We start from the raw sequence: 57,671 nt of genomic DNA, 5'->3' as shown, positions 1-57,671 counted from the left end.
ATGAAAACCGCGCTGAATGAAGAGAAAAAGCAACAGAAAGTCGCAGAAAAAATGGCGGCAAAGCAACAAAAAATAGAAGCAAAAGGAGGAGTGTCACGCTCTTCACTCTGGCACAACCCGATGGCAACAAGGACAGCTCCAAAAACGGCTCCAAAACAACCTTCTGACACAGCCAAAAAAGAGGAAGAAAAGGTAACTACATCAGGCTATCGCCGAGGAAGCGGGGGGGGATTCAACTCATAGATTCGCTGACCAGGTAAGCTATGCTGTTTTTCCAGGCGCTGATGTCGAGACCATGGATTTTTCTGCATCCCGCTCGCACTATTCACTTAATCGGCTATAATAGATCCTGACTAACAGGGAGGTGTCAGTATGTTGATACGTTTTATCGCCATCTTATTTGGTATCGGATTTATCTTCGCCGGCGTGGCCGGATTCATGCCCGCTTTTACCACTAACGGGGCTTTGCTGGGAATTTTCGAAGTCGACACCATGCATAATATTGTGCATATTGTGAGCGGTGTCATCGCCATCATGGCTGCGACCAGTTTACGGTTTGCGCGGCTTTATTTTCTTGTGTTTGGCGCCATTTATACCATAGTCGCGATCGTGGGCTTTGCGCGCAATGGCGATCTCTTTATGATGCACGTCAATATGGCGGATAATTTTTTACATCTGGCTATTGGTGTGCTTTCCCTCTTTTTGGGGTATTATGCCAGCAAAAAACAAGCTGAAGCCTGAAGCAGTCAGGCACAGGGCCGCCTTGCCGCGGCCCTGGGATCTGTATCCCTTGTTTTGTGTGCCTGGATAGTGTAGTTATTCCTATCCGAATAACCGTGTGAACTTAACCCTGCAGTGATGTCTTGCCGCCTTTCTGGACGGCACGGTGAAATATTTCGTCAGCATCACTCGCATTCATCATGAATTAATGGAGAGCAGCGCTTGTGGGCGTGTCACTTTGGGAAAAATGTCTGAATTCTCTGGAGAGCGAGTTTCCATCCCAGCAATTCAATACCTGGATACGGCCGTTACAGGCGGAGCACGCTGACGGCAGATTGGTGCTGCTCGCGCCAAACCGCTTTGTACTGGACTGGATTGTAGAGCGCTTTTTGACCCGTATTAATGAACTGGTGGCCCAGTTCAGCGAGGATTCCCCGCCTTCCGTGTCACTTGAGATTGGCAGCAAGCGCAATGAATTGCAAAAGCGCGCGGAGGCCCAGGCACCCGCTCCCGCCGCGCCCATCAATGCCAAAACAGCTTTTGCTTATACGGACACCAGGACTTACCAAAGCAATCTGAACCCTAATTTCACTTTTGACAATTTTGTCGAGGGTAAGTCCAACCAGCTGGCCAAGGCAGCGTCCCTGCAGGTGGCCGGCAACCCTGCGGTGGCTTACAATCCCTTGTTTCTCTATGGCGGTGTGGGCCTGGGCAAGACGCATTTAATGCACGCGATAGGCAACCAGATCATACGCGACAACCCCAAGGCCAGGGTCTTGTACCTGCATTCCGAACGTTTCGTGGCGGACATGGTCAAAGCCTTGCAAACCAACGCCATGAATGAATTCAAGCGCTATTACCGCAATGTGGATGCGCTGCTGATTGACGATATACAGTTTTTTGCCGGCAAAGATCGAACCCAGGAAGAGTTTTTCCATACTTTCAATGCCTTGCTGGAAAGCCAACAACAAGTTATCCTGACTTGCGACCGTTATCCCAAGGAAATCAATGGCGTGGAAGAACGCCTGAAGTCACGGTTTGGCTGGGGACTGACCGTCGCTGTTGAGCCGCCCGAACTGGAAACCCGTGTTGCGATTCTCATGAGCAAGGCGGAACAGACAAACATCAATCTGCCTTATGAAGTGGCTTTTTTTGTTGCCAAACGGATACGATCCAATGTGCGCGAACTGGAAGGCGCGCTGAAACGCATCATTGCAAATGCCCATTTCACTGGCAAGGCAATCACGCTAGAATTTGTCAAGGAAGCATTGCGCGACTTGCTCGCGCTGCAGGACAAGCTGGTGACGATTGAAAACATCCAGCGTACAGTGGCAGAGTATTACAAGATCAAGGTGGCTGACGTTTTATCCAAGCGGCGCAACCGTTCGGTGGCAAGGCCGCGTCAGATCGCCATGGCTCTGGCCAAGGAATTGACCAATCACAGTCTGCCGGAAATCGGCGATGCGTTTGGAGGCAGAGATCATACAACGGTATTGCATGCCTGCCGCATGATCACGGAATTGAGGCAGTCAGACGCGGATATCGAAGAAGACTACACCAACTTGCTGAGAATTTTAACCACCTAAGCTAAGAGAGTAACGCCATGGATATCGTTGTTCAACGTGAAGCACTGTTAAAACCACTGCAGGCGGTCAGCGGGGTTGTGGAAAGAAAACAGACCCTTCCCATTTTGTCCAATGTCTTGTTGACTATCAGAGACGGCCGTTTGTTGTTGACGGGAACAGACTTGGAAATTGAACTGGTCGGCTTTGTGCGCATAGAAAACCAGTCTGCTGACGGTGTCGCGACGGTTTCGGCGCGCAAGTTATTTGATATTTGCCGTACCCTGCCTGAAGGCAGCGCCTTGCGTCTGTCACTGGAGAAGAATTATCTGGTGGTGCGCGCCGGGGAAAGCTGTTTCATGTTGAATACACTGCCAGCGCAGGATTTTCCCAGTCTGGAAGACAGCCAGTACGCATCGGAATTTACCATCAGGCAAAACAGTCTCAAGAACCTGCTGACCAAAACGTATTTTGCCATGGGCCAGCAGGATGTACGCCATTATCTGAATGGCGCGTTTCTCGATATTGGCCAGCAATCCATCAAGTGTGTGGCGGCCGATGGTCACCGCCTTGCCCTCTCTTCTCTTCATGATGAAGCCATAGGCAATGTCGAGGCGCGCATCATCCTGCCGCGTAAAAGCGTGCTGGAATTGATACGCTTGCTGGGCGGCGATATGGATAGCGATATCACGCTGCATATAGGGGAAAACCGGGCCCGGTTCGTCACGCCAGACTTTATATTCACCACAAAACTAATTAATGCGCAATATCCAGACTATAACAGGCTTATCCCTAAAGGTACCACGACTGCACTGGGTGATCGCGAATCCATTAAGCAGGCCTTGACCCGTGCTTCCATTCTTTCCAATGAAAAATTCCGTGGCGTCAGGTTCCAACTCGAGCCCAGCAAGCTGCGTATCACGGCCAATAATTCTGATCAGGAGCACGCTGAGGAAGCCGTGACACTGGAATACGCCGGTAATAACATGGAAATCGGCTTTAACGTGGCTTATTTACTGGATGTTGTGTCTGCGATCACCACCAAGGCCATACGATGTGTTTTTACCAGCCCGAATGACGGCGTACTCATAGAGCCTGCGGAAGGCGATCACAGCCTATATGTCGTCATGCCCATGCGCTTATAAGCTCTTGCTGCTGCTTTTGCTGCCGGGTCACCGTTACCAGGAGATACCGGCATGACTATCGCGTTGTTACGCATCACTAATTTCCGTAACCTGGAAGCGGTTGATTTGGTGCCTTGTCATGCAGGTCTGAATGTCATTTGCGGTAATAACGGCAGCGGCAAGACCAGCCTGCTAGAGGCCATTTACTGCTTAGGTTTGGGACGTTCCTTTCGCACCTCAACCGGCGCACGGCTGATACGCCAGGAGGCTGATAAATTTTCTATTTTTTCTCATATAGTTAGCGAAATGCAGCGGCAAGTGCCCGTGGGGATAGAGCGGGATATTCACGGAACGACCCGGTTGCGGGTGGCAGAAAGAGATGCATCTGGCATTATGGAGCTGGCTGCATATTTGCCAATCCGGCTTATTAATTCCCAATCCCACAATTTATTCGAATCCGGCCCGGCTTTTCGACGGAAATTTCTGGATTGGGGTTTGTTTTATCAATCAGATAGCTTTATTACCTGTTGGCGTCAATTTGAACGCGTTATCAAGCAGAGAAATGTTCTTTTGCGAGACAGACGCCCCCGTAGCGAGCTGGATGCCTGGTCGGATGAGTTGGCCCGGCACGCCATGGTACTTGACGAGCTACGGCGGAGATATGTGAATCATCTTATGCCCCTGGTTTCCGAGTTGGCGCAGGAATTGCTGGCTATGTCTACATTGGCATTTGCGTATCAACCCGGCTGGCGCGAAGACAGAGATTATCTTGAGATTTTGAAAGAGGGATATCTGGAGGAAATTCGCGCAGGCCATACCTTGCATGGGCCGCACCGGGCTGATTTGGATATCACCATTGATGGGATCCCAGTGAAGCATTTTTTATCCAGAGGACAGCAAAAATTACTGATTTGTGCTATGATAATTGCCCAGGGTAAGTTGTTAGCGGAGCAGGCAAATAAGAGCATTATTTACCTGGTAGATGACCTGCCTGCCGAGCTGGATTTACCAAGCAGGCAGAAGCTGATTACGCTGCTCTCCAGACAGCATACACAGATTTTTGTCACAGCAATAGAAAGAGAGACCATTGAAACCATAATGGGCGACAGATTAGCGGTGCCTATAAAAGTGTTCCACGTGAAACATGGTAGTGTCACTGACTTGACAATGAGCCAGTCCTGATTGGGTAACAAAAGGCGCTGTGCTGAAGGTGCTGCGTTAAAATATGACTTAGGAGTACACAGTGAGTATGAATACAGCCGAAAGCTATGATTCATCTAAAATCAAAGTTCTCAAAGGCCTGGATGCGGTACGCAAGCGTCCTGGTATGTATATTGGGGATACAGAAGATGGGACTGGTTTGCATCATATGGTGTTTGAACTTGTCGATAATTCAATTGATGAAGCATTGGCGGGGCATTGCGACACGATTTGGGTCACTATTCATGCTGATGAGTCTGTGTCTGTTAAAGATAACGGGCGCGGTATTCCGGTAGATATTCATCCTGAAGAAGGACGTTCCGCTGCGGAAGTCATTATGACTGTCCTGCATTCGGGCGGTAAGTTTGATAATGATTCTTATAAGATTTCTGGTGGTTTACATGGTGTGGGTGTTTCTGTCGTTAATGCGCTTTCAGAAGAATTACATTTGGTTATTCGTATTAATGGCAAAGTACATGAACAATATTACCATATGGGTGAACCGGCAGCGCCTCTGGCTGAAATTGGTGATACAAATGAACGCGGAACGGAAGTCAGGTTTAAACCCAGCGCTGAAATATTCAAAAATATCCAATTTAATTACGATGTGCTCGCTAAAAGATTGCGTGAATTAGCATTTCTGAATACATCTATTCGTATTTTTCTTACAGACGAGCGCACCAATAAAACCGATGCGTTTGAATATCACGGTGGATTAAAGGGTTTTGTAGAAGATTTAAACCGGAATAAAACGCCCATTCATCAGAGGATTTTTTATTTCCTGGCTGAAAAAGACAAAGTAATGGTAGAAGTAGCTGTGCAATGGAACGATACGTATCAGGAAAAACTGTTTTGCTATACCAATAACATTCCTCAGCGTGACGGCGGCACACATGTGGCGGGATTTCGCAGTGCGTTAACCAGAGTGTTGAATACTTATATAGAAAAAGAAGGTTTTGCTAAAAAAGAAAAAGTGGCCACTTCCGGAGAGGATTTGCGTGAAGGTTTAACCGCTGTTTTATCAGTTAAAATGCCAAATCCCAAATTTTCTTCACAGACTAAAGATAAATTGGTCTCTTCTGAAATTAAATCCATCGTTGAATCTTTGATGAATGAGAAATTTCAGGAATATCTGATGGAAAATCCGCAAGACGCAAAAAATATTGTTTCAAAAGTAATAGAAGCAGCGCGTGCGCGGGAAGCGGCGCGCAAGGCACGAGAACTCACCAGGCGTAAAAGTGCACTGGATGTAGCTGGATTGCCCGGTAAGCTTGCTGACTGTCAGGAAGAAGATCCTGGCAAGTCGGAATTATTTATTGTTGAGGGAGATTCGGCCGGCGGCTCAGCCAAACAGGCTAGAGACCGAAAGTCGCAAGCTGTGCTGCCATTGAAAGGTAAAATTCTTAATGTGGAGAAAGCACGCTTCGATAAAATGCTGTCTTCGGCTGAAGTCGCGACATTGATTACCGCCCTGGGTTGTGGAATCGGACCTGAAGAATATTCGCCTGATAAAACCCGGTACCACAGTATTATTATCATGACTGACGCTGATGTTGACGGATCCCATATCCGAACCCTTTTGCTGACTTTTTTTTATCGACAAATGCCGGAATTGATCGAAAGAGGGTATATTTATATTGCGCAGCCGCCTTTATTCAAAGTTAAAAAGAACAAACAGGAGCGGTATGTCAAAGATGAAAAGGCGCTGGATGACATGCTTTTCCAATCCGCCCTGGATGGAGCTTCATTATATCCTGGCGATGGTTCCAGCCTGACGGGCGAACCGCTCGCGCAGCTAGTGAATGAATATCATGCCATGATGAATCTGATAAACCGGATTTCCAAACGCTATCCCAGAGAGCTTTTGGAAGCATTAATGTATGCACCCATGCTAAATGAAAGCGTATTGGCGAATCGTGATGAAATGCAGACCATAGTTAAAGGGATTCAAACCAAATTAAATGCCGAGACCCTGGTTTCTGCTTATTATGAAATTGAGTTGACAGAAGACAAGGAACGGCACTGGTGGTTGCCAAGCTTAACCATAACCAGCCATGGAGTATCAAATAAGTTATTGATAAATAAGGATTTATTGCTTTCGCTGGATTATCGTAAACTCACGGATTTCGGCGCGCGCGCGAACCAGCTCTTAAAATCCGGTGCATATATTCAGAGGGATGAGAAAAAACAGGTTATCCATACTTTTGCGCAAGCCATGAGCTGGCTGGTCGCGGAAGCCAAAAAAGGACAAACAATACAGCGTTACAAAGGGTTGGGAGAAATGAATCCCGATCAGCTATGGGAAACAACCATGGATCCTGAGAAACGCATATTATTGCAGGTGAAAGTGGAAGATGCCGTGGCCGCAGATCAGATTTTCACCACATTAATGGGGGATGAGGTCGAACCCCGGCGCCAGTTTATTGAATCGAATGCACTGGATGTAACCAATCTGGACGTTTAAAATCAGCCCTTTTCATTGTAACCCTATAGCTTCTTTTTACAGGCAGGCCCGCATGCCTGTAAAAAGAAGCCTTCCGAAAGCTTTAAATAAATGCTCGCAGACACAGCTTATTGATAACATTCAATAAATATCCAATTATTGCGTAATAGACCATTGCTTACCCATATATTATCCATTCCCCAGCGAGGATACGTAAAAGCATCTATAATGAAAATAGGCTTTTTTGATATGCTCAAATTTTAAGTAATGATTTATCCAAGCGAGGTCAGTATGGCAGAAGTTTCTTCCCCACCAAGAGATGAGCAGCAGATTCAGAGTGCATTACAGGGTTTGCGTGAACAATATGCTGCTGCGACGAAAACAAAAATTATCACCAGTCCCGCTGATATTGACGCCAAGGACAAGATCATGGATGAAATGTTCGCCTGGTGTAAAGAACAGGCGAATATTGTTGTTCTCAAGAGCGCGACCATTTTATCTGCCGATCCTACTTCCCGGACCGTGCAAAATTGTAAATCACTGCTGCTTAGCAAGGGTATCCATCCCGGGCAGGTTTATGCCGCCAATGAGTCCTTGCTCAGTCTGTTATTGGCAAGCGGCGAAGAAGAAGAAGATTTAAAGAAACACAAAGGGGAAACCACTGTTTCTTTCAGTGACCAGCAACGCCATTTGCGTGAACTGGTGTTCGAAGCAGTCAGACAAAATGTCAGTGATATCCATATTCAGGTACGGCAGACATATACCAAAATCCGCATGCGCCAACACGGTGAGTTAAGAGTGTATGCGGAATGGTCTGAAAAACTCGGGCGTGAAATCGCCTCGGTTGCTTTTAACAAGGAAACAGACCATGCCACTTCACATTTCAACCCCCTGATTCCGCAGGACGCATCCATGCCTTTGAAGATGCAGGGCAAGGATATCCGTCTTCGTCTCGCGAGCGTGCCGGCACACGGCGGTTTCGACATGGTCATGCGTATTCTTGCGACAGGCGAAGAACGCACCAAACAGTTGGATCAGCTGGGATATACGCAAAAGCAGATTGATATCATCAAAATGGCGATGAAACTTCCGTTTGGCGCGATTATTGTCGCGGGGCCCACGGGGTCTGGTAAAACGACAACACTGGCCAGCTGTATGGAAATGGTGGAAAGCACACAGAAGTTATACTCCATTGAAGACCCGGTTGAAAAAGTCGTTGAAGAAGCGACGCAAGTCCCTGTGAACACGGAAAAGGAAGACCGCAGTTTCGCGAGCATGGGCCGCGCCGCCTTGCGTATGGACCCGGACGTCATCATCCTCGGGGAAATGCGCGATGAGGATACGGCTCACGTGATGGTGCGGGCGTCTATCACCGGTCACTTGGTGTTGACCACGTTACACACGAACCGTGCGACGGCAATCGTCACCCGTCTGGTTGATATGGGTGTTTCCCCTGTCCTTTTGAGCGACAGCAGTGTGTTACGTTGTCTGATGTGCCAACGTCTGATTGCAAAAGTGTGTGATGGCTGCGCCATCCCGCTTAGAACTTCTGAGCGTCACCAGCCTTATATGGCTGACTGGGAAGCGGTGCTGGGGAAGGATATTCTGGATCGCGCCAAGGCGCGCGGCAATGGATGTCCCAAATGCAACCGTTCTGGTGTGGGCGGACGTATTGTGGTTGCAGAAGTGATTTGGGTAGATGAAGATGGTAGGCAATTCATTCAAAAATGCGATACTCTAAACTGGGAGAAATATTTAAAGGAAAATGGCTGGATGGATTTTCGCGACAGGGCTATCGATTTGATTCAGGCCGGAGTGTGTGATCCATTCGATGCGGAAAAAGTGGTGGGGCCCATTAACCCGGCTACTCAATCAAGGACGTTTAAGTACTCATAGAGAGCACTGTTATGGAATTTACATTAAATTCATTGAATGAACAGATAGCGAAAGTAACTTTAGCATTTAAGCACTGGCAATTCGGCAACAAGCAGCAGCTTGCTTTTCTGGAAGACTTGTATCTCCTGATCAATGATGGTATTCCCGCGAACCGCGCGGTGGATATGATGAGCCAGGTGACAAAAGGGTTAACACGCGAAGTCGCGCTTTCTCTCTCGCAAAAAATCGGCGAAGGCCAGCCGCTGGCTGAAGGTATGCGGGAGTGGTTTTCCATGAATGTGGTTGAAATTATCCGCGTCGGTGAATCGGGCGGCGCACTTGCCCAGACCATCAAATCAGCCATCAATATGCTGTCGCAGCAAGGCGTGGCCATAGGCGCGTTCGTAGGCGCTGTTTCTTATCCCTTGCTGGTTATCGTGATCGCCTGCGTTGTGATCCTTTATCTGAAAAGATCGGTGTTTACGCAGTTTGAAATGATCAAGCCCATAGCGCAATGGCCGGACGCGGGTCAAAGGCTGGTGCATATCGCGGGCATCATTCAGTCGTACTGGTGGGTATCAATAGTGGTGGTGGTGGCCGTCATGGTCATTTTCAAACGTCTGATGTCTAACTATACGGGCGAGTTGCGGTCTTCTCTTGACAAGATTCCTCCATTTTCATTTTACCGACGGCTTGCGTCCGCGCGGCTTCTGGAAACGCTGGGTCTTCTGGTAGCGAACGGCGTTGTCTTCAAGTCAGCTATCAAGGTGATGCAGTATCAGGCCAACCCCTATATGCTCACTCATCTTTCGAAAATGGAACATTTGCTCAGCATGGGTAAAACCAATATCGCGGATGTGCTTGCAACGGGACTGGTGGATGAAAATGATCTCATGCGCTTGCGCGTCATGGCGGAAGTAAAAGGTTTTGAGCATGGTCTGATCCGCATGGGCATACGCGGAACCGAACAGGCCACGCAAACACTAAAATTCATCGCCCGTATTGTCGGTGGTATTTTCCTGGCTGTAGGCGGTATTTTGATTATTGTGATCATTCAGGGTATATATTTGACAGGTATGTCACTGGCAGCGTAATTAGCAGAGGTCTGGTTGTGAGGTCGATGAAAAAGTTTCAATCGGGTGCCACGCTTCTGGAAGTCATGCTGGTCATTGTGATCGGTGCGGCGATTCTTTACATGAGTATCCAGCAATACCTTACTTACCGCCGTGATGCCGATGCGCTGCAAGTACAAGCCAACGTCGATACCATCTTTCAGGCCATGTCATCGTATTACAGGATGAATTGTTATGGAACGACGGACGGGAGTTATCAAATGGTCGCAGGCACATTGAATCAAGCTATATCACCGCCCAATCCCTTACCCATTTCCATCTCGACGGATCTGATCGATAATGGATTTCTGACCACGCCCATGCCGAGAAATCCGATAGTCAAACCTACTGGCGCCGGTACCAATGGGTATGTGGCGCAATTCAACCGGTTTGATCCGCCGCAGGACAGGCAGACTTGCATGGCCGGTACCAATGCGACAACCCCTCTTCCCCCTAATTGCACGGATCCGCGCGGCGTCGGCAAAATCATCACCTGGAAAGCACAGGTTGCCGTGCAGCTGAATAATCCTACCCCTACAGAAGCCAAGCTGTATTTGAATCTGTTGGCTGGAGACTGTCTCTCGACCATGTCGGGCAGTACGGTTGTGCCCTGCAGTACCAGTGGTAATACAGGCACATTTGTTGTCTGGGAAAAACTTCCTTCCAGCGGAAACGCCAAATTTGTGTCTGATTACTGGGTAACCATGCCTACAGTGAGTCAGTTTACCCAGATGTATACAACCGCTCCCATTTTGAATTTGACGGATGGCAGCTCATTACCCTATCAATATTACTTATGCGGTAATTAAAAGGTGATAAACATGAAGGCGCGAAAAAATGTAACCGGTTTTACCCTGATAGAAATTCTGCTGGTGCTGGTTATTATCAGCATTATCATTTTCGCGAGTGTAGGCTACGTGCAGCAGCGCGCTCTGCAATTGCGCATGGACAGGACCACCACGCAGATGCAGCAAATCCTGAATGCAGGCTTGTCTTATTATGTTCAGGAAGGACACTGGCCCACGGCGTTAAGTGATTTACAAGGCACTTATCTTCCGCCAGTGTCAGTGACACTGAAAAATCCCTGGGGAAATGATTACGCGATAGACAGTGCGAGCAATCCCAAGCTTTTTTATGTTTATACCCGTGTTAATACGGTCAGCGCAAAAGGCGCATTCGCCGCCGCGTCGGTGATTGCCGGTACCCTGCCCTTTGCCTATACCTCTAATGACGGCAGCGGCGCGCCGCCCTCGGCGGCCTCACCTTGTACGAGTGCGGATACGTCGTGTTATATCGTGGCTGCCGTGAATATACCTGGTTATAATCTGAATAATGCCTCGGCGGTGAATTTTGGCGGGTTGTATCACCACGGCGCCTGTGTGCCCGTGCCGGAATGCACAGTGGACAAGACAGGCACGACCATGGTGCCGCAAATATTAGTGGCGCCGGTGCAAATCAGCGGCACAGACGAATCGTCCGATCTTAACCAGGTCTTTCCCATATCGAGTTTTACTGCTTATGCCATTGGCCCAAGCGCCACGCCTGGAGAATGCGCAAGCGGAGGCGGCGGTCCTCCTCATACTTGTTCCGGCGGTATTTCCGGCGGTACCTACTGGCGTGTCTGTCTGCAGGTTGTCACTGAAAAAGGCCAAATTGACAACACAATCAGCGGCTGGGGAGAAAAACAGACTATCATGGCCTTGACCCGCTGCTCGAGTTCAAATGAACCCGCTGGGTCTGGATTTACAATTTATAGTAATTAATGAAAGGTGAAAAAAACCCTTACACATTTTTTTTTATATCTCTTATACTTGATAACTAAAATTTTTCAAGATATCTTGGGCATAGGGAACATGGAGATAAAGGATGAAATGCCGGATCATGAAGATACACGTGTTATTAGCAAGTTTGTTCCTATGTGTTATTCCGCTGCATGCCACAGCAGGCTGGGAAGTTTCAAAGCCTGAATCAGCGATTCCCCGAGAACCATTTTTTCAAGCCGGTAATCAGCAAAATACCGCATTCCTGCCATCTGCCTATAGCAGCTCTGCATTTCCAAACCAATATGCGGATCTGGGGCAACCTGCGGCAATATACGCAGTCAGCATCAGTGGCTCCCTCAAAGAAAATCTCGAGCGCATCATGGGTCGTTATCACTGGAAAGTCATCTGGAAGGCACCATATGATTATAACTTCGATGGCAGAGTCACAGGATCCAGCTTACCGAATGTGGTAGAAAAATTGTTGCAACCCTTCCCCCTGCAGGCTGTAATGTATATGTCCAACCGCACACTGGCTGTTGTGCCAAGATATCGAACATAGGAAGAGATAAATGATGCTAAAGAAATGGATAGTCTTGCTTTTATCGACCGCATTCGTGTTGGCCGCCTGTCATTCACCCGTCTATAACCAGACAGAAGGCAATATTGCTGATGTGAAAATAAAAGCGGCAAAAGAGCGTGTCATATCAGATAACAAGGCGAAACCGCTGCCGCCACTTTTGATCAAAAAAGGTCTTTATGTGGATACGACGCCTATCAGTCTGAGCAAGAGACCATCCTGGCTTAATAATCACATCGTGGTTCGCGGCGACCAGCTTCCATTTTCCTATTACAGCCGTGTGATCGCAGCGGGCGCCGGCAGCAAGGTGCTGACAAAATACCAGGTAGGAATGGATCCCACCTCAAATGTTAGCATTAATTATTCCGGCACAATCCGGGGCGCGCTGGACATGCTGGCTGCGAAGTCAGGCTATGTCTACAGCATAAATAACAACATGATTTACTGGCAGGCTTTCATTACACGGACATTTGATATCGCTTTCATGCCGGGTGACTCTGATTACCTGCTGGGCAAGAAAAGCTCTGGCGGCGGTGCCAATACCGCAGAACAGGGAACAACGGCTCAGGTATCCAATTACACCACGAGTGACTCTTCGGATTCCGAATACAGCAATCTGAGCGGCAAGGTATCCATCTGGAAAGATTTGCAGGCTACCATCGCGCAAATGCTTTCTGCTGATGGCAAGGTGACCGTGTCACAGGCGTCCACTTCGGTCACGGTACGCGACAGGCCTACCAACGTGCAGCTGGTTGGTCAGTACATCTATAATCTTAACAGTAACCTCTCCAAACAAGTGCTGGTCAAAGTGCAAGTTCTGGAAGTGTCGCTGGAGAATGCTTATAACTATGGCATCGACTGGGCTATTATTACCAATGCGTTCCATAATTCACCGTTCACACTGAATGCGAATTACGGTACACCCATAGCGATTACTGCATTGAACACGGCATCTGGTGCCAGCACTACAGGTGTTCCTACTCTGGGTACTGTAGCAACTGTGCCCGAAGGTAAAAATCCCATACCTTCTTATACCATCCTGTTAAAAGCGCTTAACCAGCAGGGCAAGACTTCTGTGGTCTCAGAGCCCAGGGTATTGTGTCTGAATAACCAGGTTTCCGTGGTGCGTATAGTCAAGTCGGAAGGTTATGTGGCAAGTATTCAAAATACCGCCACGCCAGGTGTGTCAAGCACAACCAATACCGTGACATCGCAGGTCACGCCTGGCATGCTTGTAACAGGCCTGACATTGTATATTCTGCCAAAGATCCTGAATGATCGTATCTATTTATCTGTGAACGCAGACTTATCAACCAATGACGGCTTTAAGCAATTCGGTCCGACGAACAGCGAAATCCAGCTGCCCAGCATTACTGAAAAGCACTTTAATCAACGCAGCATGGTCAAGTCCGGAGACACGTTGATCCTATCCGGTTTCAGGCAGGTTACTAACAGAACGGGTGCTAACCAGTTCCTCACCTCACAAGCCTTGGGCGGTAAAGCAGCTGAGCAAGTGAATACGGAAACGGTTGTGTTGATTACTCCGATTCTTCTACATGGAAGTGCCTAATGCCATATATCACTCGTGAAGATGGAGAGCATTTTGTTATACCGTCTTATCGGGATGTATTGACGATCAAGCAAAAGAGTCAGTTGAAGAAAGAAATTCTTTTGCTGAGTCAAAGCTACGGGGAATATATCACTCTCCAAAAAAAGGCTGTAAATCAGTATGAGGTGGCTTTTTCGCCTGATACCGGATATCTGCTGGGCGAATCAATCTGGCATCATTTCAATAAGCCGCTGGACCTCATTTATTGCGAAGCGATACCGAACACGACAGAAGCGATTCTGGTTATTGTCAAATCAGGAAGTGTCTATCTGGATGGAAGTTTTCCACTAGATAGTATTCCGGAAGAACTCATTATATTTTTGACACAGCAGAATAATTTCGAAATTTATGTTTACGGTGACGTGCCTATCAGTAAGGAGCCTGAAGCTGGAAAATTCAGCTTCGAGGCAAGCTCTGTCAAGTCATATAACGTGCTGGACAAGCCCATATTCCCAACCCTGCCCCTCATGAAAACTTTCCAGCTTCAGCTGGTAGATGCGGTCCTGAAGGAGCAAGGGATAGGTGTTGTACCGGTAAAGCCGATAATTATTGGTTTGGCTGTTATTGGAGTGGCATTTATTGCCTGGAATTTTTACTCCTCAAGGCAAGTAGTAACAACAACGGTCGCGAAACCGCAAGTCAATCCCTATCAGCAATTTCTCAATACGCTAAGTTCTCCCGCGCCTGACCAGGAAGTGACAGCGTTTATTGACAAACTGCAATTGATGTCACAAATGCCTGGCTGGAGTGCGACAGATGTCAAATATATTCACAATGGCGTCAATGCGACGGTTTATTCATATGGCGGAAAAGTAGAAGATTTATATGCCTGGGCAGCAGAAAATAACGCGAATGTCATGATCAAAAAAACAGGCATATTCATGACTATCGGCATCAAGCTCCCCAATCGTCCTGCTCCCACGAAAATCTATTCGTCACCCAAAATCATAGCAACCATAGTTGACAGACTCTCAAACGTCTATCCAGGCAATAACCTTGATCTGGGTGATTCGGTGAGAAAAGGTGTCTATACGGATACTATAATTAAAATAAGATTTAATAATATCGGGCCGGTGGTGCTCGATTTGATAGGCAAGCAGTTTGCAGACTTGCCGGTAGTGATACATGATATAACAGTACGATTGGAAAAGGATTTCAACTTAACCGGGTCAATTACAATTGAAGCATTGGGTAACTAACTATGACATCAGATAAAATGCAAGCACTTGCAAGTATGACAACGCGGCAAAAGGTGATAGCTGGGGTTGTTGTTGTCGTTGTCCTGATTCTCGTCTGGCAGTTGAAGGGGTTATTCGGCGGAGGCGGCGGACCAGCCAAGCCTGCTGCCGCCCCAAAGACCATGACAGCTACGAAACCAGGTGGCGCGGATATGGCCATGGCGCCAGGCGCGGCACCCGCACCCATGACGCCAAAGCCGGCTGAAATTCCCCAGGCGCAGCCAATGTCCGAGCGCGAAGCCGAAATCATGAAGCTGCAGCAGGAAACGCAGGCAAAATACCTTGAAGCATTGAATGAATTGCAGATGTTAAAATTGTCACGTGACATCGCTATCACGAACAAGGATATTTCATCCGCCAAACTGGCAAAAGTTGTTTCCGAGAAAAAGATTGTTGATTTGCTGACTCCTCCCGCTCCGCCCAGCTCATCTGAAGTGATGACAAAGAATGTGCAGCCAATATCATCATTGGGTGACCAGGAAGTCAAATACTCGGTGGTGTCTGTATCACAACTTCAATATAGATGGTCTGCTGTTCTGGGTTATAAAGGCAGTTTATTTAACGTGAATGTAGGAGATGTGCTACCTCCTGACGGTTCGACGGTTGAATCCATAGGCAGAGACGGTGTTACCTTAAACAAGGATGGCGTGAAGAAGAAAGTGTCTCTGGTACCGACGATATAAACTGTTATTCAATTCGGGATTCATCATGATTGCGAAAGGCCTGACTCATTATCAGGCCTTTTTTCATCAGACATAATGGGCAAGCTTATTTCACCTGTATAGACGGTTACCGCGGGACCGGTCATTTTGATAGTGTGGCCGTCCCCTTGCCATTCGATATCCAGAGATCCATATTCAAACTCAACATTGACAGACTGATTTAGCCAGCCGTTAGCAATACCAGCGGCGACAGCGGCGCAGGCATTGCTTCCACAAGCCAGAGTCGGGCCGCTTCCCCTCTCATGCGTGCGCAGGCGGATATGATGTTTGCTGAGAACTTGCATAAATCCTATATTTACACCTTCAGGAAAGCGAGAATGGGCAGAAATCCGGGGTGCAAGCTCTTCAATTCCGGCGGTAATCAGGGAGTCTACCTTGATGATGGCATGCGGATTACCCATGGAAAGAATGCTGATCGGGAGGTGCCTATGTGTGTCGGGCAGTTCAAGCTCAATCATGGCAGATTCTATCTGGGGTGTTCCCATGATTATTTGTATATGATCGTAATCGTAAACCTGAAGCGAAAATATGCCTGCCCGGGTCTCGATTTCAAACTGTCGGTCTTTGCTCAGGCCTTGTTCATGAATCAGGCGGGCAACACAGCGTAAGCCGTTGCCGCACTGTTCGGCTTCACTGCCGTCAGCATTATAGATTCGACAGAAAAAATCAGCGCGCGCAGAAGTTTCTATCAGCAGCAGCTGGTCAAAGCCTATGCCTATATGGCGATTCGCCAGACGTGAAATGAAGCCCGGATCCAGAGAAAGAGAATTGTCTGGCGTATAAATGACAGCGAAATCGTTACCCAGACCGTGCATTTTGGTGAATGGAACGAGGCGGCGATTGAATGGGGGCATAAGCTAACCTCCGGACGGGGTTGAAAATTTAAGATCAGTCAGGTTTCTGGGCATGATTTTGAGATTTTTCATCAGGCAGATAAAGTTTGCCGGATTGTCCGCACGCAGATAACATATTGATAGATATTAAAATTATAATAAAGTATCCGGTCAGGCGTCTCATTACCGGTCTCCTTCTTCCGTATTAGTGCGCAGGTAATGTATGATCCCTGCCGCAGGATCCGCGGGACTATCGAATTGAGCGTCTTGAACGTGTTTGAGTATGGATGGGAGTAACTGCTTTCCTAACTCGACACCCCATTGATCAAAAGAATTGATACCCCAAATGATTCCCTGGACAAAGATTTTATGCTCATACAATGCGATAAGAGCCCCCAGGCTTTTGGGAGACAGGCGGTTCAAGATCAGTATGTTGCTGGGCTTGTTGCCAGGGATCGTCTGATGGTGCGCCTGCGCGGCCGCTGCGGCTTGTGGATAATGGGCGGCTAATAATTCTTTGTAACATTCTTCATAAGTTTTGCCGCACATCAAGGCCTGGGCTTGGCTGAGACAGCTGGCGAGAAGTAAATCCTGATGCAGATTGCGGCTGGTTTCACCTGCTGTGCCCGCAAAAATGAAATCGACGGGAATAAGATGGCTGCCTTGATGAAGTAATTGATGATAGGCGTGCTGACCGCTGCAACCTTCCTCACCAAAAATGACGGGACTTGTTGTGTGGCGCACCTGTTCACTGTTTAATGCGACACATTTCCCATTGCTTTCCATTTCAGCCTGCTGCAAGTAGGGAACCAGATAGCGAAGGCGATGTGTATATGGCACGACAGCCTGGACGTTAGTCCCAAAGAAATTGGCATACCAGATCCCCAGCATGGCGAGCAATACCGGCATGTTCTGCGCAAGTTCCGCCTGGCGGAAATGCTGATCCATTTCATGCGCGCCCTGCAAAAAGTCTGCATAATGTTCATTGCCTATCATTAGCATGAGCGGCAAACCGACCGCAGACCAGATGGAGTATCGGCCGCCAACCCAATCCCAGATGGGGAAAATATTTTCTTCGGTTATGCCAAACGCCAGGGCTTTTTCGCGGGAAGCGGTGACCGCGACGAAATGTTTCCTGATAACATCCGGTCCCAGCCTGTCTTGCATCCATTTCAAAACGGTATGCGCGTTAGTGAGGGTTTCTATGGTTGAAAATGATTTGGATGAAATGATAAACAGGGTAGTTTCCGGATTGATTTGCGGCAACACTTCTTTCAACTGATGATCGTCAACGCTGGCAATATAATGAATATCAAGGTTGGCAACGGCAAAATCCTTTAATGCGTGTGTGCTCATCATGGGCCCTAAATGTGACCCGCCTATGCCTATATTCACGATCTGGGAGATGGGTTTGCCTGTGATACCCGTGCGTGTGTGATGGTGTATCTGCGTGACGAAATCACGCATTTTTTGTGTGGACTCATTAATCAGCAACGAGATATTTTCACCGTTGACCCTGATGTCCGCTGGATCAGGGTCGCGGAGTGCGGTATGCAGCGCAGGCCGGGTTTCTGTCACATTGACCGGCTCGCCGCCAAATAGCGCTTCAATTTTGTCATGTAGTCTGGCGGCGCGCGCCAGGTCGCACAGCAATGTCAGGGTCTTGGCGGTAATACGGTTACGGGAATAATCCAGGAGTATATTCCCGCAACGCAGATGAAACTTGGAAAACCGCTGTTTGTCTTGAGCAAACCAGTCCCGCATATGCTGGCTGGCTATTTCTTCATGATGGCGGCGAAGCAAGTCCCATTCTTTGAGTTCTGTTAGCTTGTTCATTTAACCTGATCAATGTGTACACTTTCTATTTATCCATGTATATTATATGATACATAAGATTATTTACACCAAAAAATGATGGTTAGTCTTTATTTTATAGCTTTGGGTACAGTTTATAGTATCAATGGGCATGGATATAATCAGTTTGAAGATTAAAGGAAGTGCGCCCCCATGGATGAGCTATTGCAGCGTCTAGAAAAAAGGATCAGGGAGTTGGTCGACCAGCACGACAGGCTCAAGCAGGCGAATATGCAGCTACACCACGGAAAATCCTTGTTGGCACAAGAAAAGAACTCATTGCTGGCAAAACAGCAAAAAGCAATTTCGCAAATCGAAACCTTGGTATCCAGACTAAAAGCAATCGAGAAACTGTCATGACTCATAAATCAATCAGCACGACCATTGAGATATTAGGAAAACCCTATCCCATCAAATGCCCTGAAAACGAGCTGGCTTCATTGCATGAAGCAGCCGCATTCCTCAATAAAAAAATGACTGAAACTCAGGAGTCAGGGAATGTCATTAACCTGGAACGCATTGCCATTATCACGGCATTAAACATCACTTACCAGTTTCTGCAGCTGGACCAGCAAAAAAGTTCATTCATGCATAAAGTCAATCAGCGTATTTCGCATTTACAGGACAAGCTGGATACGGCGATTAACAAAGCCTTGCAAACGGAGTTGATTTATACAACCGAGTAACGCAGAAACGAAATTACTGCTGAGAAGACATTTCCGTCAAGTACGCAGCAAGGTCGACGCGCCTTATAGAGAACACGCGGCTTTGGCTGCGGCAAATGTGCTTGAGGGACATCCTGTATTCATTCAAAGCCGGCACATCGCATGTTATCTTCCTGCCAAAGATGAATTTGAAACGCTTCACATTATTAAGATGATATGGAAGGCCCGCAAGCATTGTTATCTTCCGGTGCTGTCCGGCCAGGATGAAAATGCATTGCAGTTTGCTGCCTATGACGAGGGGGATGCACTGCGTTTGAATCGTTACCAGATCCAGGAACCTGTGAATACCGGACGCAGCAGACCGCCGCAAGAACTGGATCTGGTGATCACGCCGCTATTGGCATTTGATTCGCAGGGCGGCAGGCTGGGTATGGGCGGGGGCTTTTATGACCGTACTTTTGCATTTTTGCATTCGAAAATGAACAGAACTCCCAAATTGATTGGACTGGCATTTTCGTCCCAGGAAGCAGAAGAGCTTCCCTCGGATACATGGGATATTCGGCTGGATGGTGTCTTGACAGAAAAGGCGCTCATTTCTTTTTCCTGAATAAGCGAATTTTTGCCTTTTCCTGTGTGACCATCCCGGATTCCAGGGTTTGTTCCAGTAAGGGCATAAAGGCATCAATTTTTTCAAGCGTGTCTATGAGTTCTATCACGACAGGCAAGTCAGTTGAAAGCTGTAGGATCTTGGCTGTATGAATTTGGCTGTGATTTCCGTAACCTTCTATCCCTCGCAATACTGTGGCACCGGCCAGCCCGGCCTGTTTGGCGTGACGGACTATCCATTCATACAGCGGGACTCCTTCCTTTTTATCAGACTCGCCTATGAATATTCGCAGCAAATAACCTTCTTCCTGTAAATCCATCTTTGCTCCTTACTGTCCCAGATAATAACCCAGCCATACGGCAATCAAACCAATGGTTACCTGAAGGATGACATTGCCCAATCCCAGAACAAACTGGCCATCCCGCAATAGCGTAAACGTTTCATATCCAAAAGTGGAAAAAGTGGTAAATCCCCCTAACAGACCGATCTGGATAAAAATGCGCGTTTCAGGGGTCAGCGATATTCGTGATTCCGCAAGACTGGCGGTCAAGCCAATCAAAAAACAGCCCAGAAGATTGATAGTCAGTGTTCCATAAGGGTAAAGCGGTGAATCCAGCCATTTGTAGATGGCGTTATTCAAGGCGTAGCGCATGATGGTGCCGACAAAGCCGCCCATACCCGCAATCAGCATATTCAGCATAAGCTACCCATTATTGGCTGGCCAGGATCAGGCCAAGCAGTTCACGGATGGCGATAAAAAACATGGTGTAATCAACCTGGGTGCTGCTATGCAGCATGGAAAGCAGGCGGTCCCAGCGTTCAAACGCCCGTTTATTATCATCAACCCATTTTTCAATCAGTTTGACCGCGCTCAATTCCTTTTTGTCCTTGTTCATGATGGCGACAGTCAAGGCGCGCTGGGATATATCCAGTTCATCACGCAAAGTCAGCCTGGCAAGAGTATTCCAGTGACCCTCGCGGCTGTCATTCGCGATCTGATCACGGAACCATAACAGATTGATGCGTTCGCCGCTGGCAAAATAGACTTTGGCGGTCTTGATCAGGTCAAATTTATTTTTAGTGGCCACTTCAATGATATTCAGCGAAGTATAAATCGCGCGATAAGTCGCAATGCGGCGCGCGACTTCATTGGGAAGACCTGCTTTCATGAATTTTTCGGTAATGGATTCCAGGTATTGTTTGGTGTATCCCGCCATGAGATTGGGAATCAATTCTTCCAGTGAACGAATCCTCACGGAATAATGCTCGATAAGCTGGTTTAAGTCTTCCTTGATATGATTGGTGTGTAAAAACCAGCGCGTAGAGAGGTTGATCAGGTTGCGGATATTATAAAGCATTTCATACTGATCATTCATGGGGATTTTGAAATCAAAGGATCCGATTGTTTTCTGTAATTCATGCGTTCCATAGATTCGTGATGCGACAGCATGCGCGCGGATAATTTCTTCCACCGTCGCGCCTGTTTCCATTTGCAGACGGTACACAAACGTGATGCCCATTTCATTCACAACCTGATTACTCAGTTGCGTGGCAATGATGTCGCGCTTCAATCGATGATCGTTCATCGCGCTCTGATATTTTTTTCTGATGCTGGAAGGAAACGCGGTTTCCAGGTTCATGCCCAGGAAGGCATCTTCAGGCAGCTTGCTTTGCAATATTTCATGTTTGATATGAATTTTTGTGTAAGCAAGCAGTACAGCCAGTTCCGGCCTTGTCAAGCCTATCCCTGCTGCTTTTCGCTCCACCAGTTCTTTGTCATCGGGTAAGAATTCCACGCGCCGGTTCAGTATTCCCTGGCTTTCAAGTTCCTTGATGTAATTGGTGTGCAAAGACATGTTTTTTGCCGCAGAAAAGGCGGAAATACTCATGATCAGCGCCTGGGAATAATTATCGTATAAAACAAGGTCGGCGACTTCCTGCGTCAGGGACGCGAGCAGGTCATTACGCTTTTTTTGCGAAAGTTTCCGCTTTTGGACTTCAGCATTTAAAAGGATTTTCAAATTCACTTCATGGTCTGAGCAATCGACGCCGGCTGAATTATCGATAAAGTCCGTGTTAATGAGACCGTTATTCAAGGCATATTCAACACGGCCCAGCTGAGTGAAACCCAGGTTGCCCCCTTCTCCCACCACTTTGCAGCGTAATTCGTTTCCATTGACACGGCAATAATCATTGGAGCGGTCGCCCACATCCGCCTGGCTCTCGCTGCTGGCCTTGACGTATGTGCCTATGCCGCCGTTGAACAGAAGATCGACCGGAGCCTTTAATATTGCGCGGATCAAATCTACCGGTGCGAGGGCGCTGTCCTCGACATCGAGAAGATGTTTCATTTGCGGTGTCAGGGGAATGGACTTGAGTGTGCGTTTAAAAACGCCGCCGCCCTTGGAAATCAACTTACTGTTATAGCTTTCCCAGGAAGAAGTGGGCAGATTGAATATCCTGACGCGTTCATAATACGATACTTCCGGGTCAGGGTCCGGATCAATGAAAATATGCCGGTGATCAAATGCGGCAACCAATTTGATGTGCTTGTTGTAAAGCATGCCGTTTCCAAACACGTCACCGCTCATGTCGCCTATCCCGGCCACGGTGATATTGGTTTTATCCACATCAATTTCAAGCTCGCGAAAATGGCGTTTGACAGATTCCCAGGCGCCGCGCGCGGTAATTCCCATTTTTTTATGATCATAGCCAGTCGAGCCGCCCGAGGCGAAAGCATCATTCAGCCAGAAATCATATTCCTGTGAAATCCCGTTAGCGATATCGGAAAAAGTCGCGGTGCCTTTGTCCGCGGCCACAACGAGATAAGGATCAGGGTCGTCATAACAGACAACATCGCGCGGGCGGATGAATTTCATATCCTTGATGTTATCCGTGATGTCCAGAAGGCCGCGTATGAAGGATTTGTAACACTGAATAACTTCAGCTTGTACGGTTTCGCGGGATGCGAATGGCGGAATGGCTTTCAGCACAAACCCGCCTTTCGCGCCGGATGGGACGATGACGGAATTTTTAACAACCTGTGCTTTCATCAAGCCTAAAATTTCCGTACGAAAATCTTCACGCCGGTCTGACCAGCGCAGGCCGCCGCGGGCAACTTTGGTATTGCGTAAGTGAACGCCTTCGAAGCGTGGTGAATAGACGAATATTTCATATAACGGCGTAGGCAATGGAAGATCGGGAATCACGCGCGAATTCAGTTTAATGGAAAGATAATCTGCCGGTTTGCCATCCGCGCCGATTTGATAAAAATTGGTGCGCAGCGTGGCTTTGATCAAATCCAGGTAGCGCCGGATAATTTTGTCTTCATCAAGACTGGTCACTGTCTCCAGCGTGTCCAGGATCTGTTTTTCGATTTGAGCAGGGAGATTTTTCTCCCTGGCGGTTTTGGCCGGATTATGCATGGCATTAAACAGCTTGATCAGGCTGGAAGCAATGGCGGTATTATTGACCAGGGTGTTTTCTATATAGGCCTGGCTGAAACGAAAACCCACCTGCCGCAAGTATTTCGCATAAGTACGCAATACCATGATTTCACGCCAGGATAACGAGGCTCCTAGCACGAGCTTGTTAAAGCCGTCATTCTCCGACAGGCCAAAATAGATTTTTGTGAAAGCTTCCTGGAATAACTCATTGATTTTGTCGATTTCCAGCGAGCCTTTGGAATAGATGACGGCAAAGTCGCTGATCCAGATGTTTTGCTTGTTGCTAAGAGTGACTTTATGCGGACGTTCATTATCCGTGCGTAGATTGAGGTTTTCCAGCATGGGTAAAATATCTGATAACGGTATGGGTTTTTGCCATTGAAACAAGCGCAGATGCAGGGGATTTTCCGCATTGTCGGGGGCAAAATAAAAACTGATTTCAAGCGGATTTTCGGCTGAAAGCTTTTCGATGTTATCAATATCGCTAATAGCCATGCTGACTTGATAATCATCGAGATAACTGGAGGGAAAACTCTGGGAGTATTTGTTATTGAGCGCCGTGCCTTTTTTATTCCCGTGCTTTTGAATAAGTTTGTCTTGTAACTGCTCTTTCCATGTCAGTGTCATAAATATTCCCTGTTAAAATCCTCTCTTTCATCCAATTTTCACTAAAAAGAGGGGAGTGTCAACGATTATGCAGGCAAGCGTGTGATGAATTACAACTCCTTCCAGTCATCAGAATCGATGATGCGGCCAGAAGTTTTACGCGGCCGGGACACAGTTTTGGGCGCAAAAAAACGGCTGCGTATCCAGGCGATCAAAAACAGGATGAAACCGACCAGGGCGCCAAAAAGAAACAGATAGGCCAGCAGCATGATGCCAAAGGCGAATGCAACGATGGCAACGCCGGCCAGAATGAAGGGAACAATTTGGTTAACAAGTCGCTGCATGGTTTCTGCCCTGCTGAAACTAGAATTGGTCCCAGAGTGTTTTCTGGGTTTCGGGTTTGTGAGGTGTATCACGTAAGACATAAATGCGATTGTATTTATCTATTTCCTTGCGTTGTGAAGCAGATAATTTTGTATGATTTTTGTCAAATTCGACCAAAAAATTGTCAAGTTCGCTCACATAATAACCAAGACCGAGAAACTCTCTTATATTTATCATGGTGAAAACTCCTCTATAATCAATATCAGGATGGAAGGAAAAATACCTTCGCTAGGGCTTTCATATCCATCTAAGGGAATTGAGTATACCAAATTATTCACATATTATCGCACCTTTAGTCTTTATATGGTGTGTGCCCTGGGGTGACAGGGAAGAATGGCCTCTACCTGGTAATGGAGATTCAATGAGATATGTATATTTAATTGTCAGCCTGTGGGTGATTTTTTGTCTGGCTGACCCTGCCATTGCGAAACGCAAGCATAAATCTGTCAAACAGGTACATGCCCATACAACCGTCAAGAAAAAGGCTGTTGCCAAGCAGAAACCGAAGTCCATCTATAAAAAAGTTTCTCCTTCCCATGCTGTTTCCAGCGGCACGGTTGTTTATGGCGCTTCACAGCTCGCGAGCGTGTTGACTGCGCTGATCAGGGAAAATACTTCCACGGCGGACATCGGAGTATTTGTCAAATCGATGAAATATGGCGATCCCTTGTATACACGAAACATTTATCAGCCATTAACACCCGCGAGCACCCTGAAAGTCCTGACGGCGGAAGCAGCCTTGATCTATCTGAAACCGGAATACCGTTTTTCAACCCAATTGCTGACTGATGCCAAGACCATCAAGAATGGAGTGCTGCAGGGAAATTTGTATGTCGTTTTAAGCGGGGATCCATCACTGACATACAATGATCTGGTCGATTTGATGCTGAACCTGAGAACGCAGCAAATCCAGGCCATAGCCGGAAATGTTTATATTGATAATACGGCTTACGACCAGAGTTTTTACGGCCCGGATTGGGAATGGAAAGACAAGAGCTATTGTTACGCCGCGCCTATCAGCGCAAGCATCATTAATCATAATTGTCTGCCGTTCAAGGTCTCGCCTTCCGCGGTCACAGGGCAGGCTGCGCGGGTGGAGACCTCTCCCAATCATTTCTATCCTGAAATCCGCAACAGCGTTGTCACCAAACCCAACCGAACATCCTGCTCGCTGCGTTTATCCAGCGACCTCAGCAGTGGCCTCTCGATTGACGGCTGTATGCCCAAAGGCAAGGATGCCTGGGGAGTCAGCTATGTGGTGACGGATGTTCCCGATTATAATCGCGCGCTGTTCAAAGGCGTAATGAAACAGCTGGACATCCGGGTCTATGGTACCGTGACCTTTGGATCGGCGCCTAAGAACCCGTCCATGATTGCTTATCATGCCTCGGAACCACTGTCAGACCTGATCAATGAAATGCTTAAAAAATCGGATAATGTGATTGCCGGCGCCCTGTTCAAAAAACTGGGACAATTATACACCCATCAGCCGGGAAGCTGGGCGAACGGCAGTTATGCCGTGTCACAAATTTTATCCCGGTATGCGGGAATGAATACTTCCGGTCTGCGTATTCTTGATGGCTCAGGTCTTTCTCCTTCCAACCTCACGACGCCTTCACAGCTGATGCAGGTACTGAGTTTCGCCTATCACCACGGACCCACCAATGATGCTTTTATTTCTGCCTTGCCCATTGCGGGTGTGGACGGTACGTTAAAACATCGCATGGGAAATATTGCGCGCAAGGTGAAGGCAAAAACCGGCACTATCTCAGGAGTGGTCAGCCTTGCGGGATATGTCATGGGGGCGGACAGGGAAATCCTGGCTTTTGTTATCATGATCAACGGGAACAAAGGGATGACCTGGAAGTATCGGGATATGGAAGACAAAATTGCAACCGCATTGACAAGGTTCAAACGCTAGCGATAGATACCGGTCTTTCCCGCATGTGCAGGGTGCTGCTTCCGATGTCTCGTTCAACGGCTGATGTTGTTCAGCGAGCGATTTCTATTTTCCCATATACGCCATTAATAGGACGGCGAGCAAAGTGAGTCCGGATCCTCCCAGGAAATATTCTGCTTTTATTTTCCATTCGCGCCGTTTTATTTCCTCAGTCTGGGAGTTCGCGGCCTCTTGCCGGAAGCGTAATTTTTCCTGTTGATGTTTGGTTTCCTTGAGCACTTCAAATATCAACGTAGGCAGCTCAGGCAGTTGCTCGGATAATAATGGAAGGTTATCACGGATACGGCGTATGAATGCCTTGCCCCCTACCTGTTTTTTCAGCCATTTTTCAATTTGCGGAGACGCTGACGCCCACAGGTCGAGATCCGGGGCCAGCTGACGGCTCAATCCTTCTATGCTTAACAGGGATTTTTGCAGCAAGACCAGTTGCGGCTGAATGTTAATGTGAAAACGACGCGCTACCTGGAACAAACGCATCAGCAGCTGACCAAATGATATGTCACGCAAGGGTTGTTCAAAAATGGGCTCAGAGACTGACCGGATTGCGCCCTCAAACTGATCAATGCGGGTATCCGGCGGAAGCCAGCCGCAAGCGATATGCAGTTCTGCGACGCGCTGGTAATCTCGCTTGAAGAACGCAATCATGTTTTCTGCGAGATAACGCTGGTCATTGTGGTTAAGCGATCCCACGATTCCAAAATCAACGGCGATATAAGTGGGATTTTCCGGATCCTTGTCCGAGACAAAAATATTGCCCGGATGCAGGTCGGCATGGAAAAAACTGTCACGGAAGACTTGCGTAAAGAAAATTTCCACTCCGCGCTCGGCCAGTTTGGTCATGTTGACGCCGGCCCGCTTCAACCTGTCTATGTCATGTATGGGGATGCCGTGTATGCGTTCCATGACTAACACGCTGGCGCGGGTGTACTCCCAGAATATTTTCGGAATGTACAAGATGTCAGAGTCGGAAAAGTTACGGCGCAATTGAGAGGCGTTTGCGCCTTCCCGGGTTAAATCCAGTTCGTCATAAAGTGTTTGCGCGACTTCTGAAACGAGCTGCCGAGGCTTGAAATGGCGTGCGTTGAACCAGTAGCGCTCGGCGATCCTGGCGAGCGCCATCAGAAGATCAATGTCGCGGTCTATGATTTTTTTGATATTAGGCCTTAAAACCTTTACCACGACTGATGTGCCGTCAAGCAGTTTTGCCGCGTGGACTTGAGCTATGGAAGCGGACGCCAGTGCTTTCAATTCAAAGTCGGAGAATAAATCGTGAATATTCGCTTCCAGTGAAGTTTCAACGATTTGTTTGGCTTTGACGCCTGCGAAAGGGGGAACGCGATCCTGAAGTTTGGATAATTCCATGGCGATATCATCTGGCAGAAGATCACGCCGCGTAGAGATGATCTGGCCCGCTTTGACAAAAATCGGTCCGAGTTCTTCGATCGCGAGGCGCATGCGCTCGCCGCGCGTCAGTTTGTTTTTTAACGCCCAGTAATAGGGATTAAAGTACACAAAGAAGCGCAGAGGATAAAACCAGTGGGTGCCCAGCACAATTTCATCGATGTTGTAGCGCATTAAAATGAAATTAATGCGAATCAGACGCATTAAGCGAGTAAAAACTTTCACTGGACATCCTCTTTCTTGCTAATAATGGATTGCAGGTGAAGTATGCTTGCTTCGGCACGATCCACGTCCATGCGAATGGCGTCGATCTCGGAAAAAAAATCCTGCAAGGCTTCGCGCGCCGGCAGCCATTTTGCCTCTTCATGAATATATCCATTAATATCCATGGCCAGGTTGTCTTGCGTGTCTTTTAGCCAGGACTGAACGCGGTTCATCAAGCGGCCGGCGTGATAAGCCGGGGCATCGCCAATCAGGCGGGACAGGTGTTCTTCCCAGTCGATCTGAAGGTGGTCAAACAACTCAATGACTTGCTGTCCCAGCTCGGCATTGCCTTCGATCACGACATCTTCCGCGAAAAAGCGCTGGCGGTTTTCCTGGTTGAGCATGATGCCCAGCATTTGCAAGGGTGTTCCGCGCAGCCTGGTTTCAGCAGCCTGATTTTCGCCGGTGTGAAGATGGATGGCGGTGTCATCGAAGGTGCATTGAAAAACAAAGTGCAGCGGGAGCAGTTCAATGGAAATACATTTGCCGTGCATTTTTTTTATCCGCTTCCTGGAGTCAGGATCCAGATCAAGGCAGGCATTCATGGCCCGGGAAAGAAAGTTCAGAAAGGTCTGATTCATGGTTAATATTTATATCCCTTATGCACAGCCACGATACCATCACACAAATTATAGTATTCCACGTCTTCAAATCCTGCTTCATGCATCATGGCTTTCAGCGCATCCTGGTTGGGGTGCATGCGAATGGATTCGACCAGATATTGGTAACTGTCACGATCATTTGTCACCAGCGCGCCCAGCCTGGGGATGATATTAAAAGAATACAAATCATAGAGCTTATTCAGCAACGGGGTTTGAGGGTGTGAGAATTCCAGTATGAGTAATTTGCCGCCTGGTTTAAGAACCCGGTGCATGGATTTCATCGCGGTTACCTTGTCAGTGACATTGCGCAGGCCGAATGCAATGGTCACGCAGTCGAAATAATGATCCACAAAGGGAAGATTTTCCGCATCTGCTTGAATGAAATCAATATTTCCCATGACCCCCGCATCTTCCAGGCGCTCGCGCCCTACTTGCAGCATGGCTTCATTGATATCGGTCATGACTACCCTGCCCTTGCTGCCTACCACTCTGGCCAAAGCCTTGGCCAGATCGCCTGTGCCGGACGCCACATCAAGAACCTGGTCGCCGGGGCGCAGGGCGGCCTGCTCAATCGCAAAACGCTTCCACAACCGGTGCATGCCCAAAGACATCAAGTCGTTCATTAAATCATATTTGGGCGCGACAGAACGAAAGACTTCAGCGACCAGCGCCGCTTTTTCATTCTTCGGCACTTCACGGTAGCCAAAATGAGTGGTTTTTCTTTCAAAATCAGAAGGCATAAGCTGGCTCGGATATCGTTAAAGAGAAGTATTATACTCGATTATTTGTTTATTTATCATACTAATTGTGCGGTTTAAATGTTGAATGCCTGCCCATGAGTCATGCTAGTATATAGATATGACTAAAGACTTGGCTAGGGAGCAGGGACAATGTGGCGTGAATGGATAAGCTTGTTCTCGGTATTTACAGTAATATTTCTTCTCGTGAATTTCATGAACTCGACTTCCTCGCTGGCTCAGCCTGAATCGTCAACTATTTTGAATCCGCCGCCTTCCGGATTGGCGCCCAAATCCATGCAGTGTTATGGCTCCGCGACGATTAGTTCGGCAACTTGGCGGAACAGTACCCAGTGCGCGCCATTGACGGATACAACGCATACATCAGATTGTAATTCGGGTGAAGTCGTGACGGCGGTCAAGTGGGATGCTGACTGGACTAGTACCGTGGATTGTAGTGTTAAATGCGCAACTGTTTCTACGCCGCAATCGAATTGCCAATGGAGATAAGGATATGAGAAAAGCAACCCGCTATGGCTTTTTTATCATGGCGTTTCAGTCGTTAATCGTGACAAGCCATCTTTGCCATGCCCAGGGGGTGGGTATTTATGAGCCGCTTCCAGCGGGAGTGCAAGGTTCCACGCCTTCTTCTCAGCCCGCCGCATCGGCCGGAGCGAAAACAACGAGCAGCATGCCCTTACCGCTCTCGGATGAGTTATCCAAACAAACCGGATGCAAGCCGGAAGGCGATGCGAAATGCAGCTTAAGCGTGTCTAAAGCAGCCGAATTTTTGAAATTCGCCCGCCAATGTGAATCCTTAAAAGGATGGTTAATTAGTTATTCACCTTCCAAGTACATGTTGTTTACTATCGTAGGCGGAGCGGTCATCAAAGGTTGTCAGGTGACCGTGGATATGAGCGAAGTGACCGAACAGCCGGAGAAAAAAACCTGTACTCTCACGCCGGAGCAGCTGCAGGGAATGACGAACGATGATGCGATCAAGGCTGCGGAAGCCTATGACGCCAATCCGGTTAATAACAATCAGCTTGCCGCCATTGGGAAGCCCATGATGGATTGCATAGGTCCTCTTAACAAGGTCACGATCCGGCTTGAATCTGCTCCGTCTGAAACCCCGTCTACTCAAACAACTCAATGATGGGCGTTAACAGTATCCAAAAGATCAGGACAGTATTTTCAAACGGCATTCATTACCTGGAAAATTCAAACATTCCGGGAGTCAATTTTTTTCTCTCAGGGTTGTTTGCGGTCATATTGCGAAATTTCCTCGAATCTTTTTCCCAGCGTTCGGGTAATTATTTTGACCTGTCAGCCGTCAGATTTGCCTGGGTTTTTTCTCATTTTACACTCTCGTATCTTGCCTTGGCTCTTGTCTACATTCTCATCCTGTATTACGCGACGAAAACAAAAATAGAAAAAATCATGCGGGTCGTTTTTCCTGGAATGATTGTATTGATTGTTGCGCCACTGGTTGACTTGATAACATCCGGAGGAAGGGGGCATGACATACTCTATTTTTTGCCTGCTCAACCGGTCGATCTTCTGAAAAATTTTTTCACGTACTGCAGTGATTATCCCGGTATCACTCTCGGCATTCGGGTGGAAGTGCTTATCATTCTGACAGGATGTTTTTTATATTTTCTGGCAAAAGGAAAAAGCATTGTTTTGAGTCTGGCTTATACCCTGCTGGCTTATTCATGCAATTTCATCATGGCGTGTTCGCCTATCATTATCTATCAATTTCTCACGGTATCCGGATTTTCCTATCAGTATTCAACTTCATATATGATTAATTTTTACAGTCTGCTGATTTTGGTGCTGTCGATCTGGATAGCCTGGCTCGCGGATAAAACATTATTTACAGTATTCATCAGGGACAGCAGGTTTTTCAGGGTTTTGCATTACCAGTTGATGCTGTGGTTTGGTTTTTTGCTGGGATTATTGAGCGCGGATCAATCCGCGGCGGCCGCATGGCGTACGCATGGCGCAATGCTGCTTGATATGATTTTTTCCATGGCCGCCATTTGTTTCGCGGCGATTTTTACCATTGTATTTAATAACATATCGGATCGCGAAATCGACAGGATTAATTGTCCCGAGCGCCCCCTGATAAACGATACGGTCAATCTGAAGGTCTATGAGAAAATCGGATACGGCGCGCTGTTCGCGGCCATATATTTTTCCGCGCTGGCTGGCGTAAAAGCCTTGTTTGTTATTTTACTGGTGTCAGGATTGTATTATCTATACTCAATGCCGCCGCTGCGTGTTAAACGTGTCTTTCTCTTGTCAAAACTGGTTATTTCAGGCAGCTCTCTGGCGCTGGTCATACTGGGTTATGTGATTGCGGCCGATACGCTGCGGCAATTTCCAGCGCTGCTTTATCCCATTTTTTTAATTGGTGTTACGCTGTCGGCTAACATCATTGATCTGAAGGACGTGAAAGGCGATTCGGCGTTTTACATTAAAACCCTGCCGGTTGTTGTGGGCGAAACGAAAGCAAGAATGATTATAGGATTGTCTTTTTTATTGACATATCTGGCTTTGTGTTTGGCGTTTCATTCGGCATTTTTTACTTTTGCCCTGGCTGCGGCAGGTTGCATGCAGTTTTATCTCATTAACCAAAAGCACTGCCAGGAGTGGAAGCCTATTCTCCTGCATTTGGGAAGCATGTTTATCGTGCTGAGTTATTGCTTATGGAAGCTTGCCGTCTAGTCTCCGATATTTTCTGAAAATGCCTCAATGCCTGTAGAGCCAGTGCGGTCGTAACAACATCTTCGTGATCATAGGCAACCCAGATCAAAAGGGGGCTGTCATGACCGGCATACATCCAGATGGGATGATCGGTTGACCAGGCGCCGTATTGGTTTTGTGAAGAAATCAGATAACGGATTCCGCGCATCAGGGTTGTGCTGTTGGCGTAGCCGCAAACCAGCATTGAATTCAAGGCGAGCGCGGTCTCATACGCATTACCAGGAGATCCCCACGAACCATCTTTATTCTGAGCGGCAGCGATGAAATCAAGCGCGCGGCTGACTGCGGACGGATATCGCTTGGACGCGCAAAATAATTTAAGATTCAGGTAGGTCGCGTAGTATTTTCCAGGATAAAAATATCCTTCCCAGTAACCTTGCGGGGATTGGAATTTTAGCAGTAAATCATAATTGATCCTGTCATCTTTCCGTAGCTGGTGAAAGACTTGAAAAATGTTTGCGTTTACCTCAGGGTGAATGCCGGTATTGTTGGCTTCGGAAGCGAAGGTGGCCGGCCTGGCATCCGCGGAAGTGACGAGAGTGGTGTACGCATTTTCAGCAGATTTATAAAATACCTGTAAATCATTTATATTGACAGGTTGTCCTAGCTGCAACAGTAAAAGCAGGGCGTTGCTCGTGTCATCGGAATCAATCAGTACGCTGCCGTTATATCCCCACAGCCAGCGTGTATTCTTTCTTTTAAGATTGACCAGCGCAGCTATGTTTTGCCGCATGGAAGGAGATAACCGGGCGCTCATGGCTTGATAGACAATATTAAGTACCAGTAATTCACCTGAATTGGATACCGGGCAAGGCTTGCTGCCTATGGCATGGCATGACAAGTGATATTTGCGCTGATCCAGTTTGTCTTGTATGAATGTTTCAGCGTGCAGGATTGAAGAAGAAACCTTGGCGGCAGGGGGTGGGGTAACGGCCGCGGCGGATGTCTTGACGGTAAAGAGTGCAAGGGTAATAACGAAGAGCCATTGTTTGACAATCATGTATGCGCTTGAACCCATTTCAATCCTCAGCTTGCTGTGTCGGATGTGTTAGACCGGTTTTTTCCGGTGGTTATTTATAACATATAAGCGCTGCGCCTAGAAACCTGTCCGCCTTGCTCTAGAGAATATTCTGGCCATGGTCTTTTCAAAACGATATGATGATTGTTCGTAACCTGCTTGATGTCATATTGCATGTACTGTTCTTAAAAATAACGGATCATTCAGGGAAGGCAAATGATAATGCGAAATCTTGAAATTGACCGACTGAGAGCCATAGCTGTAACTCTTATCATCTATGCTCATTATGCAAGAATCTATTTTCCCTGGATTATTTCTCCGGACATCAGGTTTCTGTCTTCCATGGCGGACATTTTTTTTGTTATCTCCGGATATGTCATCTCTGCCATTCTGATTGACCAGGTCGACAGCCTGAAGCCAAAAGCCTCCGAGCTGGCGGTGTTTGTGAAAGGATTCTTTCTGAGAAGAATTTACCGTATTTATCCATCTGCCTGGGTAGTGATTGCAGCCGTTATTCTCCTCAGTATGTTTTACAATCAGAACGGATTATTTTCCACTCCCTGGAAAAACATGGAAGCGGCCGTTTATATTTTTACCTATACTTTTAATTATTTTTTAGTGTCGCAATATCATGATCTTGTATTGGCGCCGTATTGGACGCTCATGATTGAAGAACAGTTTTATCTGTTTTTTCCGTTTTTTATCCTGTTGACCAAAAACAATCGTCAGCGCCTGGCTATACTCGCTGTCCTGTTGCTCGCAATCACGCTGGTCATTCGTCCTTTGACTATGCATTACTACCCTGTTAGCGGATTGTTTTTCACGCAGACTCGTTGTGACGGCTTTATCTACGGATTTTTCATTTATTATATTATGAAGCAACCCTGGATCGGCGCAATTAAGCCTGCCGCCACAGGGGCTAAATTGTTCAGAATGCTCATGGTCGCAATTTTCCTGTTCGTCATGGCGGCCGTAACCATTTTCGACATATCCGTCAGCGTCATGATTCCTGTTGGCGCTTTCATGGCATTTCTGCTGGTGTTTGCGGCATCATTTAACAGCCAGATAATTGTTTTCCCCTATCCTTTGCAATGGTTGCTGGATATTATTGGCTCCCGCTCCTATAGTCTGTATCTTATTCACGTGCCCATGATTCTGGCTGCGAAAGAATTATCAGACCGTATATTTCGGCATGATCCGCAATGGCAAATCAGCGGCAACATCATGGCTGTGATATTTATCGTGGTGGCTGGGGAGGTTCTGTACCGGCTGGTCGAAAGGCCGACCCTGTTAAAAGGCAAGGCCTTGTCTCTAAAAATGAATGAAGCCTTTAAGACGGCTCGTCATAATCCGGATCTTCCCGACCTGGAATATGTAAAAGAATCCAGGTAGTTTTTATGCGGTTTGTTCAATGGCGTTGACTGATTTTTACCCGCGAGTGCTTAATGATATGGATAAATATGAAATTGTATCCCGCGATTTGACGTTTGACTTTTCAGGCGCCGCCAGACCATGGCTGAACCAGGATGCTTATCTGACTCACATGTTCAATGCGTCCTCTCTGTTTTTGCCATATGTGGAGGGATTTGTGAATTATGCCGTTCATAATGCCATGCAGAGTGTGGAAGATAAAAAACTTTTGGCCGATTGCAGGCAGTTTATCCAACAGGAAACCCTGCATGCGCGCGAACATGTGAAATATAACGGCGTCCTGGGCTTTTATGGTTTTTCATGTTCCGATATCGTTCAATCCATTAAAAACAAATTAAAGCGGATAAGAATGAAATGGACAATTCTGTCTGTGTTAGGTGCGGCGGCGGGATTTGAATGTTTTACCGCGATCATCAGCCAGGTTGTGCTGGAAGAGGGATTGTTAAACCAGGCGGATGAAAATTTAAAGCGTTTCTGGCGCTGGCATATGACGGAAGAGCTGGAGCACAAGACGGTGTTAATGGATTTATACCATTATCTGGGCGGAGGATATTTTAGAAGAATATCAATATTGACACTGGTATTGATTGGTTATTGCTGCTACGGCATGAGAATTTATTTCAATTTATTGCGTGTGGGTCATTTATCGCGCTGGAAAGGGCTGGCTTGTATTTGCGGAAAAAAGTCTTTTTTCCGCAAAAGCCTGATACAGGCTTTTAGATGTTATCATTACCGTTATCATCCGCGCTTAATGAGGACCGATCATCTGAGGGCGGAGGATTTTTCAGCATAAGCCTCTTGCAGTGACGGCTCGCATTATTGCCTGACCAGGCGCAGATTTTCCATGGCCGGGATGAAGTAATTCGCGCGGTAAGGGTTGATATCCAGTCCGCCGCGGCGGGTATAGCGCGCATACACCAGCAGCCTGTCGGGCTGGCACCGGCGGAGAATATCCATGAAGATGCGCTCCACGCATTGTTCGTGGAATTCATCATGATTGCGGAAAGAAACAATGTACCGCAGCAAGCCCGCATGGTTGATTTTTTTGCCGGTATACGTGATTTGCACGCTGCCCCAGTCCGGCTGGCCGGTGACCAGGCAGTTTGATTTGAGCAGGTCTGAATAAAGTGTTTCAGTCACAATATCATTTTCAGTATCCAGGTATTCTGGCCGGGTGTGGTAAGTGTCGCATTCAATGTCCATCTCATCCAGGCAAGTTCCGCTAAATTGCCGGGCAATTTGGTCTGAAGCCAGTGCGAGTGGAATCAGTCTCACGCCAACGGATGCGCCTGCGGCACTGGAGAGATCCTTGCCCAGGGTTTTTTCAACCATGGCGATGGATTCGAAAGAAGTGTTGTTCAGGGAATTCAGATAAAGCTTGAAAGACTTGGATTCAACCAGGCGGGGCGAATCACAGGGAAAAATAAATTCCGCCGCGGCTACCGCCGGTTTGCCTTTCTGGTTCAGCCAGGATACTTCGAAGGCATTCCAGATGTCCTGTCCCTGAAATGGCAGTGCTCCGGTTATTCCTATCTCTTCACGCTTGGATTGCCGGGGAATGGGAAATAATAAATCAGGCTGGTAGGTTGAAATGTAACCGGATGATTTTCCCAATGGGGCGTTTGTTAGTTCAGCATGGATTTGTTTCATGACAATGCTCTGGCCTCTGTTTTTTCTCCGCGCCGCAATATCTCACCCGCTAGAGCGAGATATGCGAGAGCGCCTTGTGATTTTTCATCATAGTGCAGGACTGCCGCGCCATGACTGGGTGCTTCCGCCAGGCGCACGTTGCGCGGAATGACTGTGCGGTATACGCGTTCGGGAAAATGTTCCAGTAATTGTGAAGACACATCCAGCGCCAGCCGGTTGCGGCCGTCGTACATGGTGCGCAGCAACCCTTCGATATGCAGGGAGGGATTGATGGTATTGCGGATTTGTTCGACGGTATTCAGCAGACCGCTTAAGCCTTCCAGGGCGAAATATTCGCATTGAATGGGGATGAGGACAGAATCCGCAGCGACCAGCGCATTGACTGTCAAAATGCTGAGAGAGGGCGGACAATCAATCAGAATATAATCATATTGTCCTTTCACAGGCTCGAGAATGGATTTCAGGCGTAATTCCCGCTGCGGCAGCTGCAAGAGTGACATTTCAGCCACGATGAGTTCCTGGTTGGTGGCTAGAAGGTCGAAGCCGCCATTTGTTTTGACCAGCGCATCCTGTATGCAAGCCTGATTGCACAATACCTGATCGGATGAATACCGGACTTGTGTTTTATTTACTCCGCTGCCAACCGTGGCATTCCCTTGCGGATCCAGATCAATCAGCATGACTTTGCGTTTCATTGCGGCAAATGAAGCCGCGAGATTGATGCTGGTGGTGGTTTTGCCCACGCCGCCTTTCTGATTGGTGATCGCAATAATTTTTCCCACAGTAATCCCTCTTAATGTTCAAGCGTCAGCCAGACAATGTGGCGTTCTATGTCTATTCCTTTGATGTCTAACCGCGTCACTCCGCGCGTGTGAAAGGACGCAGGGACATCGTTCAACTCGTCCAGCGGATACTTTCCTTTCATGGCAATCAGTCTGCCGCGCGGGCAAAGCAAATGCCGTGTTGTATCCGCAAACAGCCGTATCGTACCGAAGGCACGTGAAAGAATACTATCAAAACACTGCGCCGGATGAAATTCCTCGCTGCGCGAGTGGACAACTTCGACATTGCTTAATCCCAGTTCGGCGACGGCCTGGATCAAAAATCGCGTCTTTTTCCCGTTCTTGTCCAGTAATACCCATTGCTGCTCAGGATGGACTATCGCAAGCGGTAATCCTGGCAGCCCGGCTCCCGTGCCTACATCCAGCATGCGTTTGCCCTGAAGATAGGGCTGAACCGCCAGGCTGTCGATTAAATGCAGATAAACCATTTCGCGCGTAGCAGTGATGGTGGTTAGATTGAAGACCCGATTCCAGTGCAGCATCAGTTCCAGGTAGCGTATGAGCTGGCCGCGCCGGGACTCGGAAATGTTCAGCTGGTTTTCTTCCAGCGCCTGGTTCAATAGTCCTTTGAATCTCTGTGTTGAGTCTTTCATGCGGGCCTGGGTTTCATCTTGAGCAAGGATGAGGCTGTCTGCAAGAATGTCATTTTAAACCGCCTTGCGTTTCTTGAGATGAACCAATAATAATGAAATCGCGGCGGGGGTAATGCCCGGGATGCGTGCGGCCATGCCAACGGTCGCGGGCCGCCCCTGCCTAAGCTTTTGCCTCACTTCATTGGAAAGGCCGACGATTTCCCCATAATCCAGGTCATCAGGCAGGCGCAAGGTTTCCTGCCGCATCAGGCGCGCGATTTCTTCTTCCTGCCGGTCAATATAACCGGCGTATTTGGCCTGGATTTCAATTTGCTCAGCGGCTTTTTCATCCGCGATGCTGGGACCCAGCTCTTCTATGCCGGCAAGGTCGCGGTAAGAGACGGCCGGCCTGCGCAAGAGTTCCATCAAGCGGTATTCACGGGTCAGCGGTTGTTCCAGCAAGGGTTCGATTTTTTTCGCCGCCGGTGTGTCCGGGCGAATGAATGTGGATTGAAGACGCTGTGATTCGGCAGTAATGAGTTCACGCTTGGCGGCAAACTGCTGCCAGCGGTCTTCATCCACCAGGCCGAGTTCGCGGGCTTTAGGCGTCAGGCGCAAGTCTGCATTATCTTCCCTCAATAGCAGCCGGTATTCCGCGCGGCTGGTAAACATGCGATAAGGTTCCTGTGTGCCGCGCGTGATCAAGTCATCGATTAATACGCCTATGTAGGCTTCATCCCGCCGCGGAGTCCAGGGCTCCTGGTCTTGCACGAGCCGCGCGGCATTAATGCCGGCGATAATACCTTGCGCTCCTGCTTCCTCATATCCGGTCGTGCCGTTGATTTGTCCGGCAAAAAACAGGCCGTGGATAGCGCGTGTTTCCAGCGAGGGTTTCAAATCACGCGGATCGAAATAATCATATTCTATGGCATAACCCGGCCGGGTTATGTGAGCTTGTTCAAAACCGCGTATGGAGCGCACGAATTCGATTTGAGTCGAAAATGGCAGGCTGGTGGAAATACCGTTGGGATAAAGTTCATGTGTCGTCAATCCCTCGGGTTCCACGAATATCTGATGGGAAGATTTGTCAGCGAAACGGGTGATCTTATCTTCTATCGAGGGACAATAGCGCGGCCCCACACCTTCGATGACCCCCGTATAAATGGGTGATTCAGACAAGCCGCTGCGGATATGATCATGGGTTTTTTCGTTGGTGTGGGTAATGTAACAGCATACTTGCCGGGGGTGTTCCTCCACTTGGCCCATGAAGGAAAATACGGGAGTGGGCGTGTCACCCGCCTGTTTTTCCATGACACTGAAGTCTACGGTGCGGCCGTCAATTCGCGGCGGAGTTCCGGTTTTCAGGCGGTTAACGCGAAATGGCAGATCGCGCAGCCGCGCAGCCAGGGTTTTCGCGGGCGGGTCGCCTGCCCTGCCTGCTTCATATTGATTAAGTCCGATATGGATTTTGCCGGCAAGAAAAGTTCCGGCTGTCAGAATCACAGTCCTGGCGTGGATTTTCAGTCCCATTTGTGTGACCACACCCGCTACTTTGTCTTGCTCAATGAGGATATCATCCGCGGCCTGTTGAAACAGAATCAGGTTGGGTTGGTTTTCCAGGGTGTGGCGAATGGCTTGCTTATACAAGATGCGGTCTGCCTGGGCACGGGTTGCGCGTACCGCCGGGCCTTTGCTCGCGTTCAGGATGCGAAAATGAATTCCGGCCTGATCAATCGCGCGTGCCATGGCGCCTCCCAATGCATCGATTTCCTTTACCAGATGGCCTTTTCCTATGCCGCCTATCGCGGGATTGCATGACATTTGGCCCAGGGTTTCAATGTTGTGACTGAGCAGCAGGGTCTTCGCACCCAGACGGGCGGCTGCCAGGGCGGCTTCAGTGCCCGCATGGCCGCCGCCAACGACAATCACATCAAAACATTTTCTCAAATCGATCATGGATCCGCCGCCTCGCGAATAATGGGTCTGTTTGCCGGATGGTGAGAGAATTTATCATACTTGATGACAGACAACATGCCTGTCATCCAAAAACTTTGTTTTTCGAGTAATAAACGCCAGAATTGTATAATATTTGCCCGCATATGAAAAGCGCCATCCTGACAGCCGGGCGGGAAGTTACTATTTGACCGTGAAATGAGGTAAAATTTCCAAAGAGAATTTTTTCAGTTAGATGACTGCTCCTTATGATAAAGCGATTATTCAATAAATCATCAAGATGAGGATATTATGAAAAAAATGGCGGCGGCCGATGTCGTGATTTTCGGCGGCGGTATTGCGGGTTTATGGCTGTTAAATCGATTACGCCAATCAGGCGTTTCAGCATTCCTGTTTGAATCCGGCGCTCTGGGAGGAGGTCAGACACATAAATCACAAGGCATTATCCATGGCGGAATGAAATATGCTTTGCAAGGCATCATGACCAAAGATGCGCAGGCGGTGTCATACATGCCCGGATATTGGAAAAAATGTCTGAGCGGACAGGGTGAGCTGGATCTCACGGGCGTGCCTGTCTTGTCATCCCGGCATTATTTATGGTCTCCCCAGAAGTTTACCTCCAAATTAACAGGGTTTTTGGCCGGTGCCGCCCTGTCCAGTAAAGTGGAGCCCCTGCCTAAGGAAGATTATCCCGAAGTGTTCCGGAATCCTGCATTCCGGGGAGAAGTTTTTTCACTTGATGAAATCGTGGTGGATGTTCCGGTGCTGGTTCGTGAACTAGTCAAGAACAACCAGGATGCTGTTTTCAGAATTGAACCCTTGTGTGACGAAGGATTCAGGTTTGACGAGCAAGGAAGATTATTGTCCGCGACGGTGTATTTGTCCGGGAAGTCTGTGGAAGTGTCTGCCCGGCAATTTATTTTCACCGCGGGCGCGGGAAATGAAGTCATTATTAAAAAACTCAAGAATCGGGAAGTGGCCATGCAGCGGCGTCCACTGCATATGGTGCTGGTCAAGACCCCGTTTGATTATCCTCTGTATGCCCATTGTCTCGGACTGGGCAGTCGGCCGCGCATCACCATCACGACACATCACACACAGGATGGCAGCACAATCTGGTACCTGGGCGGACTGCTTTCCGAAGAAGGCGTCGGGCGTGACAGTCCCGCCCAGATTGAAGCCGCGCGCGCGGAATTGAACGCGCTTTTTCCCTGGCTGGATTTTTCTTCGGCGCAATTCGCGACTTTTACCATTGACCGGGCGGAGCCCTTGCAAAAAAGCGGATTAAAACCGGAGTCTTCCTTTGCCAAGGTCGTCAATAATATGATTATCGCCTGGCCTACCAAGCTCGCGCTCGCGCCAAAACTGGCGGACGATATCCTGCGCCATCTGCATACCATGGAATTCGAGCCGCATTTTTTTGATTCGCGTGAATTGCGCTCCTGGCCTATGCCTCCGCTTGCGAAACCTGTATGGGAGGATGCGTTTTGCAAAAGCGCAATCTAGGAAGCAGTGGAATTCAAGTCAGTATTGTCGGCCTCGGTACAGTCAAATTTGGCCGTAATCAGGGCGTTAAATATCCTTGCGCGTTTGAATTGCCGTCAGATCAGGACGTGGAAGAATTGCTGGCTGTCGCCGCCGGACTGGGAATTAATCTGTTAGATACCGCCCCGGCTTACGGAGCCAGCGAAGAACGTCTGGGGAAATCTTTGCGCGGCCGACGGCATGAGTGGGTGATTTGCACCAAGGCGGGCGAGGAATTTATTGACGGCCAATCTTCATATGATTTCTCGCCGCACGCGTTGACGCACAGTGTGGAACGCAGCATGCGGCGGCTGCAGACTGATTATCTGGATGTTGTGCTGGTGCATTCAAACGGCGATGACATGCGGATTATTGAACAAGATCAGGCTTTTGACACGCTGGAAATGCTGAAACGCGCGGGCAAGATACGCGCGTATGGCATGTCAACCAAAACGATTGACGGCGGGTTGAAGACGGTCGAATTCGCGGATGTGGCCATGGTGACATTCAATCCGTCCTGTGTCGAAGACCGCGAGGTCATTGCCAGCGCGCATCGAAAACAAAAGGGTATTTTCATCAAGAAAGCTTTTGCCAGCGGTCATGCGTCTAAAGACCCTGGCGGCAATCTGCGGTTTGTATTCGCCGAAAGCGGCGTGACAAGTGTGATCATCGGCACCATCAATCCTGCGCACTTGCGTGAAAATGTGGAAAGCTGTAAGGTTGTTGGTTCAATTCCCTGATTAAATAGGTTTTGCCTTGCGCCTTCGGCAATGGATGACGGATATGGGTAAAGCAGTTATCAGCCGTGAATCGCTGCTGGCCCTGGCTGCCGCCATTTCTGTTTTCATGGGCTATTCATTCGCGCATATTCAAAATATCGGCTTGTCCTTCGATGAAGGTATCTTCATCAATGCAGCGCTCGGAGGCGTCACCCCGGATTTTATTTATAAAAAAATCTTTGGCATCCCGCTGATGACATTTCCCTATGAGGGCGCGGTGAAGGCCTGGCTCTATTATCCTGTTTTCAAATGGTTTGGCGTGACGATTTATTCCATCCGTGTCCCTGTCATTCTTATTTCGTTTTTGACCATCCTTGTTTGGTTTGTCAATTCGAAGTTTTTGTTTCAGGATAGGCTTTATTCCATTCTGTTTTTATTTCTCATGTCCACCGACCCATCGTATATCTATCACGCGAGAATGGACTACAACACGCTTGTGCTGCAAGGCTTGTTTATATCCTTGTCATTCTATTTGTACTGGAAATGTGTCGCGCTCAAAAAGCCTGCCGTTCTCGCCCTGCTTTACCTGGTTATGCTGACGGGCGTTTACAATCGTTTGAATTTTTTATGGGTTGTGGCCGCGTTTTTTGGCGCGGCGTTGCTTTTTAACAGGCGCGACGCGATCAGGTTGTACCAAAGACACAGCGTGTTGACAGCCAGTCTGACCCTGGCGTTTGTCGTCACGCTGGCGGTGATGTTTGTGCTGTTGGTCGTGCCTCTGCGGGATTTTCCCATGGGGCATATCATGAATATGTCTCTGGGCCAGAAAATCATTTATACTTTTCATCTGTATCTGAACACCATGAACGGCTCCTTTCCCTATATTAAAATGTTTCACCGGGATACGGGGGCGGTATCGTTGGTGAATGGTATCGAAGTCGGTATCACCCTGGCGGCATTATTGTGGGTGAGTGTCTCCCGTCTGCTGCGCATTAACGGTCCTGCGGCGACAGATCATGATGTAAAAATGGGATTTTGCTTTACTGTCTGTTTCATGTTGCTGCTGATGGTGGTGCTTACTCCTCAGGCTAGAAATTCATATCATGTGATGGTGTTATGGCCGCTGCCGCATTTACTGTTTCTTTTATCCATGGCGGTTTTTTCCAGGCATGTCAGTATAAAATGCGCCCGGATTTGCCTGTTTGTGCTGGTATCCTGTGTTATCTCCTCGCAGCTCGTCGTGAGTAATCGATACTTGTCTGCGCTGTCGCAGCCCGGAGGCTATATTGACGTTTCATGGTCTCCGGCGATTTATCGCCTGGCGGATTATGTCAATCGGCACAGCGGGAAATACGATGAGATTGTTTCAGTGGAAGCATTCAATACGCAACTCTTGTCTTTCGCCGCGGATGACGGCGTGCGCATGAAGCTGCATCAGGAAGCCTGGGCGATACTCACGAACGATGAAAGCCTGAAAAAGATGCGGGATTATATTTTGCCCGGATTTAAACGGGGAGAAAAAGCTAATTTGCGCTGGCTTTATAATGCATATTTCAGAAATAAAAAAGTCCTGGTTATCACGCTGGCGGGCGGCGTCTACCCTGCGGAAGTAAACTTTTTCAGGTTTGCGCGCGACTACCGGTTAAATCTCGATCAGGTCGCCGCTATTAATGACGCCGGCGGGCGGACAATATACCGTTTATACGCCGCATCGACGCAGAGAGAGGAATCCCTTCCTCAGCTATAAAAAACGGGAATTGTTTCAAAAATATGATATTGCACGGGTGTTGTGCCGCGGGCAATTCCTACTCTCTTATTTCTTGGATCAGATTTTCCTTCAGTTCGAATAACTTCTTTTCAAGGCTCACGGAATACGGCGCGTCCCCGTGTGAGTTGTGAAATTGCTGAACTGCGTCCACCGCATGTTTGCGCAGCGTGTGTATGCTTTTCTGCGCGAGAACAGGCTGGCCGTTACGCAAGACTGGTTCCAGCAGATCAACGAATCCATCGTAATCATCAAGGCGGATATCCTGCATGGATTGATCCAGCAATACCACTTCAGGTGTGTCTGCCATTCCCAGGCTGAGATCGTAAATCACATCCATGACATATCGATCGGCGGAAAAAAAGCGCCGGATTTGATGCCGTCCGGGATTGGAGATTTTGACTTCCTGTTCAGACAGCTTGAGTTTGTAATTCCACGCGCCTTTTTTGTCGCGCAGCGCCGATAGCTTGTAAACACCATCCAATGCCGGCTGATCATAAGCGGTGGCGAGGTGCGTTCCTACGCCCCAGGAAGTTATTTGCGCATTTTGCTGCTTGAGATCGCTGATGACATATTCATCCAGCGAATTGCTGGCCATGATGCCGGTATTTTCAAATCCGGCTTCATCCAGCAGTTTTCTGGCCTTGATGCTGAGGTCCGCAAGGTCGCCCGAGTCCAGGCGAATGCCCAACAAGTCAGCCCCGTTTTCGCGCAACTTCTTGCCTGCCTTTATAGCGTTCTTGACGCCTTCCACGGTATTAAAAGTATCGACCAGCAAGACTGTGTTATGCGGCATGATATCCGTGTAGGCATGAAACGCATCCATTTCGGTCGGGAACGCAGTGACCCAACTGTGAGCATGTGTTCCACGAACGGGGATGTCGTATAATTTTCCTGCGAGAGTGTTGGAAGTGGCGACACAGCCGCCTATGTATGCGGCCCGGCTCGCGGAAAGCGCTCCATCTGGGCCCTGGGCTCGGCGCATGCCGAACTCAATAACGTTATCTCCTTGCGCGGCCCGGCAGACGCGGGACGCCTTGGTGGCGATCAGGGTCTGGAAATTAATCATGTTCAGCAAGGCGGTTTCAATCATCTGGCATTGTAAAATGGGGCCTTGGACGCGTATCAATGGTTCATTGGCAAAAACAACCGTGCCTTCCGGCACCGCATCCACATCACAGGTGAAGGAAAGCTGTGCCAGATAGTCCAAAAAATCCGGCGTGAAAAGAGGTTCCTGGAAAGCGTTTTTCAGCGTGCCCAGGTAGGCAAGATCATCATTGCAAAATCGCCAATTCGTGAGAAAATCAACGACAGTAGCCAGTCCGCAGCTGAGGGCGTAATTCCCCTTGAAGGGATTTTTGCGAAACAAGAGATGAAATGCGGCTTCTTGTTCATGCATATTCAGCTTCCAGTAACCATACGCCATGGTTAATTGATAGAAGTCTGTCAGTAAGGGGGAATGGGTCAAGGCTGTCACTTCGATCTCCTCGTTATGCTTTTGCGGCTGGAATGATTGGGCGCTTGCTCGGCAGGTTTCCAATCGGGGTTAGTCACATTATAATGATTTTTTTTGATTTTCATGAAGAAGGTATTTGTATGTCCATTAAAAGAATGCTGTTATTGGTGGGATTATCGGTGTTATTTGCCGGCTGTTCAACCTCCAGGTTTTATGGATCCAATTCAACCGCCTACAGTGACAGCAGCGCCAAAAGCATGGGCGTACGGTATTTGCTGGGCCGAGGCGTTGAACAAAGCAATGAAAAGGCTTTTTATTATTTCAATCAGGCGGCGAAAGACGGCGACCCGTTTGCTCAAAATGAGATCGCGTATATGTATGCGGCGGGCAAAGGCACCGCCCGGGATTATTCCAAGGCTTTCGATTGGTATAAAAAGGCCGCCGCTCAGGGCCTTGCCAGTGCGCAATATAATGTAGGCTTGTTTTATCTGCATGGCCTGGGCACGCCGGCAGACAAGTCACAAGCCAGGATGTGGTTTCAGAAATCCGCGGCGCATGGTTTTGAGCCCGCCCGCGTAGCCCTTAGCCGCTGAAGGGCCAAGAGAATGTCTCGTGCATATTCCGCGTAAACGCTTCGGACAGCATTTCTTGCGTGATGAGGCTGTCATTCGCCGCATCGTGGCCGCGCTTGATGCCAAACCTGGCCAGCATCTGGTTGAGATTGGTTCCGGACAGGGAGCGCTTACGCTTCCTGTTCTTAAACAGGTTCATCATCTGGAAGCGATCGAGCTGGACCGGGAGCTTATTCCTCTCTTGTCCGAGCGCTGCGAACGCGCCGGCAATCTGATACTCCATGAGGCGGATGTCCTGGATTTTGATTTCGCCGGCATCAGGACTGATGACCGCTTTCTGAGAATATTCGGAAATTTGCCTTACAATATCTCTACCCCGTTGATTTTCCACCTCATAGCGTTTGCAGACATCATCGAAGACATGTTGTTCATGCTGCAAAAGGAGGTTGCCGAACGTCTGGCCGCAGGCGCGGACACGGAACATTATGGACGGTTGAGTGTCATGGTGCAGTATCATTGTCAGGCCGAGCTGTTATTTGACGTGCCGCGGCGGGCGTTTCATCCGCCGCCGCAAGTCGAGTCCACTATTGTCCGGCTTGTCCCTCATGAACATTATCCTTGCAAGGCAAGCGATGAGAGACTGTTTGCGACAGTAGTTAAGCAGGCGTTTGGGCAGCGGCGAAAAACCTTGCGCAACAGCCTGAAAGAAGTGGTGGATGATGAAATCTGGGAGAGCCTTTCCATACGATCAGATTTGCGCGCAGAAAAACTGACCGTCAGGGAATTTGTTGACATCAGTAATGCGGTGACGGACGCGCTTAACAGGCGTGCATGAATAAGGTTATCAGAACAGGAATGGTTTGCAGATGACAATCTATGCGATTGGAGACATTCAAGGCTGTTTTGCCGAACTGGAAAAATTACTGGCTGAAATCCGCTTCAATCCGCAAACAGACAGCCTCTGGTTTACAGGAGACCTGGTGAACCGCGGCCCGGACTCGCTAAAGGTGCTGCGTTGGATCAAGGCGCTGGGAGAAGCGCAAGTCGCTGTGCTGGGCAATCATGACTTGCATTTGCTGGCAGTGGCGTACGGCGTTCGATCGCAGCACCGCGGTGATACGCTGGATGAGATTCTGCGCGCGCCTGATAAAATTGAATTGATCGAATGGCTGCGTCACCGCCCCTTGCTTCATTTCGACCGTGCTGCGGGATTTGTCGTGACTCACGCCGGCCTTGCTCCCTGCTGGAGCCTGAAGTTGGCGCGCGAACTGGCGCATGAAGCGGAGACCGCATTGCGCGGCGCCGCGCCAGAGATTTTTTTGAAACAGATGTATGGTGATCTGCCGGATAAATGGAGTGACGATTTGAGTGGTGCGGACCGTTATCGCTGCATTATAAATTATTTCACGCGCATGCGTTTTTGCTATCCGGATGGACGCCTGGATTTGTCTTACAAAGGTGAGATTGCCGGCAAGCCGCGCGAACTGCTTCCTTGGTTTGAAGTGCCGGACAGAGTCAATGCCGGAGTGAAAATCCTGTTTGGCCATTGGGCGGCGCTCAACGGTAACACGTCAGTACCCGGACTTTATGCGCTGGATACCGGCTGTGTGTGGGGGAATTGTCTGACCGCCCTGCGGCTGGAAGATGAAAAGCGGTTTAGTGTGCGTTGCGCGTGACTAGGGGCGCTTAATTAAATTACGACAGTCCCTGGGCATGATTGCTTTCGCTCCAATCGCCGCCTCCTTGTGGCTAAGGATTTCATCCTGAAATCTAGTCGCTCATCTATCATGCCCAGGGACTGTCGTAATTTAATTAAGCGCCCTTGATAATCAGGCAGGATTTTCCAGCATGGCTGGTTTTGAAACGGGTTCCAGGGTAACAAAACTGTATGAATAGGGATTTTCATCGTCGGGCGCGAAAGTGGTAATTGCGACCTGTTTCCAGTCTTTCGGGTCCAGCTCGGGAAAGAACGCGTCGCCGCTGAAGTTTTCATGCACGATGGTAAGATAAATACGATCCAGATAAGGCAGCGACTGCTGATAGATTTCCGCGCCGCCAATAATAAATACTTCCCGCTTGTCTTCGGCCGCCGCGTGCGCGAGAGCTTCCTTGAAAGAGGTGACTACAATACAACCCGGGATTCTTAGAGCGGCATTTCGCGTCATGATGATGTTGGTGCGGTGAGGCAGCGGTCTGCCAATCGACTCATAAGTTTTTCGTCCCATCAGAATAGGGTGGCCGCTGGTCAGGGTCTTGAAATGCCTGAGATCTGCGGGCAGCCGCCAGGGCAATTGATTGTTGCTGCCGATGACGCGGTTATCGGACATGGCGGCGATCGCGGAAAGCATGGGGCGTTGCATATGAGGCATCAGTCTGTTCGCTTAAATAATCAGGCAAGGTGGATGTGTGAGTATAATCTGCGGATGTGTCGCCGACAATGACAATAAAAGCTGTCTCAATGAATGCTTCCAGCAAAGCTGATTTCCATTGAGACAGCGTTCGGAATGCTGTTATCAGTGTAACGTATGACTGGCGCCCACATCCGAATTCACGGAATGCGAGACAAGTGAAGGGCTGCTCGCAGAACGGTGAAGCAAATTGAGTTTTTTGGCAGCATCAGCCTTCTTTTTCCCAGAGTGCGTGTGATCAATGCCCGAATCAGGAAGGAGCAGGATTTCATCTTCTTCCGATCCATTGATCGCGCGGACCTTGGACGATAATTGAGGTCTGACGGGCAGTTGAGGGCTGGGCGAATCGCTATTAAATGTGCGGAAAAATTGGGCCGTGCTGCTGGCGGGTTTTTTGTCTTTTAGCAGCGGGGTTTTTTCATCGCTATGTGAGTCGATCAGAACAAGATCGCTGGATGAACGAGGACGACGACGGGGAGACGCGGCTTGCTGCGGGGAGCCGCTGATGCCTGGACTTCCAGGCTGATGCCGGTTGTTAGGCGAGTTCTCAACCCGCGGTTCGCTTTTAAAAATAGAGGCCAGACGGTCCAATTTGTCTGCGAACCAGCCGCGCATCGCATTCGAATATTTATGATTGTTTTTCTCGTCGATATACTCAAACACCTTGACGCCGATACCAATGACGACACCTGTCACCAGCAAGGCGATTGGCAGCGCGCCAAATGTAGCCACGGTGCCGGCCCCTAACAGAGCGGTGGCGCCCAGGGTGACGCCGGTGACTACCAGCATGGATGCGGTAATTTCAATTACTTTGAATGCCACGTCACGTTCCGCTTGCAACCTCTTTTCGCGCAGGCGGTTGTATTTGGTTTGTAAACGTGCTTCCTGGTTTTTCAACTGGGTCAGTTGGGTGTTTTTTTCGTATAACCGGGATGATAAGGTGGAAATCGCCTTGTCATTGGCTTTCAATCGTTCCAGGTCGGTATCGCTGGCTTTGCGGGCTTGGACTTTCTCCAGGATTACGGCATTTGCCTCTTCGAGCAGCTTTTTTTCCTGGGTAATCGCGCGGATATCCATTTCCAGGGTAAGCATGGATTGCGCGTTCTGGATTTTGAATGCGTTCAGCTTGCGTTCCGCTTTCGCTTCCCTGTCTTTGAGCGTGTGCAGCCTGTAGGACAACTTCCAGAGCTGGACGGAATAAATCCTTCCCAGCAAGGCGGGAATCAGGACCGGCATGAGCGCGGAGCCGAGTACTTGCGCGCCCAGCCCGAAAGCAATATAGCTAAGGCTAAGGCCGACACCCGTGCCGCCCAGCATAAAGGTGAGTAAACCCGCGGCAATTTTTGTTTTGCGGTTGCGGGATTTTTCCTTGCGTATGGCTTTGATGGCATCCCAGAGACCTTGAACGCCTTCGACGGCGTGAATGATCGCTCCCACGGCGCCGACCAGAAATGGCGCGACTTTCTCTACTATCTTCGCTGGCAGGGCGGAGCGTCCGACGGCGTTCCAGATGTCGTCAATCAAGTCTATAAATTTTTTGCCTATGTCAAAGGGTTTTTTGAGCAGATTGAGAAAGGCCATGAACTTGTTCGGCGCTTCTTCAGGTTCTTCTTCCTCAAACTGCGGAATGGATTTTGATTTCAATCTCATTCTTTTATCTTGCAAGAGCGCGAGCTTGTGCATCAGAAAACGGAAGCGGGGAGAATGCAGTGAGGTGTGGATAAGCGGTAAGGTATAAAAGTAGTCACTGTCTTCTTTATCAAAATCGAAATTATCCATGAGTTCGGCAATGACGGCGTCATTTTCTTCCTCGCTCGCAGGATTAATCTGAGAGCCTTGTCTGCCTTGTCTGTATGATTCCCTTGTTTGGGCAATCATCCTTCCCACAGTGCTGTCAGGATAAAATTTCTCGATTTCGGCGATGACGGCGGCAATTTCATTGTCTATTTCTTTCAGCTTGATCGGCTTGTCATCATTCTTTTCTTCGCTTTCTTCTTCGTTGTCGGAATGACTCAAATCGATGGGCGGTATCGAAGCCTGGTATGCGGCGGACAACAGAGCTTGCAATTCACGCCTTAACTCCGTCATCTCTTTGGGAATGGTGTCGAGTATGCTGGACAAGAGACTGATTTCTTCCAGACGGACTTGTTCATCCAGCTCGGGTGAATATAGACTGCTCAGGACTCTGTTGTTCATGCGGTTTCTCGTTTTGTTTGGATTATTTTTTTATGTTTTTTATACGTTGTGTGTTCATGCTGAAAATTTTACGCTAGGTGGCTGACAGTTTGATTAATTTAGTCTTAAAGTCAGGGTATTTTTTTGACCTGGCAAACCTTAAGATAGACTTAATGCGGGCGGCTTTTTTCGTCATGCCAACCACGCCAAGGCTAGTCCTGCCTTGGAGACGTGGAAGGAAAAGGAGCGCGGGTTCGCGCCCTGGCGAGATCTTCGAGCTTTCTATCTCGGCCCTTTTTCGCTAATATTGTCAGTTTTACGCGGGTGCCAGTCATGAATCAAAAATCATTACCTCAATACCGGGAGCTTAACCAGGCGCTCAGCAAAACCACATTGAAGCTGCACCCTTCACAGGTGCATGGTTTGGTCAGCGGCATTCTGTGCGGAAATCCCAAAAGCAGCGCCGCCTGGGAAGAATTGGTGACCGGGGGCAAGGACCCTGCAAAAACCCATGAAGTGTTGCAGGCGTTATATGAAGCGAGCATGACGCAATTAGATGATTTTTTATTTGAATTTCAGCTGGTCCTGCCGCCTGATTCGGAAACCTTGCCTATCCGCGCCGAAGCCCTGACACTCTGGTGCCAGGGGTATTTGACGGGCCTGAAGATGGCCCAGATCCAGATTGTGGACCGTGACCCTGGCGAGATGACGGAAGCCATCAATGACCTCATTGAAATCGCAAAAATGAATTATGAAGAAGTCGTGGCAAGTGAAGAGGATGAAGCGGCTTACATCGAACTGGTTGAATATGTGCGCATGGCTGTCATCCTGATTTATCAGGATATGCGGGAGGAGGATGCGAGCAGGAAAACTGCCAGCTCATCAAACCATCTCCATTAAGTCATAGGGTAATTAAAATCAAAATGAAGGGAGTTTGCCATGATTAAAATGTCTGAATACGCAAAACGCCGTAAAGAGTTAATGCGGACAATAGGCCAGAATGGAATAGTCATACTCCCCTCCGCTCCAGAAGTCTTTCGCAACGGCGATGCCACCTATGCCTATAGGCAAAACAGTGATTTTTATTACCTGACCGGGTTTGAAGAGCCGGATGCGGTGTTGGTTCTCGCTCCCAAAAGAAAAGAAGGCGAATACATCTTGTTTAACCGTATTCGTGACCGCGACCGTGAAATATGGGATGGTCCGCGCGCGGGCCAGGAAGGCGCGGTGAAGGAATATCTTGCAGACCAGGCTTTTCCTTACAGTGAGCTTGCATTAATGCTTCCGGACTTGATGGCGGGCCGTGAATCCATACATTACCCGCTGGGCGTTAACCGGGAGTTTGATAAACTGCTGATGCAGTGCGTGAATAAAGTGCGCTCCAAGGTTAGAGGCGGTCTGCAGCCTCCGGCTGCTTTTGTGGATATTGCTCCTTCATTGCATGAAATGCGGTTGTTCAAAAGCGCCGCTGAAATTGAAATCATGCAAAAGGCCGTGGATATTACCGAGAAAGCGCATGTGCGCGCCATGCGGTTCTGCCGGCCGGGCGTGTATGAGTACGAACTGGAAGCAGAACTGCTTTATGAGTTTCAGCGCAACGGGGCCCGTTTCCCTGCTTATAACTCCATCGTCGGCGCGGGGCGCAACAGCTGCATTTTGCACTATATCAACAATAACCAGAAAATCGCCGATGGCGACCTGGTTTTGATTGACGCCGGAGCGGAATATCAGAATTACGCGGCCGATATCACCCGGACTTTCCCGGCCAACGGCCGGTTCACCGGAGAGCAGCGCGCGATATATGACCTTGTTTTGTCTTCCCAGTTGGCTGCAATCAAATCCATCAAGCCGGGCGCATCCTGGACAACGGCACAAAACATCATTGTGAAAATTCTCACGCAAGGGCTGGTTGATCTGGGCATATTAAAAGGGAATGTGGATAACCTGATCGAAAGACAGGCTTACCTTCCTTTCTATATGCACCGGTCTGGCCACTGGCTGGGTCTGGATGTGCATGATGTGGGAATGTATCGCGTTGAAACCAAGTGGCGGGCCTTGCAGCCCGGCATGGTATTTACGGTTGAACCGGGTATTTACATTTCGTCAGATATTCCGGGGGTGCATAAGCGCTGGCATCATATCGGTGTGCGTATTGAAGACAATGTCCTGGTGACTGACAAGGGGCGTGATGTTTTGAGTCATAAAATACCCAAGACTGTTGTTGAAATCGAAGCTGTTATGGCGAAATAATCATGCCCCGTTTTGATCTGGTCATAGTCGGCGGAGGCTTGGTTGGCGCGGGGCTCGCGGCCGCGCTTCGTCATTCCGGATTGCGTATTGCCGTGATTGATTCCCGGCGGCCGTCCAGTGACGATCCCCGCCTGTTTGCCTTGAATAACGGCAGTTGTCAATTTCTGGATAATCTTCATCTCTGGCCCCGGCTTTCAGCGCATGCATCCCCTATTCAGCAAGTCCATGTGACCCGTCATGGACACTTCGGTTCAGTGCGGCTGCGGTGTGAAGATGTGGGTTTGCGTAATCTGGGTCATGTGATCCCGGCGCGGCATATTGAGGCGGCCTTGAATGAAACATTGTTGTCTTTGCCCGCGTGCACGCTTTTCCGCCCGGCTAGACTGCAGTCGCTTGATCAGGATGACAGGATGGTACAGTTGACAATCCTGACCGAAGAAGGCGAAGTGTCGCTGTCTTCGCTTGTCGTCATAGGGGCTGACGGGACTGATTCCACTGTGCGCTCGCAATTGCACATCAAAACGGAAGTGATTGATTATGAGCAAAGCGCCATAGTGACGCGAACCGCGCTAAAGCGTTCCCATCACCATGTCGCGCATGAACGGTTTCTCGCGGACGGTGCTGTTGCCATGCTGCCTTTGCCGGGAGAGGAATGCGCAACGATCTGGACGGCGAGTAATCATGCAGTTTCAGAACTGATGTCATTTTCAGATGAGGAATTTCTGAAACGGCTGCAGGATGCTTTTGGCTATCGGCTGGGGCGCTTGCAGGGCATAACACAAAGACATGTATTCCCGTTACGCCTGGTTAGGGCTGAAAAAATGGTTGAGCAAAATGTTTTTCTGCTGGGCAACTCGGCACATACCCTGCACCCTATCGCGGCGCAGGGATTCAACCTGGCTGTCTATGAAGTCGCCGTGCTGGCCGAGGCGATTCTGGAAAAGCTTCAGAATCAGAAATGCTTTACCAAGGAAGACTTGCCGGAAATCAGCGCGCTGATTCAAAAACAGCAGGCCACCAGTATCGGGGTATCCCATCGTCTCTCTACTCTTTTTTCCACGGATTCTTTTTTGGGCGGGTGGCCTTTGCAGCTTGGTATGATGGGGCTGGATATGATCATGCCTGTGAAAAAGAAATTTATTGAAGCCATTATGGGCCGGACAGGACGTGTACCGGGGCTATTATTGAGTGATTTCTATGAAAAAAACCTCTCGGCATGACGTTGAAAAGGAATTGATCGCCATCACGGCCCGGCTGCTGGATGAATCTGGCGAACCCTACAGACGGGAAATCAGTCTGGACGCTTCACTGCAGAGACACCTGGGAATCGATAGTCTGGGCCGCGCGGAATTATTCCAGCGCATAGAAAAATCATTTGATGTGAGGCTGCCTGACCGCTTGCTGGCGGAGGCGGAAACATTGGCTGATATTGTTGCCGGCATCATGGAGTCCGGGCCAGCGCTCGCGCAGCCCGTCAAAAAGGAAATTGTGACATCGCACGGGGAGCGTCCCAGGGTGGATCCGGCAAGCGCCAAGACCTTGCTGGATGTTTTGTTCCTGTATGGCGAACGCTCTCCCGACAAGGCGCATATTTATTTCCAGAATGAAGAAGGCAGTGAAGAAGTCATTACTTATGGCGCATTGCTGCAATCCTCACTGCGGGTAGCCGCCGGATTGCGTGAGCGCGGATTGCAGACCGGTGAAACCGTTGCCATCATGCAGCCCACTCACCCGCGGTTTTTTTATACTTTCTTTGGCACCTTGCTCGCGGGTGGGATACCTGTTCCCATTTATCCCCCTTTTCGTATGCACATGCTGGAAGCTTACGCGCAGACTGAAGCGCGTATCCTGCGTAACGCTGAAGTGCGCATACTGGTGACGTTCGAGCAGGCAGAAAAACTCAGCCTGCTGTTGAAATCGTTTGTTCCCAGCTTGAAACAGGTGACCACCGTGGAGGAGTTGATAAGACCTGATGCGCTGGACCATCCCTTCAATGCGAACCCGGCGAACTATGCATTCATTCAGTATACCTCGGGGAGTACAGCGGATCCCAAAGGCGTGCTGTTATCGCATGATAATCTGCTGACTAACATTAAAGCCTACGGCCAGGCCATTCAGGTGACGCCGGATGATGTCGCTGTCAGCTGGCTGCCGCTTTATCATGACATGGGGTTGATAGGCATGTGGCTGGGCAGCTTGTATTATGGCGTGCCGCTGATATTGCTGACGCCTTTTTCATTCCTGAATCATCCCGAGCGTTGGCTGTGGGCCATTCACTATCATCGCGGCACGCTTTCCGGGGCGCCCAACTTTGCCTATGAGTTGTGCGCGCGTAAAATTGATCCTGCGTTGATTGAGGGTCTTGATCTCTCTACCTGGCGGATGGCGGCGAACGGCGCGGAAAAAGTATACCCGAAAACACTGGAGCAATTTGCCAGAAAATTTGCGCCTTATGGCTTCAGGCGCAGTGCCCTTTTACCCGTATACGGATTGGCGGAATCAACAGTCGCGCTGACTATTCCGCCGGTTAATCGGGATTTCAGGCTGGACGCCATTCAGCGCAAGGAATTCGAAGAAAATCGCCGTGCCGTCCCTGCGGCCGCGGCCGAGGGAAAGAATGTTCTCCAGTTTGTGTCCTGCGGCCCGCCAATCGCGGGACATGAAATTCGTATCGTGGATGATGCCAATCAAGCGCTGCCGGAACGGGAAGTGGGAAATCTGCAATTCCGCGGGCCTTCAAGCATGCAAGGCTATTACAACAATCCCAAAGCGACCGAGGCGATTTATCACGCAGGCTGGCTGGACAGCGGAGATCTTGCTTACCTGGCCGATGGCGAGCTTTTTATCACCGGACGGAGAAAGGATTTGATTATCAAGGCGGGCCGCAATCTTTATCCGGCTGAAATCGAAGAGCTGGTCGGTGTTGTGCCAGGCGTGCGCCAGGGCTGCGTGGCGGCATTTGAAGTCTCGGATGCGCAGCATGGAACCGAACAGCTGATCGTGGTGGCCGAGACGCGTGAAAAAAGCAAATCGGGACGAGCCAGGATCAGAGAAAACATCAAGGAAGCCGTCGCGACATCGCTGGATATCGTCCCCGATCACGTGGTTTTGGTCGAGCCGCACGTTGTTCCGAAAACGTCGAGTGGAAAATTGCAGCGCGCGGCGTGCAAGGCTTACTATCTGGAGGGGCGGCTGAACAAGTCACCCATACCCGCCTGGCTGCAATTAGTGAGGCTGGGGCTGCAGGCCGCGGCTCGCAAATGCCTGAGCGCGCTGAGCGTGACGGGGAAATTTATTTATACCCTTTATATCGCGCTGATAGTCGGAATTACCTTTTTCCCGGTGTTTTGTCTCGTTAAATATTCATCGCGCGACACTGCTGCCCGCGTAGTGCGTGTATGGGCAAAGTGGATTTTGAGGTTTGCCTTTTGCCCCGTCAAAGTGGATGGAGAAGAAAAACTGGAAAGGGTTTCGCCCGTCATTTACGCGCCTAACCATGCGAGTTATATCGACTCGCTGGTCATGATATCCATCCTGCCGCCCCAAACACGTATTGTTGCCAAAAAGGAATTGTTCCATACGCCTCTGATCCGTACGGTGGTGCAAAAACTGGATTATCTCGGCGTGGACCGCATGGATTTTTCAAAAGGCCTGGAAGATACAAGGCGCATCGAATCCGTATTAAGAGCGGGCGCCTCCATTCTGATTTTTCCCGAAGGAACATTCAGCTATGCCTGCGGCTTGCGGCCTTTCCGTCTGGGAGCGTTCAAGATCGCCACGGAAACCGGCACCCCTATCTGTCCTGTTGCGCTCAAAGGCACCCGGTTTATCTTACGGGACGATGAAAAGCTGATGTGTCCGCGCGCGGTGACCGTTACGGTTTGTGAGCCTGTCAAGGCCAAAGGAATGGAGTGGCAGGATGTGACTCATCTGCGCAATGTGGTGCGCGCTGAAATTTCGAAATATTGCGGAGAGCCTTCGCTGGATTTTATCGCGGCACAGGCAATTGCTCCAAAACGTACACGATAAATTTATTGCAGGGAGTTTAATTCTTGAAACCTGATCAACGTGTCACTACCGTTGCCGCCTGGTGTCTGTATGACTGGGCAAGCGCGTCATATTCCATTATCGTGATGACCTTCATTTTCGCTACCTATTTCACGACCAAAGTGGCTGAAAATGAAATCGTTGGTACTTATCAGTGGGCGAATGCCACTTCAATCGCGGGGATCATTATTGCTTTGTTTAGTCCGCTGTTCGGGGCCATAGCAGATCACGGCGGCCATCATAAGCGTTGGCTTTTGTTTTTTACCGCCTTGGCGGTTGTCAGTTCCGGCATGCTCTGGTTCGCCTATCCGAATACTCATTCTGTGTATCTGACCCTGACGTGTCTGGTATTGGGGACGATAGGGCTGGAAGTCGCTCTGGTTTTTTATAATGCATTCCTGCCGCAGCTTGCTCCCAAGGATTATTTGGGCCGGATTTCAGGATGGGGCTGGGGCAGCGGTTATATCGGAGGCATTCTCGCGCTGTCAGTCGCGCTGGTAGTATTTGTCCGTTCGAACTGGCTTGGTCTCGATACCGCTTCTGCCGCGCAAATTCGTATTTGCGGCCCATTTGTCGCGATATGGTACACGGTTTTTTCCATCCCATTATTCCTGCTTGTCCCCGGTTTGTCTTCTGCGCACAAGCCGTTGCCCCAGGCAGTGCGTGCCGGATGGCACGAATTATGGCGCACATTGAAAAAACTGCCGACGGAAAAAAATATTTTTCTTTATCTGGTTTCACACATGATTTACGCGGACGGCCTGAATACCTTATTTATTTTTGGCGGCATTTATGCTGCCGGCACCTACGGCCTGACATTTGAAGAAGTGCTTTTGTTTGGCATCACCATGAATGTCGCGGCGGGGTTGGGGGCCGTCACTCTCGCCTGGATGGATGATTTGATAGGATCAAAAGCTACAGTCATTTTATCGCTGGTTTGTCTGACGTGTTTAGGCGTTCCGTTATTATTGCTGCACGACAAGACGGCATTCTGGGCGGTCGCGTTATTGCTTTGTTTATTCGTGGGCCCGGTGCAGTCTGCCAGCCGTTCTCTGATGGTGCGTCTGATTGCAGACAAGGCTGTGTCCACGGAAATGTTTGGATTGTATGCGCTGTCAGGCCGTATTACTGCTTTCATCGGACCTTGGCTGTTTGGCGTGATGACCATGGCATTCGACACCCAGCGCGCAGGAATGGCCACGGTGCTGGTGTTTTT

The 57,671-nt window shown here is 48.9% G+C and carries 52 protein-coding genes (2 of these 52 cut by a window edge); 33 read left to right on the top strand and 19 right to left on the bottom strand.

Annotation, left to right across the window (positions count from 1 at the left end):
* From AQULUS_RS10940 to AQULUS_RS10875, 14 genes are all read left to right on the top strand, one after another.
* Positions 1-243 carry the end of a RhoGEF domain-containing protein gene (locus AQULUS_RS10940; RefSeq protein ID WP_148340178.1) on the top strand. Its footprint begins 2,985 nt before the window's first position, so only the last 243 of its 3,228 coding nucleotides appear in the window; its start codon lies off the left edge, out of view; it ends in the stop codon at positions 241-243.
* A gap of 129 nt (positions 244-372) precedes the next feature.
* Entirely contained in the window at positions 373-741 is a 369-nt protein-coding gene (locus tag AQULUS_RS10935; RefSeq protein WP_148340177.1) for a DUF4383 domain-containing protein, read from the top strand.
* Between the two features lie 203 nt (positions 742-944).
* Positions 945-2,306: a chromosomal replication initiator protein DnaA gene (gene dnaA / locus AQULUS_RS10930; protein ID WP_148340176.1), complete on the top strand. Its 1,362-nt coding sequence runs from the start codon at positions 945-947 to the stop codon at positions 2,304-2,306.
* 17 nt (positions 2,307-2,323) lie between these two features.
* Positions 2,324-3,427 carry a DNA polymerase III subunit beta gene (gene dnaN, locus AQULUS_RS10925; protein ID WP_148340175.1) on the top strand — a complete coding sequence of 368 codons (1,104 nt, stop codon included), beginning with the start codon at positions 2,324-2,326 and terminating at the stop codon, positions 3,425-3,427.
* Positions 3,428-3,478: 51 nt separating this feature from the next.
* Positions 3,479-4,588, top strand: coding sequence for a DNA replication/repair protein RecF (gene recF, locus AQULUS_RS10920; RefSeq protein ID WP_148340174.1), 1,110 nt, complete (start codon positions 3,479-3,481; stop codon positions 4,586-4,588).
* A gap of 67 nt (positions 4,589-4,655) precedes the next feature.
* The gene (gene gyrB, locus AQULUS_RS10915) at positions 4,656-7,070 is read left to right on the top strand and encodes a DNA topoisomerase (ATP-hydrolyzing) subunit B (protein WP_148340173.1); all 2,415 of its coding nucleotides are present in this window, start codon (positions 4,656-4,658) and stop codon (positions 7,068-7,070) included.
* Between the two features lie 270 nt (positions 7,071-7,340).
* Positions 7,341-8,945 carry a GspE/PulE family protein gene (locus tag AQULUS_RS10910; protein WP_172622841.1) on the top strand — a complete coding sequence of 535 codons (1,605 nt, stop codon included), beginning with the start codon at positions 7,341-7,343 and terminating at the stop codon, positions 8,943-8,945.
* An 11-nt stretch (positions 8,946-8,956) separates the two neighbouring features.
* Entirely contained in the window at positions 8,957-10,018 is a 1,062-nt protein-coding gene (locus tag AQULUS_RS10905) for a type II secretion system F family protein (RefSeq protein WP_148340171.1), read from the top strand.
* A 26-nt stretch (positions 10,019-10,044) separates the two neighbouring features.
* A complete protein-coding gene (locus AQULUS_RS10900; protein WP_148340170.1) occupies positions 10,045-10,845 on the top strand; it encodes a type IV pilin protein in 801 nt (266 codons plus the stop codon).
* Positions 10,846-10,857: 12 nt separating this feature from the next.
* Positions 10,858-11,799: a prepilin-type N-terminal cleavage/methylation domain-containing protein gene (locus AQULUS_RS10895; RefSeq protein WP_148340169.1), complete on the top strand. Its 942-nt coding sequence runs from the start codon at positions 10,858-10,860 to the stop codon at positions 11,797-11,799.
* A gap of 118 nt (positions 11,800-11,917) precedes the next feature.
* On the top strand, positions 11,918-12,358 hold the full coding sequence (locus AQULUS_RS10890; protein WP_148340168.1) for a TcpQ domain-containing protein: 441 nt from the start codon (positions 11,918-11,920) through the stop codon (positions 12,356-12,358).
* 10 nt (positions 12,359-12,368) lie between these two features.
* Positions 12,369-13,946: a secretin N-terminal domain-containing protein gene (locus AQULUS_RS10885; RefSeq protein ID WP_148340167.1), complete on the top strand. Its 1,578-nt coding sequence runs from the start codon at positions 12,369-12,371 to the stop codon at positions 13,944-13,946.
* Positions 13,946-15,184: a YfgM family protein gene (locus AQULUS_RS10880; protein ID WP_148340166.1), complete on the top strand. Its 1,239-nt coding sequence runs from the start codon at positions 13,946-13,948 to the stop codon at positions 15,182-15,184. The genes AQULUS_RS10885 and AQULUS_RS10880 overlap by 1 nt, the downstream gene beginning before the upstream one ends.
* A 2-nt stretch (positions 15,185-15,186) precedes the next feature.
* Positions 15,187-15,906, top strand: a complete 720-nt coding sequence (locus AQULUS_RS10875; RefSeq protein WP_148340165.1) for a hypothetical protein — start codon at positions 15,187-15,189, stop codon at positions 15,904-15,906.
* Positions 15,907-15,929: 23 nt separating this feature from the next.
* On the opposite strand, the gene dapF is transcribed toward AQULUS_RS10875, so the two are convergent.
* From dapF to pgi, 3 genes are read right to left on the bottom strand one after another with little or no spacing between them, the layout of a single operon-like run.
* Positions 15,930-16,799, bottom strand: a complete 870-nt coding sequence (dapF, locus tag AQULUS_RS10870) for a diaminopimelate epimerase (protein ID WP_148340164.1) — start codon at positions 16,797-16,799, stop codon at positions 15,930-15,932.
* Between the two features lie 34 nt (positions 16,800-16,833).
* Positions 16,834-16,962, bottom strand: coding sequence for an LPS translocon maturation chaperone LptM (gene lptM, locus AQULUS_RS13150; protein WP_148340163.1), 129 nt, complete (start codon positions 16,960-16,962; stop codon positions 16,834-16,836).
* Positions 16,962-18,614 (bottom strand): glucose-6-phosphate isomerase, encoded by a 1,653-nt coding sequence (gene pgi, locus AQULUS_RS10865; RefSeq protein ID WP_148340162.1) that lies wholly within the window; start codon positions 18,612-18,614, stop codon positions 16,962-16,964. The genes lptM and pgi overlap by 1 nt, the downstream gene beginning before the upstream one ends.
* Positions 18,615-18,785: 171 nt before the next feature.
* Here pgi and AQULUS_RS10860 point away from each other — a divergent pair, with 171 nt between their 5' ends.
* Genes AQULUS_RS10860 through AQULUS_RS10850 form a run of 3 tightly spaced genes read left to right on the top strand, consistent with a single transcriptional unit; the run spans position 18,786 to position 19,904 of the window.
* Positions 18,786-18,992, top strand: coding sequence for a TIGR02449 family protein (locus AQULUS_RS10860; protein ID WP_148340161.1), 207 nt, complete (start codon positions 18,786-18,788; stop codon positions 18,990-18,992).
* Positions 18,989-19,318, top strand: coding sequence for a cell division protein ZapA (locus AQULUS_RS10855; protein WP_148340160.1), 330 nt, complete (start codon positions 18,989-18,991; stop codon positions 19,316-19,318). The genes AQULUS_RS10860 and AQULUS_RS10855 overlap by 4 nt, the downstream gene beginning before the upstream one ends.
* A complete protein-coding gene (locus AQULUS_RS10850) occupies positions 19,305-19,904 on the top strand; it encodes a 5-formyltetrahydrofolate cyclo-ligase (RefSeq protein WP_148340159.1) in 600 nt (199 codons plus the stop codon). Before AQULUS_RS10855 ends, AQULUS_RS10850 begins: the two co-directional genes overlap by 14 nt.
* Here AQULUS_RS10850 and AQULUS_RS10845 read toward each other — a convergent pair.
* From AQULUS_RS10845 to AQULUS_RS10825, 5 genes are all read right to left on the bottom strand, one after another.
* Entirely contained in the window at positions 19,888-20,223 is a 336-nt protein-coding gene (locus AQULUS_RS10845; protein ID WP_148340158.1) for a DUF190 domain-containing protein, read from the bottom strand. The genes AQULUS_RS10850 and AQULUS_RS10845 overlap by 17 nt on opposite strands.
* A gap of 9 nt (positions 20,224-20,232) precedes the next feature.
* On the bottom strand, positions 20,233-20,604 hold the full coding sequence (gene crcB, locus AQULUS_RS10840) for a fluoride efflux transporter CrcB (protein ID WP_148340157.1): 372 nt from the start codon (positions 20,602-20,604) through the stop codon (positions 20,233-20,235).
* 10 nt (positions 20,605-20,614) lie between these two features.
* On the bottom strand, positions 20,615-23,977 hold the full coding sequence (locus AQULUS_RS10835) for an NAD-glutamate dehydrogenase (RefSeq protein WP_148340156.1): 3,363 nt from the start codon (positions 23,975-23,977) through the stop codon (positions 20,615-20,617).
* Between the two features lie 89 nt (positions 23,978-24,066).
* The gene (locus AQULUS_RS10830; RefSeq protein ID WP_148340155.1) at positions 24,067-24,300 is read right to left on the bottom strand and encodes a hypothetical protein; all 234 of its coding nucleotides are present in this window, start codon (positions 24,298-24,300) and stop codon (positions 24,067-24,069) included.
* Between the two features lie 19 nt (positions 24,301-24,319).
* Positions 24,320-24,517 (bottom strand): CBU_0585 family protein, encoded by a 198-nt coding sequence (locus AQULUS_RS10825; protein WP_148340154.1) that lies wholly within the window; start codon positions 24,515-24,517, stop codon positions 24,320-24,322.
* A gap of 184 nt (positions 24,518-24,701) precedes the next feature.
* Between AQULUS_RS10825 and dacB the strand changes: the two genes are divergently transcribed.
* Positions 24,702-26,261, top strand: coding sequence for a D-alanyl-D-alanine carboxypeptidase/D-alanyl-D-alanine endopeptidase (dacB, locus tag AQULUS_RS10820; protein WP_148340153.1), 1,560 nt, complete (start codon positions 24,702-24,704; stop codon positions 26,259-26,261).
* A gap of 84 nt (positions 26,262-26,345) precedes the next feature.
* On the opposite strand, the gene ubiB is transcribed toward dacB, so the two are convergent.
* The 3 genes from ubiB to ubiE are packed head-to-tail and all read right to left on the bottom strand — an operon-like array spanning position 26,346 to position 29,307.
* Complete coding sequence (ubiB, locus tag AQULUS_RS10815) at positions 26,346-27,926, bottom strand: ubiquinone biosynthesis regulatory protein kinase UbiB (protein WP_197737320.1); 1,581 nt, start codon at positions 27,924-27,926, stop codon at positions 26,346-26,348.
* Positions 27,923-28,546 (bottom strand): ubiquinone biosynthesis accessory factor UbiJ, encoded by a 624-nt coding sequence (locus AQULUS_RS10810; RefSeq protein WP_148340152.1) that lies wholly within the window; start codon positions 28,544-28,546, stop codon positions 27,923-27,925. The genes ubiB and AQULUS_RS10810 overlap by 4 nt, the downstream gene beginning before the upstream one ends.
* Before the next feature lie 2 nt (positions 28,547-28,548).
* Entirely contained in the window at positions 28,549-29,307 is a 759-nt protein-coding gene (ubiE, locus tag AQULUS_RS10805) for a bifunctional demethylmenaquinone methyltransferase/2-methoxy-6-polyprenyl-1,4-benzoquinol methylase UbiE (RefSeq protein WP_148340151.1), read from the bottom strand.
* A gap of 511 nt (positions 29,308-29,818) precedes the next feature.
* Between ubiE and AQULUS_RS10800 the strand changes: the two genes are divergently transcribed.
* Positions 29,819-30,460, top strand: coding sequence for a hypothetical protein (locus AQULUS_RS10800; RefSeq protein WP_148340150.1), 642 nt, complete (start codon positions 29,819-29,821; stop codon positions 30,458-30,460).
* Entirely contained in the window at positions 30,457-32,034 is a 1,578-nt protein-coding gene (locus AQULUS_RS10795) for a UbiA family prenyltransferase (protein WP_148340149.1), read from the top strand. The genes AQULUS_RS10800 and AQULUS_RS10795 overlap by 4 nt, the downstream gene beginning before the upstream one ends.
* Here the strand turns inward: AQULUS_RS10795 and AQULUS_RS10790 are convergent.
* Positions 31,994-33,091: a prenyltransferase/squalene oxidase repeat-containing protein gene (locus tag AQULUS_RS10790; protein ID WP_148340148.1), complete on the bottom strand. Its 1,098-nt coding sequence runs from the start codon at positions 33,089-33,091 to the stop codon at positions 31,994-31,996. The genes AQULUS_RS10795 and AQULUS_RS10790 overlap by 41 nt on opposite strands.
* A 216-nt stretch (positions 33,092-33,307) precedes the next feature.
* Between AQULUS_RS10790 and AQULUS_RS10785 the strand changes: the two genes are divergently transcribed.
* The gene (locus AQULUS_RS10785) at positions 33,308-34,483 is read left to right on the top strand and encodes an acyltransferase family protein (RefSeq protein ID WP_148340147.1); all 1,176 of its coding nucleotides are present in this window, start codon (positions 33,308-33,310) and stop codon (positions 34,481-34,483) included.
* A 58-nt stretch (positions 34,484-34,541) separates the two neighbouring features.
* Positions 34,542-35,315, top strand: a complete 774-nt coding sequence (locus AQULUS_RS10780; RefSeq protein ID WP_172622840.1) for a metal-dependent hydrolase — start codon at positions 34,542-34,544, stop codon at positions 35,313-35,315.
* 23 nt (positions 35,316-35,338) lie between these two features.
* Here the strand turns inward: AQULUS_RS10780 and queF are convergent, their stop codons facing one another.
* Genes queF through mnmG form a run of 4 tightly spaced genes read right to left on the bottom strand, consistent with a single transcriptional unit; the run spans position 35,339 to position 39,542 of the window.
* Positions 35,339-36,172, bottom strand: coding sequence for an NADPH-dependent 7-cyano-7-deazaguanine reductase QueF (queF, locus tag AQULUS_RS10775; RefSeq protein ID WP_148340145.1), 834 nt, complete (start codon positions 36,170-36,172; stop codon positions 35,339-35,341).
* Positions 36,169-36,954 carry a ParA family protein gene (locus tag AQULUS_RS10770; RefSeq protein WP_148340144.1) on the bottom strand — a complete coding sequence of 262 codons (786 nt, stop codon included), beginning with the start codon at positions 36,952-36,954 and terminating at the stop codon, positions 36,169-36,171. Before AQULUS_RS10770 ends, queF begins: the two co-directional genes overlap by 4 nt.
* A gap of 11 nt (positions 36,955-36,965) precedes the next feature.
* Positions 36,966-37,607, bottom strand: a complete 642-nt coding sequence (gene rsmG, locus AQULUS_RS10765) for a 16S rRNA (guanine(527)-N(7))-methyltransferase RsmG (RefSeq protein WP_148340143.1) — start codon at positions 37,605-37,607, stop codon at positions 36,966-36,968.
* A 54-nt stretch (positions 37,608-37,661) separates the two neighbouring features.
* Positions 37,662-39,542: a tRNA uridine-5-carboxymethylaminomethyl(34) synthesis enzyme MnmG gene (gene mnmG / locus AQULUS_RS10760; protein ID WP_148340142.1), complete on the bottom strand. Its 1,881-nt coding sequence runs from the start codon at positions 39,540-39,542 to the stop codon at positions 37,662-37,664.
* Positions 39,543-39,830: 288 nt separating this feature from the next.
* Between mnmG and AQULUS_RS10755 the strand changes: the two genes are divergently transcribed.
* From AQULUS_RS10755 to AQULUS_RS10745, 3 genes are read left to right on the top strand one after another with little or no spacing between them, the layout of a single operon-like run.
* On the top strand, positions 39,831-41,045 hold the full coding sequence (locus AQULUS_RS10755) for an FAD-dependent oxidoreductase (RefSeq protein ID WP_148340141.1): 1,215 nt from the start codon (positions 39,831-39,833) through the stop codon (positions 41,043-41,045).
* A complete protein-coding gene (locus AQULUS_RS10750; RefSeq protein ID WP_197737319.1) occupies positions 41,027-41,803 on the top strand; it encodes an aldo/keto reductase in 777 nt (258 codons plus the stop codon). The genes AQULUS_RS10755 and AQULUS_RS10750 overlap by 19 nt, the downstream gene beginning before the upstream one ends.
* 43 nt (positions 41,804-41,846) lie before the next feature.
* Positions 41,847-43,529 (top strand): ArnT family glycosyltransferase, encoded by a 1,683-nt coding sequence (locus AQULUS_RS10745; RefSeq protein WP_148340139.1) that lies wholly within the window; start codon positions 41,847-41,849, stop codon positions 43,527-43,529.
* Between the two features lie 58 nt (positions 43,530-43,587).
* Here the strand turns inward: AQULUS_RS10745 and AQULUS_RS10740 are convergent, their stop codons facing one another.
* Complete coding sequence (locus AQULUS_RS10740; RefSeq protein ID WP_232051887.1) at positions 43,588-45,024, bottom strand: nicotinate phosphoribosyltransferase; 1,437 nt, start codon at positions 45,022-45,024, stop codon at positions 43,588-43,590.
* A 119-nt stretch (positions 45,025-45,143) separates the two neighbouring features.
* Between AQULUS_RS10740 and AQULUS_RS10735 the strand changes: the two genes are divergently transcribed.
* Genes AQULUS_RS10735 through AQULUS_RS10725 form a run of 3 tightly spaced genes read left to right on the top strand, consistent with a single transcriptional unit; the run spans position 45,144 to position 47,251 of the window.
* Positions 45,144-45,596, top strand: a complete 453-nt coding sequence (locus tag AQULUS_RS10735) for a tetratricopeptide repeat protein (protein ID WP_172622839.1) — start codon at positions 45,144-45,146, stop codon at positions 45,594-45,596.
* Positions 45,597-45,615: 19 nt separating this feature from the next.
* The gene (rsmA, locus tag AQULUS_RS10730) at positions 45,616-46,410 is read left to right on the top strand and encodes a 16S rRNA (adenine(1518)-N(6)/adenine(1519)-N(6))-dimethyltransferase RsmA (protein WP_148340136.1); all 795 of its coding nucleotides are present in this window, start codon (positions 45,616-45,618) and stop codon (positions 46,408-46,410) included.
* A 31-nt stretch (positions 46,411-46,441) separates the two neighbouring features.
* Complete coding sequence (locus AQULUS_RS10725) at positions 46,442-47,251, top strand: symmetrical bis(5'-nucleosyl)-tetraphosphatase (RefSeq protein WP_148340135.1); 810 nt, start codon at positions 46,442-46,444, stop codon at positions 47,249-47,251.
* A gap of 153 nt (positions 47,252-47,404) precedes the next feature.
* Here AQULUS_RS10725 and AQULUS_RS10720 read toward each other — a convergent pair whose 3' ends face one another.
* Positions 47,405-47,935 carry a dihydrofolate reductase gene (locus tag AQULUS_RS10720; protein WP_197737318.1) on the bottom strand — a complete coding sequence of 177 codons (531 nt, stop codon included), beginning with the start codon at positions 47,933-47,935 and terminating at the stop codon, positions 47,405-47,407.
* A gap of 153 nt (positions 47,936-48,088) precedes the next feature.
* Positions 48,089-50,179: a hypothetical protein gene (locus AQULUS_RS10715; protein WP_148340134.1), complete on the bottom strand. Its 2,091-nt coding sequence runs from the start codon at positions 50,177-50,179 to the stop codon at positions 48,089-48,091.
* Between the two features lie 312 nt (positions 50,180-50,491).
* On the opposite strand from AQULUS_RS10715, the gene AQULUS_RS10710 reads away from it, so the two are divergent.
* The 5 genes in view from AQULUS_RS10710 to AQULUS_RS10690 are tightly spaced (at most 39 nt apart) and all read left to right on the top strand, a layout consistent with a single transcriptional unit that may run on beyond the window.
* The gene (locus tag AQULUS_RS10710; protein WP_148340133.1) at positions 50,492-51,058 is read left to right on the top strand and encodes a UPF0149 family protein; all 567 of its coding nucleotides are present in this window, start codon (positions 50,492-50,494) and stop codon (positions 51,056-51,058) included.
* Between the two features lie 39 nt (positions 51,059-51,097).
* Positions 51,098-52,408 (top strand): Xaa-Pro aminopeptidase, encoded by a 1,311-nt coding sequence (pepP, locus tag AQULUS_RS10705; RefSeq protein WP_148340132.1) that lies wholly within the window; start codon positions 51,098-51,100, stop codon positions 52,406-52,408.
* A 2-nt stretch (positions 52,409-52,410) separates the two neighbouring features.
* On the top strand, positions 52,411-53,628 hold the full coding sequence (locus AQULUS_RS10700; protein ID WP_148340131.1) for an FAD-dependent monooxygenase: 1,218 nt from the start codon (positions 52,411-52,413) through the stop codon (positions 53,626-53,628).
* The gene (locus tag AQULUS_RS10695) at positions 53,606-56,437 is read left to right on the top strand and encodes an AMP-binding protein (protein WP_148340130.1); all 2,832 of its coding nucleotides are present in this window, start codon (positions 53,606-53,608) and stop codon (positions 56,435-56,437) included. Before AQULUS_RS10700 ends, AQULUS_RS10695 begins: the two co-directional genes overlap by 23 nt.
* Positions 56,438-56,460: 23 nt before the next feature.
* Positions 56,461-57,671: the 5' portion of an MFS transporter gene (locus tag AQULUS_RS10690; RefSeq protein WP_232051886.1), read on the top strand. Its footprint extends 58 nt past the window's final position; only the first 1,211 of its 1,269 coding nucleotides appear in the window; the start codon lies at positions 56,461-56,463; its stop codon lies beyond the right edge, outside the window.

This window comes from Aquicella siphonis (assembly GCF_902459485.1).
GTDB lineage: Bacteria > Pseudomonadota > Gammaproteobacteria > DSM-16500 > DSM-16500 > Aquicella > Aquicella siphonis.
This window is presented reverse-complemented; position numbering and strand designations above follow the sequence as displayed.

What these genes read in the sequence shown, in the direction of transcription:
- AQULUS_RS10935 (WP_148340177.1), top strand. Translation starts at nt 373, where the DNA reads ATGTTGATACGTTTTATCGCCATCTTATTTGGTATCGGATTTATCTTC.
- dnaN (WP_148340175.1), top strand. Translation starts at nt 2,324, where the DNA reads ATGGATATCGTTGTTCAACGTGAAGCACTGTTAAAACCACTGCAGGCG.
- mnmG (WP_148340142.1), bottom strand. Translation starts at nt 39,542, where the DNA reads ATGATCGATTTGAGAAAATGTTTTGATGTGATTGTCGTTGGCGGCGGC.
- pepP (WP_148340132.1), top strand. Translation starts at nt 51,098, where the DNA reads ATGATTAAAATGTCTGAATACGCAAAACGCCGTAAAGAGTTAATGCGG.
- dacB (WP_148340153.1), top strand. Translation starts at nt 24,702, where the DNA reads ATGAGATATGTATATTTAATTGTCAGCCTGTGGGTGATTTTTTGTCTG.
- AQULUS_RS10700 (WP_148340131.1), top strand. Translation starts at nt 52,411, where the DNA reads ATGCCCCGTTTTGATCTGGTCATAGTCGGCGGAGGCTTGGTTGGCGCG.
- AQULUS_RS10860 (WP_148340161.1), top strand. Translation starts at nt 18,786, where the DNA reads ATGGATGAGCTATTGCAGCGTCTAGAAAAAAGGATCAGGGAGTTGGTC.
- AQULUS_RS10830 (WP_148340155.1), bottom strand. Translation starts at nt 24,300, where the DNA reads ATGCAGCGACTTGTTAACCAAATTGTTCCCTTCATTCTGGCCGGCGTT.
- rsmG (WP_148340143.1), bottom strand. Translation starts at nt 37,607, where the DNA reads ATGAAAGACTCAACACAGAGATTCAAAGGACTATTGAACCAGGCGCTG.
- AQULUS_RS10800 (WP_148340150.1), top strand. Translation starts at nt 29,819, where the DNA reads ATGAGAAAAGCAACCCGCTATGGCTTTTTTATCATGGCGTTTCAGTCG.
- recF (WP_148340174.1), top strand. Translation starts at nt 3,479, where the DNA reads ATGACTATCGCGTTGTTACGCATCACTAATTTCCGTAACCTGGAAGCG.
- AQULUS_RS10890 (WP_148340168.1), top strand. Translation starts at nt 11,918, where the DNA reads ATGAAGATACACGTGTTATTAGCAAGTTTGTTCCTATGTGTTATTCCG.
- AQULUS_RS10880 (WP_148340166.1), top strand. Translation starts at nt 13,946, where the DNA reads ATGCCATATATCACTCGTGAAGATGGAGAGCATTTTGTTATACCGTCT.
- AQULUS_RS10845 (WP_148340158.1), bottom strand. Translation starts at nt 20,223, where the DNA reads ATGGATTTACAGGAAGAAGGTTATTTGCTGCGAATATTCATAGGCGAG.
- lptM (WP_148340163.1), bottom strand. Translation starts at nt 16,962, where the DNA reads ATGAGACGCCTGACCGGATACTTTATTATAATTTTAATATCTATCAAT.
- AQULUS_RS10835 (WP_148340156.1), bottom strand. Translation starts at nt 23,977, where the DNA reads ATGACACTGACATGGAAAGAGCAGTTACAAGACAAACTTATTCAAAAG.
- AQULUS_RS10725 (WP_148340135.1), top strand. Translation starts at nt 46,442, where the DNA reads ATGACAATCTATGCGATTGGAGACATTCAAGGCTGTTTTGCCGAACTG.
- AQULUS_RS10825 (WP_148340154.1), bottom strand. Translation starts at nt 24,517, where the DNA reads ATGATAAATATAAGAGAGTTTCTCGGTCTTGGTTATTATGTGAGCGAA.
- queF (WP_148340145.1), bottom strand. Translation starts at nt 36,172, where the DNA reads ATGAAACAAATCCATGCTGAACTAACAAACGCCCCATTGGGAAAATCA.
- AQULUS_RS10780 (WP_172622840.1), top strand. Translation starts at nt 34,542, where the DNA reads ATGGATAAATATGAAATTGTATCCCGCGATTTGACGTTTGACTTTTCA.
- AQULUS_RS10855 (WP_148340160.1), top strand. Translation starts at nt 18,989, where the DNA reads ATGACTCATAAATCAATCAGCACGACCATTGAGATATTAGGAAAACCC.
- gyrB (WP_148340173.1), top strand. Translation starts at nt 4,656, where the DNA reads ATGAATACAGCCGAAAGCTATGATTCATCTAAAATCAAAGTTCTCAAA.
- AQULUS_RS10695 (WP_148340130.1), top strand. Translation starts at nt 53,606, where the DNA reads ATGAAAAAAACCTCTCGGCATGACGTTGAAAAGGAATTGATCGCCATC.
- AQULUS_RS10795 (WP_148340149.1), top strand. Translation starts at nt 30,457, where the DNA reads ATGATGGGCGTTAACAGTATCCAAAAGATCAGGACAGTATTTTCAAAC.
- AQULUS_RS10720 (WP_197737318.1), bottom strand. Translation starts at nt 47,935, where the DNA reads ATGCAACGCCCCATGCTTTCCGCGATCGCCGCCATGTCCGATAACCGC.
- AQULUS_RS10745 (WP_148340139.1), top strand. Translation starts at nt 41,847, where the DNA reads ATGGGTAAAGCAGTTATCAGCCGTGAATCGCTGCTGGCCCTGGCTGCC.
- AQULUS_RS10715 (WP_148340134.1), bottom strand. Translation starts at nt 50,179, where the DNA reads ATGAACAACAGAGTCCTGAGCAGTCTATATTCACCCGAGCTGGATGAA.
- AQULUS_RS10885 (WP_148340167.1), top strand. Translation starts at nt 12,369, where the DNA reads ATGATGCTAAAGAAATGGATAGTCTTGCTTTTATCGACCGCATTCGTG.
- dapF (WP_148340164.1), bottom strand. Translation starts at nt 16,799, where the DNA reads ATGCCCCCATTCAATCGCCGCCTCGTTCCATTCACCAAAATGCACGGT.
- crcB (WP_148340157.1), bottom strand. Translation starts at nt 20,604, where the DNA reads ATGCTGAATATGCTGATTGCGGGTATGGGCGGCTTTGTCGGCACCATC.
- AQULUS_RS10875 (WP_148340165.1), top strand. Translation starts at nt 15,187, where the DNA reads ATGACATCAGATAAAATGCAAGCACTTGCAAGTATGACAACGCGGCAA.
- AQULUS_RS10755 (WP_148340141.1), top strand. Translation starts at nt 39,831, where the DNA reads ATGAAAAAAATGGCGGCGGCCGATGTCGTGATTTTCGGCGGCGGTATT.
- pgi (WP_148340162.1), bottom strand. Translation starts at nt 18,614, where the DNA reads ATGAACAAGCTAACAGAACTCAAAGAATGGGACTTGCTTCGCCGCCAT.
- AQULUS_RS10790 (WP_148340148.1), bottom strand. Translation starts at nt 33,091, where the DNA reads ATGGGTTCAAGCGCATACATGATTGTCAAACAATGGCTCTTCGTTATT.
- AQULUS_RS10910 (WP_172622841.1), top strand. Translation starts at nt 7,341, where the DNA reads ATGGCAGAAGTTTCTTCCCCACCAAGAGATGAGCAGCAGATTCAGAGT.
- AQULUS_RS10785 (WP_148340147.1), top strand. Translation starts at nt 33,308, where the DNA reads ATGATAATGCGAAATCTTGAAATTGACCGACTGAGAGCCATAGCTGTA.
- AQULUS_RS10905 (WP_148340171.1), top strand. Translation starts at nt 8,957, where the DNA reads ATGGAATTTACATTAAATTCATTGAATGAACAGATAGCGAAAGTAACT.
- AQULUS_RS10735 (WP_172622839.1), top strand. Translation starts at nt 45,144, where the DNA reads ATGTCCATTAAAAGAATGCTGTTATTGGTGGGATTATCGGTGTTATTT.
- AQULUS_RS10810 (WP_148340152.1), bottom strand. Translation starts at nt 28,546, where the DNA reads ATGAATCAGACCTTTCTGAACTTTCTTTCCCGGGCCATGAATGCCTGC.
- AQULUS_RS10895 (WP_148340169.1), top strand. Translation starts at nt 10,858, where the DNA reads ATGAAGGCGCGAAAAAATGTAACCGGTTTTACCCTGATAGAAATTCTG.
- AQULUS_RS10900 (WP_148340170.1), top strand. Translation starts at nt 10,045, where the DNA reads ATGAAAAAGTTTCAATCGGGTGCCACGCTTCTGGAAGTCATGCTGGTC.
- AQULUS_RS10710 (WP_148340133.1), top strand. Translation starts at nt 50,492, where the DNA reads ATGAATCAAAAATCATTACCTCAATACCGGGAGCTTAACCAGGCGCTC.
- ubiE (WP_148340151.1), bottom strand. Translation starts at nt 29,307, where the DNA reads ATGCCTTCTGATTTTGAAAGAAAAACCACTCATTTTGGCTACCGTGAA.